The organism is Aquimarina mycalae (assembly GCF_029906345.1).
Lineage (GTDB): Bacteria > Bacteroidota > Bacteroidia > Flavobacteriales > Flavobacteriaceae > Aquimarina.
This window is the reverse complement of sequence record NZ_JARYGY010000001.1, coordinates 733,236-790,008: the sequence shown is the minus strand read 5'-3', so window position 1 is coordinate 790,008 and position 56,773 is coordinate 733,236. Positions and strand designations below refer to the sequence as shown.

Below are 56,773 nucleotides of genomic sequence, written 5' to 3'. Positions count from 1 at the left end.
GAATCAACAAGATAGTATTAAAGTTTTCCAATATTCGTATCAAAATTGATTATGATTTATTTTTTAATAATTCTCGAGTAATAAGAAATCCGATTATTGTTTCGGTAACCATTATTAAATAAACAATAGCAATTCTGGAAGATTCATTTTGAATCCAATTATTATCTAACATAGCAGATGTAAGAAATAAAAGAAGGAAGGTTATTGTAATATTAAGGAGTAAATAAATAAGTTTCATTTTGCTAAATATATTTTAAGGGAATTTCTAAAACTTCGAATAGAACTATATTTATACTCTCCAAAGAGATCGAAATATTCATCATTTACATTATTGTAAGCTTCAAAGGCGGTTCTACAGTTTTTTAGTTGATCAAAGTATCTAAGAAAATACCCTTTATTAATACCATGCTTTCTATAGTAGAAATACATGTCAAGATCGTCTTGTGTGAGTTCTTTGTGAGTGAGTATATTCATTTTATATTATTACTTTTATATCTGGATCATTATATTGACTTTGATTATTATCTTCCTCACCAGAAAGGCTTCCACCTAAAGCCATGATCGTTGCTACAATTCCGTCTACTCTGTATCGCCCCATATGACTATGTCCTTTATGAACTTTTATATTTTCATTAGCATCTTGATAAATTACACATCCAGAAAGCATTCTTTCTAAAACTGGATTTCCATCGTGCTTTATTTTTCCTTCATATACTAGTTTCTCAAACTGTTTAGTAGGAAAGCTAATTGTAGCTATTTGCTGACTAAAAAAAGATACTTCTAAACCATATTCAGTTAAATCGTTTGCTACTTGTGAAGCATTCCATTGATCCAATTCTATACGCTTAACTCCATATTGATTATTAGTAGCCATCACGTTTTCCTTTAGATAATTATAATCGACAGTATTACCTGGAGTGCTTATTAAATATCCAGCATCACGCCAAGCACGGTAAGGCACTCGATCTTCTTTACTTCTTCTATCTATCGTATCTTCTGGACAAAAGAAAAATGCTTTTATATATCTATAACCGTCTTCGTCAGGTTCACTAAGTATGATATCCGCAGTAATATCTATGGTAGTAGAAAGATCGATAGCTCTAAAACTTCCAAATTTGGTAAACTTTTCCAGTGGGATTTTATCAACTTTATTAGCATTCCAAACATCAGTTGAAATCCAAGCTTCTTTTGAATCTACCCATAAATTGAGGTGTTTAGTTTTAAAATTCGGAATCTTACTCGGTTGATTTATAGCCTTTTTATATTCATCTAATAAATAATCAAGGTTTACGCTTTCGTCTATGTTTGGATTAGCTTTAATCCAGTTATTAGGGTTTTCCCAATCATCACCTTCATCTAAATCATGGATCATTACTAAGGTGCTATCATCTTGCTTAACACCCAGTAAAATTTCATTACATACATCCTCATATTGCTTACAAACCGAAGCCATATTAAAACCTGCGGTAGTAATTAAATATATTAAAGGTTGAGATCTAGCACCCATTGCTGATTCTAATACCTCACGAACCCCATCATCTTTATGAGCATGATATTCATCAATGATGGAAACACTAGGATTAAGTCCGTCTAAAGTTTTACTATCACCACCTAAAAATCTAAATACTCCAGACTGCTGATTTTTAGAAAACCTGATTTCACGTTGAGTATTTTTGAAACCAACTTTTCTAAGGTTGATACATTTAAAAACGAATTGATAAGCCTGTTCCCACAAAACTTTTGCCTGCGCTTCTTTAGTTGCGCCCACGTAAATTTCGGTTCCTTCTTCATCATCGAAAGCTTGACAGTATAAACCTAACCCAGCTAGCACTGCAGTTTTCCCATTTTTACGAGCAACTTTTTCATAAACTGTCTTTATAACCCTTACCCAGTTCCCTGAGCTATTTTGCTTTTTCCATGCAAAAATATTATACAGTGTAAATTGCTGATAAGGAGAAAGAATAAATGATTCTTTATTTTTTGCTTTTTCACCTTTAGTATGCAATAGGAAATACTCGAAAAAATCAATAACATGTAGTCCATTTTTATGATCCAAAATATATCCTTTCGAATCTGCATCATGAATCATTTTGTAAAATCGATCAATTGCCAATTTTATTTTTTTACCTGTAACTATTCTATTATTACGAACATCATCAGCATATTGAAATGGAGTACAGGATAATATTTCAGGTGATAATTTCATTAATTAATTTGAAGTTTTTCTATTATTAAATCCTGTGAATAAATCCCCTTGATCTGGATCCATAGCGCCTTTAAGCTCTTTTTCAGATTTAGGATCTAATCCAAATTGCTTAAAGCATTGCATAATGGCCTTCTCTGCATCTCTTTTTAAAGTCACTTCAACAGAAATGTTTTTAGCTCCTGTGGCGAATTTTTGGATATAACCAGATCCGTGTTTCTTTTTATTTTTAGATCTAATCTCCTTAACAGCCCATTCCCATTGCTCAAAGTTTTCCGACATTACGGCTAAGGCTGGTAAATGAATCCTTTTTAATTGCTTATTACCAATTAATATTTTTCCGAAATTCTTAAAATGTGATTTAGCTTTAGTACCTAAATAAGTTGGAGGAGTAGGAATCTCATCCATTAAATCTGTACCTTTTCCAATTCCAACTACATCCATATCTTATCATTTATAGCCCCCCCCTCTAAATAATTACATCGAGTAAAATTTTGACTAAGTGGCGATGTTTACATATTTTAATTTCTAGTGATTAGACCCCCATACCCTCTTTATAACCATGAGCTTCCCTACCAGATTTACTTGCGTGACATTTATCACATAAAGGCTGAAAATCTTCATCTTTTAGATCATTTAGATCAGGTGCCCCACCATCTCGTAATCTTTGTATATGATCAGTATATCTAGAAGGACTTATGAGTCCTTTTTCTTCACACTTAACACACAATGGATTTTCCTCCTTGAATCTTTTACTAAATTTTCTCCATCGAGAATCATTGTAATACCAAGACATATCAACAGACCTTTGTTGCTTAACTCTCTTTGGCTTCCAACTTCTATTTATCTTGTTAGGTCTTCTAGCCATTAGAAAGCGACATCTGGATTACCATTAGGAATATTGAAATTATCCACGTTATCATCAGAATCTCTATCAATAGGATCCATATATTTTGTTTTATTAGCGTCCCAATACAAACCTTTAGTTTCTAAACTTCCAGCCCTGTACTTAGCAAATGATAACTCTGCGTTTGCATTCATAGCTAATAATTCTTCATCCACCTCACATCCATAATACTCTGGTCGATAAATGAAAGTAACAATATCTGCATCTTGCTCAATCGCTCCACTTTCTCTAAGATCAGATAACCTAGGCCTTTTATCACCACCACGAGTCTCAACACTTCTAGACAACTGAGACAAAGCGATAACGGGAACATCTAATTCTTTTGCAAGCTTCTTTAAATTCCTTGATATACTTGATATCTCTTGCTCCCTGTTGCCTGACTTCGAATGATCAGTAACCAACTGAAGGTAATCAACAACAATGATCTCTATATTATGTTTTCTTTTCCAAATCCTAGCCTTTGCAACTAGATCGCTTATATCTAAAGCTGGTGTGTCATCGATATAAACAGGATACTTCTTCATTTCCTCTGTTTTAGACCTTAAAGTCACGAAGTATTCTGGCTTTTCGAAACCATCTCTAATCAGTTGCCTTAGATGAAAATGACTATTGATAGAGATTGTTCTAGCACTTAATTGTTGAGCACTCATTTCTAAACTAAAAAATGCAATTGGTCTATCATTTTTTCCACACTCTACAACAGTTTTAAGAATTAGAGAAGTTTTACCCATTCCAGGACGAGCTGCAATTATAATCAAATCACTATTTTGCCAACCACCTGTAAACTTATCAATCTTTGGATATCCCGTAGGAACGCCATCTATTTGGCCTTCTTCCATCGATGATAACATTTTCACACGTTTTTCAGTTTGACTCAAAGCATCGGCATAGGTAATGCTATGAGATCCTGAAAGAATAGTTTCCTGTATTTCATCATTATATTTTGCATCATCTTCAAGTAACTGGAGTGAATCGTAATCTTTTTTATATGCATTAGAAATTAAGACATTACATTTTTTTATTATCCTTCTTTTAATCCAGAACTGCACTAATAGTCTGCAATGATATTCGATGTGAGCAGCAGAGCCTGAACTCTGCATTAAATCCATCACCACAGAAAGAATTTTGTTTGAATTTGAATTTGATTTAACTTCATCACTAACCGTAACCAAGTCGATAGGATTTGAATTTTTATATAAATTTAAAATTGCTTTATAAATTTCCTGATGCTCAGGTTTAAAGAACATATCAACTTCTTTCAAAATCGGAACAGCTTCAATCGCTCCTCGTTCATCAACTAACATTGCTGCTAATATTGATTCCTCAATATCGATTGCTTTTGGTATTTCTAAAGACTTAATCATTAGCTAACTTTTTTTCTATAGGTTAGAGTTACATCTGTAACTTTTTCTTTTTGGAAATCTTTCCTTTCTCTCTCAATCCAATTATCTGCAAATCGATTTAATCGAGATCGAATAATCTTTGATGTATATTTCAATTCTTCTTCATCAAACTTGGAATTGAAATGCGAGCAGAATTTTTGAAAATTCTTAATTTTCGATTTATAATTCATTAGAAAGTTTTCATACAAACTTGGACTTTCTGACAACAAAAAACCTAGAGCAAGCATCTCTCTCTTATTACTTGTAGTACTTATTATATTATATGTCGGATTTAAATCCGAGTTAGCATCTCGCAACCCTTGATTTTGCTGGTTTGTCATTTTGTCATTCTCGGATTTATTTCCGAGTTTTCTCGGATTTATTTCCGAGTTAGACCTAAACTCGGATTTATTTCCGAGTTTATTCCATTGTTTTCCTACAACAGAAAGTCGCATATAATCCTTTCGATTATGATTACGATAATCCACTAGTTTTTTATTCGCTAAAGACTTAAATGCACGATATACAGTATCAGGTTTTTGATAAAAAAGAGGTATTTCCTCTATCACTTTATTGCGCGATAAATGATAATAAACTTCACCCTCAATGATCATTTCATCGGCCCAACTAGATAACTGATTCAACAAATCCATGAGACCTCCTTCACTGAGAGTGAGTTTATATTCTAGGCATTTCTGCTGATTTATATCGACATTAAACCTCATTAATCACCAGATTTTGCTTCATCGGTTGGAGTAACACTTATTTCATTTACAGAAGGTTTTAGCTTATCTTCTGTATATTGATTACGGTTTAAACCGTTATCCTCGCGATAAGATTTAATGGATTTTACGTTTGATCCAATAATCTCGGATAACTCCTCATCAGAGTATTGCAGATATAATCGTTTAATTTCTTGCTGCTGACTTTTAGTCAATTTCTTGGATTTTATCATGTTAATTGCTTTATAATCTTAATCTATATTTTGATGCTTCTTTAGCTGTTTTAGACATTGGGTAATTGAACCATATAACTTCTTGAACTTCACTAGATCTTATGTTATTTTTCTTTTTAGGTAGTTTAACTTTGGTCCAATCACTATACAAACCATCTAGTAGTTCACATTCATATCCACTAATCATCCCAAAGCCTTTAGTTTGGTGAGCGATTAAAGCTAATTCAATATGTTGTTCATCAGTAAATTCAAATCGATAGTCGTTGCTACTTTTTCTACATTCTAAAGGATAAGGAGGGTCATAATAATGAAATGTATTCTCCGTGTCAGTTTTCTCTATTGCAACCTTGTAATCATAATTGATAATTTGAAATTGACTTCTAATTACTTCAGCGACTTCGAAAAGTTTTGGAATTGAATTATTCCACCTACTTACTGCTTCCCCTCCTTTAGAAGTCACCTTGGTTTTAGCCATTAGCCATCCTTTGTTTTTTCTTTGAGCTCCTAGACCATAAAAGGACTGACGAACACGAACATAATATCTTCTGGCATTTTCTATCCTGTCTGAAGGGTGTTGAAACCAAGACTTATTATATTCTTCTAAACTACAAGGGGTAAGCAATAAAAGCTCTACTAATTCCGAAGTATGATCCCTTAGAACCTCAAAGAAGTTTGTTACTTCTCCATTAATCTCATTAGCCGTTTTAATAACATTCCCAGGAAAGTTTATACTCATTGCAAAACTACCTGCAAAAACATCAACTAAATGATTAAACTTAGCTGGAAAATAAGGATATATCGAATCACAATGTGAAAACTTTCCTCCGAAATAATTAAATGCTATTAATTTAGAATTATTACCACTCATGTTAGGGTGTCATTTTATTATCAATCCAACTCAAAAGCTCTGAGAAGCTTTTTATATTTCTCTTTGAGCTCAGGTTCTATTCTAATTCTAGATCCAAGTTGATTTATACGATTCATCATATAGTTAGGATCTAGATTATACTTTTTTGCTAATAGGGTAGTGCTACTAGTTTTTGTGAATATCATTTCAAAATAGCAAGTCAATATTTTCTCATCACTATCAGTAAATCCAAGTAAAAAGGCTATTGAAGTATCCAACGTTTTTGCAACCATTGAAGTGACCTTGGTATAATTCGGGTCTAAGAATTCTCTTTGAAACTGATAAGCAGATGTTCCCATTTAACTAGTTTTTTTACAATCAATACACTCTTCTAGACATCCACCAAAACCACTTGGTTGCGGATTACACAAATCCCTACTGCATGATTTTCTTACTATACGTATTACGTTAGGCGTAGGATATGATTTCTTTATTTTGCAATTAGTTTTCATAGGTATTACGTTGTTTAGCGATTCTTATAACAGCACTAATTATTATTTTCTCAGGAGAATTACATTTATTACCTGGCTTAATGATCTCTAATTCTTTTGCAAACTCTTTTGCTATTGTATACACTCTCTTTTGTGTAATATCTCCCCATAATTTTGCCTTAGCTATCTCACTATAGGCCAGAGATTTTTTAGCAAGTGTTTTTTTTCTAAGAACTTCTAGATGTGTTTGTTCTTTCATTACTAAATGAGCTGGAGCAATCACGAGGTTTTCACGTTTCATATGCTGCATCAATTCGGGTATGCTTATTAATCCTTCCATCTAGATCGTTTTGTGTTCTGCTATATAAATTGCTAATCTTCGCTTTTCAAAGGCATTCATTTGATTAAATGATCGACCGTTTACCAACCATCTACCATCTATATTTTTTATACCTTCGAGTGAATTAGTATGTTGAATTTTCGAAAACATCTATAGAAATAATTGAAAGATTAATACAGAAACTACTGTGACAACAATAGAAGTGAATACCCAAAACACCTTTAGAGACAATTGATATTCTAAGCTGTTAGGATCAATATTTCTCATTTGTTCAAGCTCATTATTTAGAAGATAAATTACCATAGCTAGTAACAGAATTGCCAAGAAAAATATCGTGTAAACTAGATTGATCATAGCTTGGTATTATCTATTGGTGCAAATATTTCATCATCCTTATAACCTCTTGATCTTAGAACCTGAATACAGTTGTAATTCATGAGCTTTTTATCCTTTCTATCTACCAACCTAAAAACTGAATATTCCCTCATTCCCAAAATTTTGGAAAAGCGTAAAGAAATCTCTCTATCCTTTTTTATTTTGGAATAAATATTACTATTCAGACTTCTAATAACTATATTTGCCATAATGTTATCTGTTTATAGGTACAAATATATCTAATTACGTACTTAATATATCTTAAATATGACTTAATAATACTATTTAAGTCTAATTTATACTGAATCTAAATAATATGTCTAGTAAAAACACTGATTTTCAGCGCTTAGAGTTGATTAGGATAAATAATCGAATTGGCGTAAACGAGTTTTTGGAGAAGCTTAGTATGGGTAAAACCACTTATTACAATATTAGAGATGGGAAATCCAGAATCACTGAAAAAATTATTTTTAAATTGCAGCAGGCATTTCCAGATGATGAATATAAATGGACAAATAATTATTTGAATCTTGACTCACATAATTTAGTAAATGAATCGGAAGCTGTTTACTCGACTATAAGTGATGCTAAGTTTGCAGAAGAAGCTGTAAAAAGATTTGATAATTTAATGAAAATTTCAAGCTTTAATAAAGCAGTTGAACTGGAAGCTCATAAGAAGGTTACTGTTTTAATGCCTAAGATTGTTAAAGAACTACTGGAAGCAGGAATTGGTAACAAGGAAAAACCTAAGAAATAAGTAACCAATTCGGATCGTAAAGAGTATAATTTGCTCTAAGAACATTAAGAGATTTATTCACAACAATATTTTCCAAAATAGCCAGACTAATACCTAATTCTTGGGCGTTTTTGAATTCCTCAATCAATTTTTCACGCTCTTTCTTGATTTCCTCATCCAGATATTGTTCTATATCGGACTGTAATTGCTCTAGAGCTTCTTGTTCGAGATACTTTTTATTTTTTTCAATATTTTTTAGCGCCCATTTCTTTTTCATTCCAAGTCATTTACAACATTGACAGTGTCTTTGGTATATTCCTTTAATTGATCTTTGGGAATGTATTTGTTTCGAATATTGATAGCAATATGAGCTGTTAGTTTTCTGATATTCTTAAGTAGAATTTCGTTTTGTCGGGATAGATAATTCAAAACTTTAATTAATCCATATAAGGTTATAAATGAAAAGATACAGAATCCAAAGGCATATACATGCAATAAGACATCATCAAAGCCAAGTGCCTTGGCATTAAATACCCAATACATTTGTATGAAGTAAAAATATACGGGTGCGGTATAGGAAATTCGATATGCTTTAAGATAGGCCCCAGCGCACAATAAAAGAGGTGATAAGGATTGTGTAAAAACCCATATAAAGGTCTTAGTACTTTTGAAACCATAGGATTCAGTTAAACCAAAATCGGTTACCTTATCAGAAAAAAGAATTAATCCTGATAAGATTACCAATATTGATCCAAATATTTTTGGGAAGTTATTTTTGTAGCTATTATTCTCCTCCTCCTTGATCCCCAGGACGTTCAACTTCGTCGGGATCAACCGTAAATATTTCAATTTCTTCGCTAGATAACTCATCGTTAATATTATCTTTTTCGCATCCTACCATAAAAAACAAACCTATTAAAAAGGTTCCAGTGTATATTACTTTTTTCATCACTTGAAATTTTAGTTAATACCTAAAATTAACAAATTACTATTAGTAAAAAGATGACATCTAACGAAATTTAGTAGATAACTCCTAATTGATGGTAATATACACGTTTTAAGGGGTAGAATACGTGATTTACAAATTATATATCAAACAAATATATAATAAATTCCCCATAGGTTGGATACGGGAATTCCACAAACTTTTATTGTACTAAATTAGAATATTCCCGAATATTTAAGGGAGAAATACAACTCTTTATGTATCTTTAAACGCAATGATAAATTATGTTTTTTTAGATACAAATATATTACGTGGTTTAGGTGTCCCTTTTTATGAGAAAGTCAATTATAAAAACTTAATAAGGTACTGCAATGGATCTGGTAGTGATTTAATTATTTTAAACATTGTAATAAAAGAATATCTTGATTTTTATAAGAGAGAGATAGTAACAAGAAAAACAGATGATTTGTTACGTTCTCTAGATAAAATCAAAATTCTTAAATCATTTTCGAATATCCAGATAGAAGACATAGCTAATAGGGCGGAAAGAGAATTGGATTTCATAAGTATGTATATTGGTAGTCATAGTTTGCAAGAACTTGAAGTTAAGCCAAAAATCGATAGTGACAGGTTAGTAGATTTTTTAATTGAAAATAAGCAATATTCCAGAAAGGACGATACTAGGGATTATCTAATTTGGATAAGCATTATTGAGTGGGCTAAACTGAATGAAGATGATCAGATAGTATTTATTTCTAATGACAAAGTTTTTAAAACCAATCCTTTGTTTAGGGGTGTTCTAAAAGATGAAAATATTAATAACGTAATTGTATTTGATTCAATTCCTTCTTTTTTAAATGTTTACGGATATAAATCTGATCAAATCAATAAAGATCTTATTAGGAATTCAATAACTCATGAATCAATTTCATCAGTAATCTATCAAGACCAGCAACTAATCTTGGAAGCAATTAGTGGATTTTATAGTGATTCTTTAACTTCAAGACCTGATATAGAGGAATTTGAAGTTGAACAAGTCAAAATTAAAGAATACTATTCCTTTAAGGATCTTACTAGCGGAAAAATTAAAATATATGTATCTACATTAATTAAGTTATTAATTAAGTTTAAACCAGAAATCTATGTAGATATATTAAAAAAATACCTCATTGATATACAAGAAGGAAAGGTAATAGATAGACTTGGAAATAAATTTGATAAACGATACAGACCTATATTTGATAATCATGCACATTTTTTTCTGATCCTGGAATTTAACGAGAGAACTTCAAAAATTGAAAATATTATTAATTCAGATAGTTTTTATCTGAATGATTTCGTTTAATTTTACTAAGCTCATAGGTTTATAGAAGTTAATCAAGCTAAATTCTAGCGCCACGCAAATTCAATTACTTAATGTTTTAATTTTTTCCCATTCATGATGAATTAATTCCTTAGATAATATTAGGATCTTTGGTATGTTGTTTAAGAATTGTACTCTATCATTTTTAATTAGGCTAATGGAAGCTCCAATTTCATCCAGTAAATCCGCAGATTTGTCATTAAAAGAGTCTACTAGAAGAGTAATTTCGTGTAGTTTTTTTATTAGTGGCAGGGATATTTCGTCTTCATATTTGGAGGATTGTTCACTAGTATTATCTATGCTCGAATTTACTTTTTCCATTTCAATCAACAATTCAACTATGGTTGAACGAAATTCAACTATCCATTGCTGCCTTTTGTCTGCTAGATGAATTCGTCGATCGCGATTCGAGTTTTTGGTATTGATATATAAAACAACAATACCCAAGAAAAATGTTCCAAACCCTAAGATTAAATTACCTAGATCTACGAGGTTAATTAGTTGAAAAGTATTCATTGTGCTTCTTTTATTTGTTAAGGGAATTTACATCATTGGGGGTTGAGATACAAGAATAAATTTATTTCCATGTAATATTTTATTTTATTATCTTTTTATGCACCTTATCTCTAATTTTTTCAGGAAATTTATCCTTATACGCAGTATCTATATCATTTCGTTCGTGCCCCATTAATTCTCTTAATATATCGGGATCCACATGTGCAAATTTACCCAACGTTGCAAATGTATGCCTAACTACTTTACTGGTTAATTTACCTCCCTTAGGCATTAAATCAATTTCCAGATTTTTCTGAACCCTTTCCATCTTACGATTATGATTACTTCTAAACGTTTTATATCCTACATCATCTTTTCTCCATGGGAAAACATATTCGGTTTCAGTACTAATGTACTTGTCAATTAATAATTTAGCTTCAGGCATTATTTTAACATCAAATTCATACCCTTTTACCCCAAGCTTCTTGCGAGTAAAATAGACTCTTCCATTTACTAATTGTTTTTTCTTAAGATAATAAACATCTACTAAATCAGCTCCACAGAAATAATACTGAAGCAAAGTTAAATCAACGGCTATTTGTTGTTCTTTAGATAAGTTTTTCGCTTTTCTCAAAACCTCAATTCCATTTCGATCTAAGTACTCATTTTTATGACGTCTAACTCTAACGGGTAAATCGAGAAACAAACCCACAAAAGGACGATTATCTTCAGTTAGTCCCATTCGTACTGCCTTGTTGTAAATAGCTCTTATTTCATATAGGTATGTTCTTATGGTAGTATTTTTATTACCTTCTTCTTTTTTATATTGTTTAAAATTCTCTAAGACTATCCGATCTATTTGATTAAATTTCAAGTAAGGAGAAAACTTTTTTAATTCATTGATGGCGTATTGATAGGCATCTGCATTACCGTTTCTACCTAATTTTTTCATTCTAGTGATTTCCTTATCTGCAAAATCGTAAAAGTTTACTTCTTTTTTTTCAGATCCCTCAAAGTATTGTAAACCTTCGGTAACATTTAATAAACTCTTAAATTTACCAGCTACCGCTTTTTTTCTATAATCTAGGATAACACCATAAAGGTTTTCAAAATCATCATGTGAGGTCTTAGGAAGCTGATTAAAATCATCCCAATCATCTGCAGATGAATAACCAATGGTTTTACGTTTAATCTTCTTTTGGTGAGTAACAATAAGCTTCACTGGATACAAACCATTTGACAATCCATCGGTTGTATATAACTTAACAGTAGCTTTCATTTTGCGGTATATTGAAGGTTGTTCTCGTAAACTTTTCGTAAACTTCTTACCGTAAATATACCATTTTGATCCAATAAATCAACTAATTGAGTAGTAGAAGGAAAGTGTTAAAAATAGAAAAACCCCAGTATTACTGGGGTTTAATCTTGTGACCTCGGCAGGATTCAAACCTGCAACCTCTTGAGCCGTAATCAAGTGCACTATTCAGTTATGCTACGAGGCCTTTTTTGCGGGTGCAAATATATGAGTATTTCGTAAATTATAAAACTATTTTGAGATTTCTTTTTTAAAATTTTCAATGATTTCGCGAGCTTTTACTACATTATCATCCAAAATAAATAACTCTGTAGTTCCATCTAAAGTTCCGAAACCAGCTAATCGCCCTGATTCTCTATAATCTTTAATCAATGAGGGAATATGTATTTCATCTAGTAAAGTAGCCAATCTGTTTACTAGTATCGATGTTCCTGTATATATTTTTATTAGCTTTTTCATAAGATATAATGTTATAAATGATATGATATAAGCGGAATGAAATCTTTTCATTCCGCTTTTTTAAAAGGTTATTCTTTTGATGTGTTTTGAGACATCATCTTTTTTGCAAGATCAGCTCCGATGAGTGATTGCAACAAATTACCATCAGTTCCTTGCTTTCCTCCATCCTGAATATAAATTTCGGGTAGTCTAAGATCTTTAAGTTGTTTGGCAACATTAACAGAGGTTTTAAATTCCCACTCTGCACGTTCTTGCGGAGTAAGTCCAGCAGTTACCAGTTTAGCATTCTCATAAGATTGTGCATCTGCCATCGTTTTCTGAGTTTTTGCTTTAAACTGTGCTACCTCATAGTTCTTACGCTCTTCGATAAGATTAAATTCTGCTACTTTGGCCTTTGTTTCGGCTTCAATAGTTTTCTGAATCTGCTCTTTCTCTAATCTAGCACGTTCTGCTGCTTTCTCAGCTTCACCTCTTGCCGTTTCTTTTTGAGCACGATAAAATTCACGTTCTGCCTGCTGTTTTTCTAATTGGGTCTGTGCAACTTCTTCCTTTTGTAACTGAAGTCGTTTATCGAACTCAGGCTCCCAATCAATTTCTGTAACAACAGCTTGCACAACCGTTAAACCATATCCTCCTAGTGAATTTCCTTTTTCTCTAACAGGCTCTCCGTCTTCATATTTTATTCTAAAACGTTTTTGTTTAGATTCTTTGTTTACAATAGTTCTTACTGTGGTACTATCGCCAATAGTTTCTCTATTTTCATTTGCAAAGAACTCTTCTAAAACATACATCCCGTTTTCTAATTGATCTTTAAAGTACCTATCAAAATCAGAAGCTTGCCCAGATATGTAATCTTGCGCATCCATAAGCTTACAGGTGTTTTTAATAGATTGATCAATATTAGGAATGATCCTAGAACGAATTAAGTTTTTTTCTGTCTTGTTACGATCTGCAACCGATAAAAATTGATTTTCATCTGCTGTGTTGATACTAATGACTACAGAAGTTGCAATTCTTGCTTTTACCGCATCGCTAAATGCCCAATATTTAGCTTGGTCAACATTTGCGTATTTGCTTTGCTCACCCAATTCATTCTTTTTATTCGGAATGACATATTTGATAGGTAATTCAAATTGAATCGGTATTAATCGTCCCCACATTTTGGTGTGTATTCCTTGATGTACTACCGCTTTTTGAGTTCCCCAAGGATATTGCACAGCATACGCGGTTCCTGGTTCTGCATAAAAGAACATTCCTGAGATGACACTCATCACAAGTCCAATAAGGATCATTGAAATATTTCTTTGTCTGGTGAACTTATGTAGTGTTTTAGATTCCTTAAAAAAAGGTTTGATGATAAATATGGTGGTTCCAAGTAGAACCATAGTAATTCCTAGATATGTTAGCATAGTAATAATGTATTAAATTTTATTAATTAGTTATTTAGTTAATAAGTAGTATACATTGTTGATTACATGATTTCTATGCTTTTAATAATGAAAATTGATTTTAATTATTTCTTGTCCATGTAATATATATGGACTGTTAGTATTAGAAAAATATTTATGCTAAAATCTGCGAAATTGAATATTTAGTGTAAGCTGTAAGATGATAATTGTTTTAATATGTAATCAGGTTGTCTTTAATTATGTTTTGTTTTGCAACTTTAAATTGATTATTAGTTATAGAATGAAATAATTCAAGGCGCTTTTTGACAGTGTTTTTTTATTTCAAGGCACTTTTCATAATTTTTTAGTACTCTTTTTTGATTTTCGTTATTTTGCGCTCATGAACATACAAGAATTGATACGAGATATTCCTGACTTTCCGAAGCCAGGAATTATTTTTAAAGACATTACTCCACTTTTGGCTAATTCTGAGGCTTTAATATATTGCGCAGATCAATTAGTTGCATTATGTCCTACAGATGTAAACATTGATAAGGTGATTGGTATTGAAGCTAGAGGTTTTATTTTGGGAGGAATGATTGCCGAACGATTAAAAGCAGGTTTTATTCCAGTTCGCAAAAAAGGAAAATTACCTGCTGATGTACATACTAAAAGTTACGGATTAGAATATGGAGAAGATGTTTTAGAGATTCATAAAGATGCGATTAAGCCTGGAGAACATATATTAATTCATGATGATGTATTAGCTACTGGTGGTACGGCAAAAGCTGTTTGTGAACTGGTAGAAGAGTTAGGTGGCATTGTTGTGCAGTGTAACTTTATGATGCAACTAGATTTTCTCAATGGAAAAGAAAAACTGAATACACCAGTAGATTCTTTATTAAACTACTAATAGAAAAAATAAACGAGCATTCAATAAATCGAATGCTCGTTTGTTGTATAGAAATATATCACCTTATTTCTTTGTGATGGCAATGATCGCACCGTCCTTTGCCTTGTCGCCATATATGCTAGTAGCAATTGTTGGTTTTAAGAAATCGACTTCTTCTAATTTATCCGACTTGGCTAATTCATCGAGTGTTTTAAAATCAGATTCTTTTCCGTCAATAATAATTAACTTTTCTATATCTGGATCATCTACAAACCTAAACTTCTTTGATTTACTAAAATGAGAAGGAAATTGCTGACCATTAAAAATGAAGTTTCCGTTTTCATCCTCGTCAAACTCAAAAGAATTCATAATTTGATCTTTTAATTTGCCCATATCGAAATGTTTCCCATTAAAAAATAAAGAATCTCCTTCTTTATCAAAATCAAAATCAAAGTTAAAACTGAAATTTTGATTTTTTAATAGACTGTCCATATCAAAACTATGATGATTAAAACCGATTTGATTTTTCCAGGAAGCAATATCAAACATCCCAGAATTAGTAATGTAGAGATTACCGTTTTTGTATCCGAGCTCTACATCTGATATTGGTTCTGTAGAAGAAGAAGAATATTTGCTTTTAGATTTTCCTTTTTTAAGAATAATACTAAGGCTGGTGATTTCATTTTGATCATTGAATTCGATCTTATCAATAATCAGTTCGATGCCGTTTTCAGAAAAGAATGTTTTAAGATCTTCAAGCTCTTTTTCTGTAGTGTTTTTGTTAATTGTAGCTATTATTTCATTGGGTTGCTGTACCTCTATGCTAGAGGTTGAGTTAGATGCTGCATTGAATGCAGTCAAGGAGAATATACCTAGTATACCCATTCCTAAAAAGATCCATTTTTTCATACTACATATTATTTTTTGGTTTTTTGATAATAGAATTTATTCTAAATACGAAAAACAGAGACAGATGTTGCAAGTTTCTAATACTACTTTGATAAAACGTTCTCTTGAAGGTGTTTCCTTAAAACCCTTTTGATTATCAGTGACTTTTGGTCAAATTCGAATGAGTATGGTTTTGAAATTTTACTGTATTTAGGTCTTTATTTAACCTACATATAAAAGTTTTGCTTGAGATGTAATAATTGCCGAAATGTGACAAATATACATTCATATGGTAGTTTTATGTAGTGAAAGATGTCGTTAATGTAATCTGAGTGACCTTTTAGGGTATTAAAAAGTACTTTGGACTATACAATAACTAATCAAAAACAAACTCGATGAAAAAATGTATCAAATTTATGTTTGCTACTGTGATATGCAGTGCAATTATGATTTCTTGTGAAAAAGAATCAGTAGATCCAGTAGAGAATAATTCTACAACAATTTCTAAAGAAGTATCAAGTAAACTGTTGACATTAAATTTCAACCCTAATGTAGTTACTAAACAGGTGATTCAGGATATTGATGGTAGTGAACAAGAAGTGTATTTTGTAGAGAAAGATATCGTCATGACCTATGATCAAATCATGAATATGGAGATTGGAGATGGCGTAGATAGCAAGCAATATAGAACGTTCAATTTAGTGAGTACTCCTAGAACAATTCGTGTTGTTGGATATAATGGTAATGATAGATTTGGGTTAAGTACTATTGCACAAAGAGGATTAAATTATGCTGTTAATAATTTTAATGCTTTAAATGTAGATTTTCAGATAGAATTGGTGTTTACAACTAATTTTAATAATAATGATGTAGTAGCATATACACAAACAAGTAACTCAGTAATTCCTCAGGATGGTGTTCGTGGAAGAGCAGGTTTTCCATCTGGAGGAGAACCATTCAAAAGAGTAATGATTAATGGAGGTGCAAACCGAAATAATAATGACCAATTGCTGGAAGGGTTGTTTACCCATGAATTAGGACATTGTTTTGGATTAAGACATGTAGATTGGTTTTCAAGAGAATCTTGCGGAGAAAGTGGTGAGCCTGCAAATCCTGATGGAGCAATCCATATTCCAGGAACTCCAACGGGAAGAGACAGAAGTTCTATCATGAATGCTTGCTTTAACTCTAATGATGGAGAGTTTGGGCAATTTGATAGAGTAGCATTAGAATACCTTTATTAAATAGGGTTAATATGTAGTATGTTTTGAAATAGCATCCAGTATTGGGTGCTATTTTTATTATTTGGTAATGCGAACGTGTGATTGGTTATCCCAATGCTCTTTTAGTTACGTATAATTTCCATCCAAAAATTAGCATCTGGATTTTACTGGCTTTACTGAGGTCAAGGCGCTTTTTAGTATAACTAGGAAGAAATATCTTGTTTAGCTTTGCTAAAAAAATGAAAAAAGATGTTTGCATACAGCTAAAATAGAAAAAACTCATCGTAAACCGATGAGTTTTTTGGTTATGATTTTGTATTCGCTAATGGATCTATTTTTTAAGCATTATTTCTACAACTCCGTTTTCTGCTTTATCTCCATATTTTGCTATTGCTTTCTCCGCTTTATATACATTAACAGATGCTATTTGTTCGTGTTTGATTTTTTGAAATTCATTGTAATTAACTTTTTTCCCATCAATATATATAAGTGGCTTAAGCTTATCGTTACTGGCAGAGCCAATATGCATATTGTTCTTGTCTATCTTAAAATTAAAACCTGTGCCTTTTTTATTATTTTTTTTGGTGGTAATACGGATAACACCATCTTTTGCTTTTTTTCCATATTTCTTAGTGCTTTTACCTTTAGAAACATCGATACTTTCGATTTCATCAGATTTTAGTTTTTTCACCTCTTTTTTACTGGCTTTTTTTCCATCAATGTAGAATAAAACATCTTTTCCAGAGTTGTCGTCAAAATCAAATACGGTTTTTTGATCATCAGAGTGTAGAATGATAAGACCATCATCATTATGATCTCCACGTAGAATTATTTTGTTCTTACCACCTTTCTTTCTAATTATTTTTCTCTTGTGTTTTTTATCACCTTTTACCGTAAAAATGTTATCACCATCATCATCTACATCGATTTCTATAATATGTCCATCATCGTGGTCACTGTCGCTATGTTTACTAATCCAAACATTTTTATGAGAATTGCCTGATTGTCCGATTCTAATTTTTTCGTTTTTACTGTCATACGACACCACAAATGGTTTGATCGGCGTTTCATTTTCTATAGAAAAATTGGCATTACTCTTTTTAGATGACATATCAACGCTGATAGCCGTAATTTCATCAGCCTTATTTCTTTTGATATTGCTAAAGGAGATTTCAACTTCATATTCGTTTTTGAAAACTCGTTTTACCCTTTCCAAATCTTCTTTAGTAGAGTTTTTGTTAATAATAAACTTTACTTTTTTTTTTTTGAATAAGGTGTTTTTAGATGTTGTTATAGGTTTTTCTTTTACAGCTATTGTCGCTTTTTTAGGAGTGGCGATGATCGGTATATTCTTTACTGTATTTTGAAGATTCTTAGTAGTTTTAGGATGTTCTTTCTTCGAAGGGAATGAATGTTCACCTGTAGTTGTTGTATGTTCTTTTTTTACAGGAAATATCGTTTCTTTCGAGTTGTTAGCAACTGTTTTTTCTGGGTATGGATCCGATACGTTAGTATGTATAGATTCTTGTATTTCGCTTGGGATGTATTGTATTTCAGTTTTAGTATTAAAACTCCATAAAAATATACTCAGAAGAGGGAGTATGATGGTTGCTTTCCAAAGATTTTGATAATTAGACTGTTTTTTGTTTAACATAACAATTCGTTTTTTGATTAATGATTGATAAAAGTTATTCGTGATTGTCGAATAATTATTTGATGATACTTTTACTAATGTAAGTTGATATTCTTTTTTAGAAGGTAGATCACGGATCGCTTCGTGATCAGCAATAAACTCTAAATTTTGTTGTAAACTTTTTTTATAAAACCATGAAAATGGGTTGATCCATTGAAATATGACTAAGGAGTTAATGATCAATAAATCAAGGGTATGGTACTGTTTTGCATGGATTTTTTCATGTTTTAAAATCATTTCTAATTCTGCTGAATTGTGCAAAGAAGGATTAAATATGATGTATTTAAAAAAGGAAAAAGGGGCAATGTCTTTTGTAGTTTTTATAAGAGAAAATTCTTCGTTTTGTTTATTATAACTCCTTATAAAAATTCTTCTTAATGATAATAATTGCAGTCCAAACCGTATGAATAAAATTAATGTAATTATGATATATGAAACAAATACGATTAGCCACCAATCTATTGGTTCGGGTGTGTTTTGTGCATGTAACGTTGGGATGGTGTTGTATTCTACGATTTGAAAAGTAGGTTGTTCTATAAATTCAATGGTAGTAAATTCTAAAAAAGGAAGTAATAAGGAGCTAATGATTCCAGCTAATAAAAAATGTCGATTCACAGTAAAGAAGGTATCTTTTCTTAGTAAAAAGAAATATACCAAATAGAATAAAGCAAGAATTATACTCGATTTAATTAAATAGATCAAAAATGCTTCCATTACATTATTTTTTTTGTTCGATTACATTTAAAATCTCTCTCAACTCTTCTGCAGTAATTTTTTCTTCTTTAGCAAAAAAAGAAACCATGTTTTTATAAGAATCATTAAAATACTGGGTCATAGCTTTGCTAACAAAACTACTTCGATATTGTTCTTTGGTTACAATAGGGTAGTACTGATGCGTTTTTCCATAAGCAGTATATCCTACATAACCTTTTTCTTCAAGGTTTCGAATTATGGTAGAGACCGTATTGTAATGAACCGTGTTGTTTAGTTCTGCCTGTACTTCTTTTGCAAATGCCTTTTGCAGTTTCCATAACGCCTGCATAATTTCTTCCTCCTTGTTGGTAAGTTTTTCCATGGTTCAAATTATAAGTTGCTCCAAATATATAACTACAAAAATAGTTTCACAACTATTTTTGTAGTTATTTAACTATTTTTATAGTTTTTAAATGTAGTTTGGAGTCGAATCAAGTCAAAAAATAATGCTAGTATTCATAACATATGGTATACTTATTCTATATTCGCAAACAAATTAATAATATATGTTTCAGAGTATAATTTTTGTAATTATTGGGTTTGTACTTCTTGTGGTTGGAGGTGAGTATTTAGTGCGTTCTTCGGTTGCCTTATCTTTTAGATTGAAATTATCAAAAATGGTAATTGGTCTTACCGTAGTGTCGTTTGCGACCTCTGCTCCAGAACTTTTGGTGAGTTTGCAGGCTGCATTAGGAGGTTCTACAGATCTTTCTCTGAGTAATATTATTGGTTCTAACATTGCCAATATAGGATTGGTGTTAGGGATTACAGCATTAATAGGTCCTTTGGCAATAGATAAAGACTTTTATAAGTTTAATTGGCCTGTGATGATGTTATTATCTATCGCTTTATATGTGTTTCTTGATAATGATGGTGTGCTTACAAGAACAGAAGGTGCGGTATTGTTGATATCCCTTTTGGTGTATATGTTTTTATTGATCAAAAGAGCAAGACGACATGCAGATAAAATGATTGAAGAAGTAGATGATTCTCTGGAGAAAGTTTCTAATTTCAAGATGATTTTTTGGTTGTTGATTGGTGGTGTGGCATTGTATTTTGGGTCTGAATTATTAGTAGAAGGAGCAAAAGATATCGCTACCAGAATGGGAGTAAGTGAGGCAGTAATAGGACTTACAATGGTTGCTATAGGAACTAGTGTTCCAGAACTTGCGGCTTCTGTAATTGCAGCTTTAAAACAAGAGAAAGCGATCTCTTTGGGAAATTTAATAGGTTCAAATATATTTAATATAGCTTCTGTTTTAGGGATTACTTCATTAATTCAGCCAATAGCCGTAACCGATACGCGATTGATGAATATAGATATCTTCTGGATGCTTGGATTTGCATTGATACTATTGCCTCTGGCTTTTATTCCTAAAAAGATGATTTTAGGAAGACCTAAAGGTTTTTTAATTTTTGCTGGATATTGTGTGTTTATAGCATTAGTTTTTATTAAGTAATATAAAACCACTGGTCTTGGTTAGAAACCGTTTGTCATATTTTGGTGTGTATCAAAGATGAATGAGATTATCTTTGGTGTAAATCAAAAAACAACAGCATATGACTACTATAATTAAATTTCTAGTTGCGATAATATTAGGATTGATTTCTCAAATTGCTGGAGCGCAAGAAATCACTGGAGATTGGAACGGAGTATTAAAAGCTTCGGGAGCTGAATTACCAATTGAAATCAATATTAAAAAGAATGATGGAAATTACACAGCGGTCTTAAAAAGTCCGAGCCAGACGAATACTGAAATTCCAGCCGATGTAACTAGTTTTGAAAATCAGATATTAACTATTGAAGTAGCATCAAAGATGGTTAAGTATCAAGGAAAACTAGAAAACAATGTTATAAAAGGGACTTTTACGCAGGCAGGAAACGACGTTTTTTTAAATCTCACACCAGGAAAAGCGATAGTTAAAACGTCAAAAAGAAGACCTCAAGATCCTGTAAAACCATATCCTTACCTATCCGAAGATGTGATTTTTATTAATAAAAATGCTAATAATATTAAGTTAGCAGGAACATTAACCTTACCTAAAAGTATAGAGAAACCACCAGTAGTAATTTTAATTTCTGGTTCTGGTCCGCAAAATAGGAATGAAGAATTTGTAAATCATAGGCCTTTTTTAGTGCTCTCTGATTATCTAACCAGACAGGGAATTGCTGTCTTAAGATATGATGAAAGAGGTGTTGGAGAGAGTGAAGGTGAGTATAATGGTGGGACTTCATTTGATTTTTCTACTGATGTGGAGGCTGCCATAGAATTTCTTAAAAAAAGAAAGGATATTGATGTTAAAAAAATAGGACTAATAGGACATAGTGAAGGAGGTTTTATAGCGCCTATGGTTGCATCACGTAATACAGATGTGGCTTTTATTGTTTCTTTAGCAGGAACTGGGGTCATAGGAAAAAAAGTATTGCTTACTCAGGCCAAAAGAATGTTGGAGCAATTGGGAGCTTCTAAAGAGTATATTGAACTTGATGAAAAATCGAGAGATATTATATTTTCTGTCATTCAGCAAGAAAGTAGTAAAGAAACAATTGTTACAAGATCAGAAGAAGAGCTAAAGAAGTATGGCGAAGCTTTGAGTGAAGAGAAACAAAAATTGTTTCGTTCGTTACCACTAAATCAATTGATTTCTGTTTTTTCAGAAAGTGTATGGATGCAATATTTTATACGAACCGATCCAGACCAATTCTTATCTAAAGTAACAGTTCCTTTATTAGCAATTAACGGAAGTAAAGATTCTCAGGTATTGCCTAAACTAAACTTAAAAGGTTTTAAGGAAGGATTAAGTAAAGCTGGTAATAAAGATGTAACTATTAAAGAACTCGATGGATTAAATCATTTGTTTCAGATCGCTGAAACAGGAGCTGGATCCGAGTATGAGAATATTGAAGAAACATTTAATACAGAAGCGATGAAAGTTGTAGGTGATTGGATTCGTAAACGATTCTAGTTTTTATCATTGGTATTGAGTATTTTGTCTAGTAATAAAGAAAACCCTTTTTAGTGAGTACATTTAAAATTTCTAAGAGAAGTTGGTTTTGGATTCTACAGCTTATAGGTTGGGGGCTTCCAGGAGGTCTTAACGTATATTCTAAAATTGCTTATGTGAAATCTCTATCTGCCGAATATGTGGTAGCAGAGGGAATTCTTTTTATGGTAACGGGGATTTTATTCTCTACAATTCTATGGCTTTTGATTAGGGATAAAATTTCTTTTGATAGCCTATCTTCTGCAACCATTATTAGAACAATTCTTATTTTTTTAATAGTTGGTCTGCTTATGGGTGTATTTACCGAAGTAATAGCTCAGTTTATATATAAAATGACTGAAGGAAAGGAAATGCCTCCTCGATTATTGATTAATTATGTCAGTACTTTTATAAATATGTCGTTGTTACTGTTTTTGTGGTTAGTACTATATCTTTCTATTAAATCCATCTGGAAATCACAACAAAATAAGGTAGAACGACTAAAATTGAAAACTACATTAAAAGAATCTCAGTTAAATACATTAAAAGGGCAGATTAATCCTCATTTTATGTTCAATAGCTTGAATAATATAAGAGGCTTGATGTTAGAAGATGTACATAAATCAAGGGACATGATTACTAAATTATCTGAGTTATTGAGGTATTCTCTTAATAGCAATAAGGTAGATGTGATATCATTGCAAGAAGAAATTGAAATCGTTAGAAACTATATAGAGTTATCAAAAATTCAATTCGAGAAACGCTTGCGATATAAAGAAGAAATAAAAGAAGATGTTTTGGATACTAAAATACCACCAATGCTGATACAAATGTTGATTGAGAATGCTATAAAACATGGTATTTCTGAACAAATTGATGGTGGAGAAGTATCTCTTGTAGTTTTTAAACTAGATGGTATGTTGCATATAGAAGTAAAAAATACTGGAAAATTAAAAGATAATATTTCGTCAACAAAAATAGGATTGCAAAATATACAAGAACGACTGCGATTGTTGTATGGGACACAATCTTTTTTTAGTTTAACTGAAGCAATTGATGAAGTTACAGCTTTAATTAAAATTCCTTTGCATGAATAATACTGCAGTAATAGTTGAAGATTCTCGATTGGCAAGACAAGAGCTAAAAGAATTACTTAAAGAGTATCCAGATATAGAAATAATTGGAGAGGCAGAAAATGTTGATCAGGCGTATAAACTCATTGTTGATCTTAATCCAGATATTTTATTTCTCGACATCAATATGCCTGGCAAAAATGGATTTGATCTATTAGAAATGTTGGATCAGGTTCCTTTAGTTGTTTTTACAACAGCTTATGATGAGTATGCAATTAAATCATTTGAATATAATGCTTTTGATTATTTGTTGAAACCAATTAATCAGGAACGATTTTCTAAAACAATAGAAAAATTAAAAAAGGAAATATCTGATAAGAGAGAATCAGAGTCTAAAGAAAAGTTATCAGAAACGAGTCAGATTTTTATAAAAGAAGGAGAGAAGTGTTGGCTAGTTACGATTGCTGATATTAGACTTTTTGAAATCGTAGGAAATTATACAAGAGTGTATTTTGATAAAGAAAAACCATTGGTTTATAAATCTCTAAATCAAATAGAAGAAAAACTTCCTGCTAAAACATTCTTTAGGGTTAATAGACAGCAAATTATTAATCTAAATACAATTACAAAAGTAACACCATGGTTTAATGGGAAATTGAAAGTGAATTTAGATATGGATGTAGAAATAGAAATATCCAGAAGACAATCTTTAAAATTTAGAGAGCAACTAGGATTATAAAAGAACAATAGAAGAAATAAAAAAGCCTCTAGAATTTAGTTCTAGAGGCTTTTTACGTTTAACAAACTTAGTTGGTTATTGGCTAAATTATTAAGCTATCATAGCTGCAACATCAGCAGTCTTTACAGTTTTAACAATTCTAGCTGCGATTTTATATGGATCACCGTTAGATGCAGGACGACGATCTTCTAACCATCCTTTCCATCCATTTTCTACAGTGATAATTGGAATTCTTATAGAAGCTCCTCTATCAGATATTCCATAAGAAAATTCATTAATAGATTGTGTTTCGTGATCTCCAGTTAATCTTTGATCATTAAACTCACCATATACTGCTATATGTTCTTTGGTAACTGGTCTAAAAGCTTCACAAATAGTTTCGTAAACTTCCTTAGACCCGCAAGTTCTTAATACTTCGTTAGAGAAGTTAGCGTGCATACCAGAACCGTTCCAATCTCCTTTAACTGGCTTCGGGTGATATTCGATATAGTATCCGTATTTTTCAGTAAGTCTATCTAATAAGTATCTTGCAACCCAGATTTCATCACCAGCTTTCTTAGCTCCTTTAGAAAACAATTGAAATTCCCATTGTCCACTTGCTACTTCTTGGTTGATACCTTCAAAATTAAGTCCAGCGTCAATACATAAATCTGCATGCTCTTCTACAAAATCTCTACCATGAGTATTTCTTCCTCCTACAGAGCAGTAATACATTCCTTGTGGTCCAGGATATCCACCAACAGGGAAACCTAAAGGTAGTTGAGTATTTTTGTCCATAATAAAGTACTCTTGTTCGAAACCAAACCAGAAATCACCATCATCATCGATTGTAGCTCTTGCGTTAGAATCGTGCGGAGTTCCATCAGCATTAAGAACTTCAGTCATTACTAAATATCCGTTTCTTCTAATAGGGTCAGGATAAATAGCAACAGGCTTTAATAGACAGTCAGAAGAACCACCTTCTGCTTGTCTCGTAGAACTACCGTCAAAAGACCATACTGGACAATCTTCAAGCTTTCCACTGAAATTATCTTCAACTTTTGTTTTACTTCTTAGATTAGCAGTTGGTTTATAACCATCTAACCAAATATATTCTAATTTAGCTTTACTCATAATTAACACTTTATAAATTGAACTCTTAAAGGTGTCAAAATTAATTTTATTTTGTGAGAACCGAAAAAAAATAGGGGGTGAAATGTGTTTTTTTTATTAATTTTTATCAACACCCTACTTTTTTATAGGGTATTTTGATTTTATTCTAATTTTTAAAGAACATTTTTTTAATATTAACAATAAAAACTTCCCTTATATTTGTAAAAAACTCAATCAATTATGTCAACACTCAGATTTCAAGCCTTAAAAGAAACGTTAAATCGTAGTTCTGTGGTAGTTACAGAAACAGAACGCCGATCGGTATTGTTTGGAGAAAATGTATTTAACCAAACTACCATGCTACAGTATTTAACCAAGGATGCTTATAACAGTGTTATGGATGCCATTGATCATGGTTCTAAAATTGACAGAAGAATTGCTGATCAAATAGCTTCAGCTATGAAAGATTGGTCTTTATCAAAAGGAGTTACTCATTATACACATTGGTTTCAGCCACTTACAGGAGCTACTGCAGAAAAACATGATGCGTTTTTCGAAACCATTGGTAATGGGCAAGGAATAGAAAAATTTGGTGGAGGTCAGTTGGTGCAGCAAGAACCAGATGCTTCTTCTTTTCCTCATGGAGGTATTCGTAATACTTTTGAAGCGAGAGGATATACAGCTTGGGATCCTACTTCACCTGCATTTATATATGGTACTACATTATGTATTCCTACCGTTTTTGTGGCGTATACAGGAGAAGCTTTAGATTATAAAACACCATTATTACGTGCGTTACAAGCAGTAGATAATGCTGCTACAGCTGTAGCAAAATACTTTGATAAGAATGTAAAGAAAGTAAATGCTTCTCTAGGATGGGAACAAGAATATTTTTTGATAGATCGAGCATTAGTAGAATCTAGGCCAGATCTAGTAATGACTGGTAGAACATTGTTGGGGCATTCCTCTGCAAAAGGGCAGCAATTAGATGATCACTATTTTGGTAGTATTCCTAATAGAGCATTAGCATTTATGAGGGATTTAGAAATGGAATGTATGCTTTTAGGAATTCCTGCGAAAACACGTCATAATGAAGTTGCTCCTAATCAGTTTGAGTTAGCTCCGATATATGAAGAAACAAATCTTGCGGTAGATCATAATTCCTTATTAATGGATATTATGGAGAAGATTGCTTCCAGACATAACTTAAAGGTGTTATTACATGAAAAACCATTTGCAGGAGTGAATGGATCTGGAAAACATAATAATTGGTCTTTAAGTACTAATACTGGTGTAAATTTATTGGGACCTGGAAAAACACCAATGAGTAACCTTCAATTTTTAACCTTTTTTATTAATACAATTAAAGCTATTAATGAACACGAAGAGTTAATGAGAGCAGGAATTGCTTCGGCAAGTAATGACCATCGTCTTGGAGCGAATGAGGCGCCTCCAGCTATCATGTCTGTCTTTATAGGTGAGCAACTTACTGCAGTACTCAAAGAATTAGAAGGTGTGACCGATGGAAAATTGTCTCCTAAAGAAAAAACCGACCTTAAGCTCAATGTGGTAGGGAAAATACCAGAGATTCTGTTAGATAATACAGATCGAAACAGAACATCTCCTTTCGCATTTACTGGAAATAAATTTGAATTTAGAGCAGTTGGTTCCAAAGCCAATTGCGCTAATCCGATGACAATCCTGAATACTATTGTAGCAAAGCAACTTATAGAGTTTAAGAAAGAAGTAGATGAGTTAATAGAAAAGAAAAGCCTAAAAAAGGATGAAGCTATCTTTAATGTTTTAAGAGAGTATATTAAAAAGTCTAAAAGTATTCTTTTTGAAGGAAATGGATATGGACAAGAATGGGAGAAAGAGGCAAAGAAAAGAGGACTAAGTAATAACAAAACAACTCCTGAAGCATTAAAAGCTAAAATATCAAAAAAGACAATAGATATTTTTGAAGAATTAGGAGTGATGAATAAGGTTGAGGCCGAAGCACGATACGAAATAGAAATTGAAGAATATGTGATGCGTATCCAGATAGAAGGACGAGTACTTGGAGACATTGCTAGAAATCATGTAATCCCAACAGCTATTAAATATCAAAACATGTTAATTAATAATGTGTCAGGTTTGAAAAACTTATATGAGAAAGATTTTAAGAAGTATGCAAGAGAGCAAATGCAGATTATTGAAGAAATATCTGAGCATATAGGTAAGATAAATACCAAAGTAAATGAAATGACTGCAGAACGCAGAAAAGCCAATAAACTTGAAGATGTTGAAAAGAAAGCAGCTAATTATTGTAATAAAGTAAAACCTTTATTTGATCAAATACGATATAGTTGTGACAAATTAGAGTTGTTGGTTGATGATGAATTGTGGCCGTTAACTAAATATAGAGAGCTTCTTTTTACCAGATAGGTAAGAATTAACTGACCAATGAGTGTTTTTGTTTTATTTTTAACAAAAAATTAATATCTGTTAAACCCTTGACAAATCCATAGCAAACCTTTGTTTTTATGGGTTTTCCGTAATGCATTTTATCGAATTCTTACAGGATATGTAAAAATAGCCTTAATGTTTTCATAAATTTGCTTTCGTTAACAAGCGGTCTTACGTACTTCTGCTCATTAACTTCCCCCCAAGTTTTTTAAATATTTTATTTTTTTACATTAAGAGAGTTAGATGTATTTCTATCCACTCATTGGTGTGCCCCAGAGTTATTTGAAAATTGAATTATTAATCAAATTAAATATATTTTACGTATGAAAAAAGTAATTTTTAGTCTAGCAACTTTATTAAGCGCTTCGATGATGGTTGCACAGTCAAACACTAGTAGTGTGGATCAATCTGGGGATATGAATGCTGCAAATATTACGCAAGTAGGATTAGCAAACAGTAATACAACCACACAACTAGGGGCAGGAAATAATGCAGAAGCTATTCAAGGTAGTGAGGCATTCGCATCTAGAAATGGAATTGTAACTCAAATGCAAACAGGAGATAAGAACACGGCATTTGCTCAGCACGAGGAAGATAGAAATGAAGTGTATCAAGTACAAGTAGGGAATGGGAATTCTGCTTCTGCAACTCAAAATCTATTAAACTTTGGTGGAGATAACTTATCAGAGCAACTTCAGGAAGGTAACGGGAACACCGCTACAATTTCTCAAGAAGGAGCAGGTTTCTTTGGGCTAGGAGCATCAAACTATGCTGGTCAAGGTCAGTTTGGAGATGCTAATACAGCTACAACTTCTCAAGGAGGTGAAGAAAATTTTAGTTTAATCATTCAGTCTGGATCTTTTAACACGGCATCAATGGCACAAGTAGGAGATCTTAACACAGCGGATCAGAGACAAACAGGAGAGGCTAATCTTGGTACTGGTGAGCAGTGGGGATCTAATAACCTTTTAATTCAGTCTCAAAGCGGTGGAGGAAATGTTGCAACTTCTCTTCAAGGTAGTAGTTCATTTGACTCTAGAGGTGGATATGTAGATCAGTTACAATCAGGTGACGAGAATGAGGCGTTTGCTCAACATGAGGAAGATAACAATGTTATTTTTCAAACTCAGTTTGGAGATGGTAACTCTGCAACTGCAACTCAGAACTTAGCGTTTTTTGGTGGCGATAATGCTACAGATCAGTTCCAGCTAGGTAATGGAAATATTGCTGAAGCTTCTCAAGAAGGTGATTTTGGTATTTTTGGAGAAAACAACTTAGTGCTTCAAGGACAAATTGGAGATGAAAACATGGCAATCTCTTCTCAGAATGGAGCTGGAAACATTAGTGATATATTCCAGTTAGGAGATTCTAATTTTGCTCAAGATACTCAGTTTGGTGAGGGTAACACTACTTTCGTAACTCAAACAGGAGAGTCTCATAGTAGTATCATCCTTCAAAATGGAACAGGTAACGCTGCTGTAGTAACTCAGACTGGTTCTGGAGAGCTATAAGAAATAATTTTTAATGTATTATTTAGAAGAGTTACGCTAACGAAAAGTTAGTGTAACTCTTTTACTACTTTTAAAACCTCATACCAATGAAAAAAAAGATAACACTTTATATTGCAGTTTTTTGCTTATTTATTGTAGGGAATACATATGCTCAAAATACCGAAAACGCAAATGCATCGTTGGTAGAGAGTCAGGAGAGATTCATTACCTTAAATCAGCTAGAAAGTAATACTTCTGCGCAAATAGCCAGAGAAAATATGGTTGGAAATAATGCCGTGTTTATCCAACAGATAGGTACAGGAAATCAAGTGTTTTCTACCATTACAGCGCAAACCTCTGATATTCGCCTGAATCAAAATGGAGAACAAAATTTGATCGATATTAATGAAACTTCTAGAGAAATAGAAAAGTTTATTACTCAGAATGGTAATAATAATACGGTTACTGATTTTTCTTTTAATCCTGATGTATCAACTAGTTTAGAAATCCTTCAAGAAGGAGATAATCTTTCTTTTGAGCGATTTGGAAGCAATGAGTTAACCAAGAATTTGAAGTTTAAAATGACTGGAAATGCCCGAACAATTATAGTCAGAAGCTTTTAAAAACTTGAAATAAAACGGTATGAAATATAGGCTTTTCATATTATTATTTTTGATATTTCAATTTTCTAATGCTCAGTTTACAAATACTGAAGTAGTAGCCAAAATTAAAACCGAAAGGATTGATGATATAGTTTCTATCACTGCAGAAGCTACCAATACTACTGAGGTATATAAAAGTTTAAAATATACATTTTCGGTGTTTAGAACGGATCCAAGTAAAAATGTGTCCAAGAACAACCAAGAAGGTCGATTTACCTTAGAAGCTAACGAGCAAAAAATACTCTCAACTACTTCAATAGGAATCGATGAAAGTGATAAAATTGTAGTGCTTCTTTTAATTTATGAAGAAGAAACAATAGTTGGTAAAGATCGTTTAGCATTTAATGAAGAATCTGAAAAAGATACGTCAGAAGTAGAAGAATCTTCGAACGATGGTATAGAATTAAAAGGTATTGTTATAGAAGAAACAAAGACAAAACCTGGAAAAGATTTTTATGAGTTTTTTTATAACTCCTATACACTAAACAGAATTAATGGAAGTAAGATAGTTGGTGTGTACGAAAAATTAAGCTTTGGAAGAAGCACAATAATACAGGTTAAGATAGAAGATAAACTTATTCATGAGTTTCTAGGAAAACCTGATATAGAATACTTGGAGAGAATGTCTAAACTAGCAATACGCAGAGTGTATAAATATTTTAAAGATCTTAAGAATCAAAAGAATGATATTTTTCAGTATTAATTACTTATTCTAAAAAAATGAAGTCAGTCATAGTTACTATTATACTTGTTTTCTCGGTTTATAGTTTTGGTTTTGGGCAAGACTTGGTATATAGACCTAAAAACCCCGCTTTTGGAGGAGATACTTTTAATTACCAATGGTTATTGAGTTCTGCAGAAGCACAAAATACTTTTACAGACGATAATGATCCCAATGCAGATGATAGGTCCGAACTAGAAAGGTTTACAGAAAATCTGAATAATCAATTATTAAGTCAGATTTCCAGAACATTATTTAATGAGCAATTTGGACAAGAAGGGCTTACAGAAGGTACCTTTAGTTTCGGAACTTTGTTTATTGAAATCTTTCCTTCTGGCGAAGGATTGGTAATCAATATTTTGGACACCAGTACAGGAGATCAATCTCAAGTAATAATTCCTAATTAATTTTTAATGCGTCATAAGTTTTATCAAGTAATTCTCGTAATTTCTTGTACGATATTACTGTCTGGATGTGGAACCTATTTTAATCAACCCATTACAATAGAGGAAGCACGTATAGGAGACGATACAAAATTCACCCAGGCTTTAAGAAATTTTCCTTCACCAGTAGAACCTGTGGTGGTAGGAGTATATAAATTCAGAGATCAAACAGGGCAGTATAAACCTACAGAAGCAGGTAGTACTTTTAGTACTGCAGTTACACAAGGTGCTACAACTATATTAATTAAAGCTTTAGAGGATTCTAAGTGGTTTGTTCCTATCGAACGAGAAAACCTTAGTAATCTATTAAACGAGCGTAATATAATTCGCTCTACAAGAAAAGAATATAGAAAAAATAAAAATTCCAAAGAACCGCAATTACCTCCATTATTATATGCAGGAATCATTCTCGAAGGAGGAATTGTCTCTTACGATTCTAATATAATTACAGGTGGACTTGGAGCTCGGTATTTTGGAGTTGGAGGTTCAACACAATACAGGCAGGATAGAATTACAGTATATCTTCGAGCAGTATCTACCTCAAGCGGTAAAATTCTAAAAACCGTATATGTGTCTAAAACTATATTGTCGCAAGCATTAGATGCTAGTTTTTTTAGGTATGTTAAGTTTAGCAGATTGTTGGAAGCTGAAACTGGTTTTACAAAAAATGAACCAGGACAGATTGCGGTTTCAGAAGCTATTGAGAAAGCAGTTGAGTCATTAATTGTAGAAGGTATAGAAGATAAGTTGTGGAGTGCTAAAGCAGCGCCAGAAAAAATCAATGCCTTGGTTGCTAATTATAATGCAGAGAAAAACGAAGCACAAAACACAGGGCTCTATGAACGTTATTTTAAAGAGAGAAGAGGCGAGAAATCGGTTTTTGTTAACGGAGGAATGGCATTGATGAGTGGAGATTACAACAATGCGGATCTTTCGTATTCTGCGAGAATAGGAGGTAAATGGTATTTCAATCCTTATCTAAATGCTAATGCAAGTCTTAGTAAGTTTGAGCTTAGAAATGAAGGAGCCTTCTCAGAAGGTTTTAATGCGATTGATGTTAATGCAGAGTTAACATTGTTACCATTCGAAAAACTAACTCCATTCTTTTTTGGAGGGATGGGGACAGTAAATACGGATGGTTTTGATAGGACCTTTTTTAAATTTCAATATGGTGGTGGTATAGAATATTTAGTTAATGATCAAATAGGTGTTTCTTTTAACGCTACACATAATCTCGTTTTGGGTGATAAATTAGATAATATTACTCAAGGAAAAAGAGATGACCAGTATTTTAATTTCTCTTTAGGTTTGAATTGGTATTTTAAAACCCCTTTGAAAATGGATAAGGAGCTTCGTAAGCAGCAACGTAGAGAGCAAAAAGAAATCAAAAAACTGAAAAAAAGAAATCGAGAAGTAATTGAAAATGGGGAAGTTCCTAAAGGATAAAAACCTTATGAAAATGAAGAAATATATTATAAAAATAGTAAGCGTGCTTGCAATGGTAAGCATGATTGCATGTAGCGAGGATACAATAGATTTAGAAGGTTTGGGTACTGTTAGAGGTACAGTCGTAGCTGTTGGAACTAATGAACCTCTGGAAAATGTAAAAATATCAACAAACCCATCATCTAGTACTGTTTTTACTAATGTAGATGGTGAATATATTATAGAAAATATCCCTTCTGGAGATTATTCTCTTTCTGCACAACGAGAAGGGTTGTTAGCTCAATTTGAAGCGATATCTGTAATTGCGGATAGAGAGTTAGAAATCGTTTTTGAAATGGATATTGAAACAGCAGGTAATAGACCTCCTGCAGCAGCAGTATTGGACTCTCCAGCCGATAACTCCATCGATCAACCTTTAGAAGTAAAATTAGTATGGACAGGTAGTGATCCTGATGATGATACACTTACCTATAGTGTAACCTTGCGTAATGATGAGAATTCTGATATTGAAGTTTTTGAGAACATTACAGATACAACATACACTGTAACTGGGCTTTCTTATAAGGTTAAATATTTTTGGCAGGTTAGTAGTAATGATGGAATCAATGATGCGGTGAATAGCGAAACTTTTGCTTTTGAAACTATGAGTCCTCCTAACAATAGAATTGTGTATATGAGATCAGTGAATGGCAATAGTGTGATTTATTCAGCAAACGAACAAGGCGGTACAGAGATTGTACTTACTTCAGAATCTAAAAATAGTTTTAGACCAAGAAGGCATGTGAGTACTGGAAAAATAGCTTTTTTACAATCAGTAGGTTCGCAAACACATCTGTTTACTATGAATGAAGATGGCACACAAGCGATACAAGTCACCTCTCAGGTATCAGTTTCTGGTTTTAACCTAGGTGAAGTAGATTTTTCGTGGTCCGATAATGGAGCAAAATTGTTATTTCCTAATCAGGATAAATTATATAGCATTAATGCAGATGGAAGTGGTTTAAGTTTATTGTATCAGACAACAAACGGTAACTTAATTACAGAAGTAGATAAGAATGATACTAATAATATAATCGTATTAAAGACAAATAATCTGGATGGTTACGAAGTAGAAATTTTCACTATTAATACTTCAGGTACGCTTATAGATACAATATTAACAGGGGTTTCTGGTGCAGCGGGAAGTGTAAATCTGTCTGTTGATGGAACTAAACTATTGTATTGCCAAGATGTTTCAGGTTTCGAGAGTAGTAATTACAGACAATTAGATACGCATTTGTTTGTATACAATTTTAGCGATAGCTCAATATTGGATATTTCTGCACAAAAACCTGCAGGAACAAATGATCTGGATGCTCGTTTTTCTCCTAATGAGTCTGCGGTAATTTTTGTAAATACTTCAAACGATGGAATCTCGCAAAATAATATACAAACTATGTCGATTTTAGAAATTGCTAATAGAGCAGATTTGATTCAGAATGCATCTATGGCGGATTGGGAATAATATAATTCTGAATTCAGAATTCTGAATTCAGAATTTCAACTATCTTTGCGCTTTACTATCAGTATAATACTATAATAATGAGTCAAGAAGTAAGCAAACGCTACGCTCAGCGTGGAGTTTCGGCATCCAAAGAAGATGTTCATAGTGCTATCAAGAATATAGATAAAGGTCTTTTCCCAAAAGCATTTTGTAAAATAGTTCCAGATCATCTTACTGCTGATGAGGATTATTGTTTGATTATGCACGCAGATGGAGCAGGTACAAAATCTTCTCTGGCATATATGTATTGGAAAGAAACAGGAGATGTTTCGGTTTGGAAAGGTATAGCACAGGATGCGTTGATTATGAATATTGATGATTTATTATGTGTTGGTGCTACTGATAATATTATGTTGTCATCCACAATTGGTAGAAACAAAAATTTGATTCCTGGAGAAGTGATTTCCGCAATTATCAATGGGACAGAAGAATTGTTAGAAGAGCTAAAAGGTTTTGGAGTTACTATACATTCTACTGGTGGAGAGACTGCAGATGTAGGGGATTTAGTAAGAACAATTATAGTAGATTCTACAGTTACTGCGCGTATGAGACGTAGCGATGTGATTGATAATGCTAATATAAAATCAGGGGATGTAATTGTAGGTTTAGCTTCTTTTGGTCAGTCTACTTATGAAAAAGAATATAATGGAGGAATGGGAAGTAACGGTCTTACTTCTGCTCGTCATGATGTTTTTCATAAAGTTTTGGCAGAGAAATATCCTGAAAGCTTTGATGCAGCTGTACCATCAGATTTAGTGTATTCAGGAAAAACAAATCTTACTGATAAGGTAAAAGACGCTCCTATAGATGCGGGGAAATTAGTGTTGTCTCCAACACGTACCTATGCTCCGATAATAAAACAAATCTTATCTAAATTTAATAGTAAAGCTATTCACGGAATGGTACATTGCAGTGGTGGAGCTCAAACCAAGATTTTGCATTTTGTGGAGAACCTACATATCATTAAAGATAATTTATTTGAGGTTCCTCCTTTGTTTAAATTGATTCAGGAAAACTCTGGAACAGACTGGAAAGAAATGTATCAGGTGTTTAATATGGGGCATCGTATGGAATTATATGTCTCTCCCGAAGTAGCAGATGAGGTTATCTCAATTTCTAAAAGTTTTAATGTAGATGCTAAAATTGTAGGTCGTGTAGAAAATGCTGAAGAAAAGAAACTTACAATCAATAGCGAATTCGGAACATATACTTACAACTAAACAATATTATGGATTACGATAATAAACCTTCTGGATACTACGATAATGTACGACATGAAATGATTAAGTATCTTCCTTTAGATGCTAAAAAAGTTATGGATGTCGGTTGCGGTAATGGTGCTTTTGCCAATGTTGTTAAAGAAAAAACAGGAGCAGAAGTTTGGGGTATTGAATTAATGCCTGAGGAAGCGGCTGTAGCAGAAGAAACATTACACAAGGTATTTACAGGTCCTTGTGAGGATTATCTGGATGAATTACCAGAGAATTATTTTGATGTCATCTTTTTTAATGATGTATTAGAACATCTAACAGATCCATATACAGTATTGCAAAAAATAAAATCTAAACTTTCTTCTGGAGGTGTTGTAATTAGTTCTATTCCTAATGTAAGGTATCATAATACTTTTATGAAAGTATTGTTCAAGAAAGATTGGAAATATGATAGTTATGGAGTGATGGATAAAACGCATTACCGATTTTTTACAGGAAAAAGTATTCGTAGAATGTTTGAGGAAGAAGGTTATACTGTGTTAACCCACGAAGGAATTAATAAAAGTCGTTCTATGAAACCCATTTTATATAATATTCCAGTATTATTTATGCATCTTGATATTCGTTTTCCTCAGTATGCCACAGTTGCTACAGTAAAAAAATAATTAGAAGTTAGTTTTGTCTGCATACTTTTTTCTAAGAAGATCAAGCTTAGGGTTTATAAACCGTTGACAAAATGGTTTTTCAGGATTTTTTCGGTAATAGTTAATAAGTGATGATCTGGATGATTTGAATTCTTTAAATGCTAAAACTTGAGTGATTAGTTGATTCCCGAAATTCTTGTTTAGCACGTTTAAAAAAGTTTCAATAGTTAACTTTTCTTTTTCATCAAGATAATAAACTGCACTTCTATATTTTTCTCTAAAGCTATGATCAGAAGTACTTTTGTGCGTATGTAAATGAATCTCTATTAGATCTTTTAGTGTAATAATTTGAGGATTATAGGATACTAATACAGCTTCAGAAAAAGCACTGTTTTTTCCAACACTAGAAATATATCCTTGTTCTACCTGGTTTACGCCTTTCAATGATTGAAAAACTGCTTCGGTGCACCAATGACATCCACCGCCTAGACCTATTTGTAATCCGTTCATCATATATAAAAGTCGTAAATTATTTAGAATACTTAAATTAGGGTTGTAAAATTATAATATGAATAACCCAGTTATAAAATTAGAAAAACAAACCATAGATTTAATGCTAGAAGCGTTTGTTTTTATAGGTGTATCGATTTTAGTTATTCTACCTATATATTATTTTAAAGAATTACCAGAGATGATTCCGACTCATTTTAACGGAAAAGGACAGCCAGATGCTTATAATTCTAAATCAATGATTTGGACTCTTCCTGTTATAGGATTAGTGTTGTGTGTTGGTCTTTATGTACTAAATAGGTACCCTCATGTGTTTAATTATCCTACAAAAATAACTATTGATAATGCTGTAAGCTATTATAGGAATGCTACGAGACTAATAAGGGTTTTGAATCTAATTATTGCCTGGGCTTTTGTTTTTATCATGTGGAAATCGATTAAGGTTGCGCTCAAAACATCAGAAGGTTTGGGAACGTGGTTTCTTCCTGTGTTTATAATTCTAATGATAGGTGTCATAATATATTTTGTTCTAAAATCTAATAAGAGATAATCCGTAGTAAGATGTTTAGAGAACCTCAAAACAGGTAGGATATTTGTTTTGAGATTCTCTAAATAAATATCATCTTATGATTTTAATTCATTACTAAATTTCACAGTTTTTGTCTCGGCGTCATCTTCCTTGGTTTCTACAAGTTCTATAGTATTGTCATCATTAAATTTCCCTTCTTTTTTTTGGAAAAAAATTGGTACAGGAATCATAGCAACCATGATGATAAAGATGAATAATATTATTCGCCTCATAATTTTTTTGAATCTTTCCATTTTTTTAAAAATAGTATAACTACTACCTATAAGGTGATAGTAGTATTAAACATGTTTTTTTGATATTGACTGATATGTCAAAAAGTGATAGGTTAACCTATCAGGAAAGAGTCTTCTTCAGAAGAATAAGATTGATTTCTAAAAAGAAATATGCTATGAGTGTTGGATAAATAAATAGAGGTATTCCATATCGTATGCTTAGCAGAAGCAATAGTAGTATGACGTTTAGATATTAACTTTATATAATTCTCAGTACAAGGTGTGGCATCAACGTGATGTTGATCAATTGAAATTTCTGAAAATGATATTGAAGTAATCTGATTTTCATTTGAAGAAATAACCAATTCAACGACCTCGCTATTGGAAACAGGTTGAGTGTAATTGGTATATCCTCCAATACTTATTAAAAGCAGAAGTGCGACAACCCAGTTTGTTGCCAGATAATTATGGTATGTGTTATTGTGTTTTAACATCTATTACGTAAAAATACGATTTTTTAGGGTATCAAATCCTTATTGAGAATATTACCAAGCAATATGGCCTTTTGACAAAAAAGCTTACTTTTGTACATTCCACTTACAGGATAGATAGAACTATGATTGATAAATTAAATATTGTAAAGCAACGATTTGATGAAGTGAATGATTTGATCATTCAGCCAGATATTATTGCGGATCAAAAAAGGTACATAAAACTCAATAAGGAATATAAGGATCTTAAAGCTCTTATGGATGAAAGAACTCGTTATATAGAGTTAACGGACAACAAGAAAGAAGCAGAAGAAATTATTTCTGATGGTAGTGATCCAGAAATGGTGGAGATGGCTAAAATGCAGTTAGATGAAGCCAAGGAAGAATTACCAGCCTTAGAAGAGAAAATACGATATATGTTAGTGCCTAAGGATCCAGAAGACGCTAAAAATTGTGTAGTGGAGATTCGTGCGGGAACGGGTGGAGATGAAGCTAGTATTTTTGCTGGAGATTTATTTAGAATGTACACTAAATATTGTGAAGGTAAGGGTTGGAGCACGAGTGTAGTGGATCTGAGTGAAGGAACTAGTGGTGGTTACAAAGAGATTATCTTCGAAGTTAATGGAGAAGATGCTTATGGAACTATGAAATTTGAAGCAGGAGTGCATCGTGTACAACGTGTTCCACAAACAGAAACACAAGGAAGAGTGCATACTAGTGCTGCAACTGTAATGGTGCTGCCAGAAGCTGAAGAATTTGATGTAGAGCTAGATATGACAGAAGTACGAATCGAAAGAACTACTTCTACAGGTCCTGGAGGGCAATCGGTAAACACAACATATTCTGCTATTAAATTACATCATGAGCCGACAGGTATGATTGTGAGTTGTCAAGATCAGAAATCATCTCATAAAAACTTAGAGAAAGCATTGAAAGTATTACGTTCACGTTTATATGATATGGAATTAGAGAAAAAACAAGCAGCCGATTCCGAAAAGCGTAAAAGTATGGTCTCCTCTGGAGATCGATCCGCAAAAATTAGAACCTATAATTATCCTCAAGGTCGTGTAACAGATCATAGAATTGGATTAACACTGTATGATTTAAGTAATATTATTAATGGTGATATTCAAAAGATTATTGATGAGTTACAATTGGTAGAGAATACAGAGAAACTAAAAGAGTCTAACGAAGTTTTTTAATATTCAGACTATTTTAAATGCATAAAAAAAAGAGGATAATTTCTAGAAATTATCCTCTTTTTTTTATGCATTTATCCGATATGTTATTTCAATGTATAAGATTTCGGATCTTCTTTAACTTTTTTGGCTCTGATTACAAAATAGAGACCTACTAATACAAAAGGTATACTAAGCCATTGTCCTGTGGATAAGGCATCCCCTAGAGAGTCTTCAAAACCTCCTTGGCTCTTTTTAACATTTTCTACAATAAAACGAACAATAAAGATCAGCATCATATACATGCCAAAAAGAAATCCTCTGTTATTTCTTTTGTCTGTTTTCCAATAGACAAGCCATAAGATGAGTGATACGAATACATATCCAAAAGCTTCATATAATTGAGCTGGGTGACGATACGGAATGGCTTCTAATAGGTTTGAAAATTGAGCATTGTTAACTACCGCAGAATATGCCTCATTAATATTTTTGATGCCAGTTTCTCTTATTACTTCAGCTTTGCTTAAGCCATCACGTACAAACTTTACTCCAAAAGCTGAATCCCCAGAAGGTTCTCCTATAATTTCAGAATTAAAAAAGTTTCCTAAACGTACAAAAATACCACCAACAGCGGCAGGAATAGTAACTCTATCCATAACCCATAATGGATGCTTCTTCAAAACATTTTTAGAATAGTAGTACATGGCAACTATAAAAGCTATAGCAGCTCCGTGACTGGCCAGTCCTTGAAAACCAATAAATTCGAATTCTGGTTTGAATCTAAATGGTAGTATAATTTCTAGCAAATTATTTCTGTAATAATCCCAGTCATAAAAAAAGACATGTCCCAAACGAGCTCCTAATAATGTACCTATAACCGCATAAATAAATACAGAATCTAACTTCTCCATAGAGATATTCTCTCGGATATATATTTTTTTCATCAAGTACCAACCTAATGAAAAGGCGACCACAAACATTAAGCTATAAAAGCGAATGACAAAAAAGCCAAGATCGAATCCTTCAATAGGATTCCATATTATTTTAGTGAATATCATGCGGAAATCTGTTTTTCAAGCGTAAATATAGGTATTTAAATAAGAAATTAGTTATGAACATATATCCATTCATTCATTCCTTTGATGACTTATGTTTATTATCTGGCACAGGATCAAAACCACTACCTCCCCAAGGATGGCAACTAAAAATCCGTTTTATCGCAAACTTTCCTCCTTTTAGCAATCCGTGTTTCTGCAATGCTTCTATTGTATAATGAGAACACGTTGGTTGATATCTGCATGTAGCAGGAGTTAGCGGAGAAATAAGATTTTGATATAACCTTACGAACCCGATAAATGGTGCAATAAGAATTTTCTTTAAAGTGAGTTTTGATGCCAAAACATAGAGTTAATTAAGAGCAAAACTAGTTCCTTCTCGTCCATCTTTGAGTTGAATGCCAATGGCTTGTAATTCATCTCTGATTTTATCACTGGTTGCAAAGTCTTTATTTGCCCTTGCTTCCGCCCTTAAGTGGATTAATAATTCTACGGCACCCGATAATTTATCGCTAATATCAGAAGAAGCTTCGTTAATATTGACTAGTCCCAAAACGTCAAAAACAAACCCATTCATTGCTTTTTGAACAAGAATGTGGTCTTCTTTAGATATCGTAGCTTTGTCTTCTTTAACTGTATTGATAAATTTCACAGCCTCAAATAACTTTGCTATTAAAATTGGACTATTAAAGTCGTCATTCATAGCATCATAACATTCTTTGATCCAGTTTTGAGTATCAAACCCTTCTGTATCCTTACCAGTTTTTAAATTATCTAAAGACTGGATAGATTCCATTAATCTATAGAATCCTTTTTCTGAAGCCTCTAATGCATCATTAGAAAAATCCAGAATACTTCTATAATGAGCTTGTAGCATAAAGAATCTGGCAACGGTAGGAGCAAAGGCTTTATTTAATTTATCGCTTTCTCCACTGAAAATCTCTGCTGGAGAAAGTATATTTCCAGTTGATTTAGACATTTTTTTGCCATCTAATGTAAGCATATTGGCGTGCATCCAATAATTTACTGGAGTTACACCACATGCAGCTTCTCCTTGTGCAATTTCGCATTCGTGATGTGGGAATTTAAGATCCATTCCACCTCCATGAATATCAAATTGTTCGCCAAGATACTTTGTGCTCATTACAGTACATTCAAGATGCCAACCAGGGAAACCATCACTCCAAGGAGAGGGCCAACGCATAATATGCTCTGGTTCAGCTTTCTTCCATAACGCAAAGTCCTGAGGGTTTTTCTTATCGCTTTGTGCAGTTAGTTCTCTGGTATTCGCAATCATATCTTCTTGATTACGACCACTTAGTTTTCCGTAATGATTGGTTTCATTAAATTTCTTTACATCAAAATATACCGAACCGTTTGCTTCATACGCAAAACCATTTTCAATAATAGTTTTGATAATTTCAATTTGCTCTACAATATGACCGGTTGCAGTGGGTTCAATGCTTGGAGGTACGTTATTGAATTTAGCCAATATATTATGGAAATCCAATGTGTAACGTTGCACGATTTCCATAGGTTCTAATTGCTCTAATCGAGCTTTTTTAGATACTTTGTCTTCTCCTTCATCAGCATCGTTTTCAAGGTGTCCAGCATCCGTAATATTTCTAACATATCGAACTTTATACCCCAAATGCTTAAGATATCTGTATATTAAATCAAAAGAAATAAAAGTACGGCAATTTCCTAAATGTACATTACTATAAACCGTCGGTCCACAAACATACATGCCTATATTACCTTCTGTAATTGGTGTGAATGTTTCTTTCTGACTAGAAATAGAGTTATAAATTTTTAGTTCCTGAGTTTTGTACAACGGAGCTACTGCCATAATTTGGTAAATGCTTATGATTATTGATTAAAAATAAAATTAAAAAGTAGTGTCTAATTTGATATAGTCTAAAAATTCTCTTCGCACCGATTCTTCCTTAAACTTTCCTCCAAACTCACTGGTAACGGTGCTACTTTCTATATCTCGTATTCCTCTTGAATTTACGCATAAATGTTTCGCGTCAATTACGCAAGCTACATCTTTGGTGTTTAAAACTACCTGAAGATCTTGTACAATCTGCATGGTTAAACGTTCTTGTACCTGTGGACGTTTTGCATAATAATCTACAATACGATTCATTTTAGATAATCCGACAACTGTTCCATTAGAGATATAGGCAACATGAGCTCTACCTACTATAGGTAAAAGGTGATGTTCACACGTAGAATACACAGTGATATTTTTTTCTACCAACATTTCACCATACTTATAATGGTTGTCAAAAGTAGAAGCATCTGGTTTTCGCTGAGGATGTAATCCTGCAAAAATTTCATTTACAAACATTTTAGCAACACGCTGTGGAGTTCCTTTAAGGCTGTCGTCATTAAGATCTAGTCCTAAAGTTTCCATAATGTGCTTAACATCTTTATTGATCAAAGCAATTTTTTCTTTATCACTAAGTTCAAAAGCATCTTCTCTCAGAGGAGTAGTTGCGCTAGTAGCTACATGATTATCACCTAGCGCTTCAATAGCTTCAAGGGCCTTGTCTATCTTCACAAGTTTAAAATTTTGTAATTATAAAATACAAAAGAATTATAAAATTAAACCACAGTATATACGATACTGCATTCATTACGTGTACGCTCTCTCTACATTTGAAATAGTTACGGTAAAAGGAACAATTTCAATTAATTCTTTTTTTAATTTTCCCACATTGTATAACTTGAAAATATGCTCCTAAAATCATTAGATTTCCTGAATTCACATAAAATCAACTACAAACGGGCTGCAAAGATACGATTTTGTCTTTTTACTTAGTGAAAGCTATGTTAACAATTATAAATAAAACTAATCTTAGTGTGGTTCTATATTTTTTAAATTAGTAAATTTAGAATCTATACAAGAAAACGGACTAACCTACGTTATATAAAACATGACTAAATTACTACCTCAAATTTCGTTATTTTTTGTACTTCTTTTCTTTGGGAGTGCTCCGATAATCGCTCAGGACTTTGATGTGGCATGTAGAAATGTACAGCCATTTTGTTCTGACGCCTCTTTAGAGCTTACTTTTCCTAATACAACTGGTGATATTGATGGTTTAGGAGAAGTAGGGTGTTTAAATACAACTCCAAATCCTTCTTGGTATTTTCTTCTAATTGACGAACCTGGTGAATTAGTTTTTGATATTCGTCAATGGATGGATGAAGATGGGGATAATAGATTGGATCGTAATGAAAGGCAATTAGATGTGGATTTTATTGCTTGGGGACCTTTTCAAACTTCTTTTATTATTGATTGTGAAGATCAGTTGTCCAGAGGTTGTGATCGTAATGGTGATGGGGATAATATTCGTCCTGCGGAATGCGCTAATAATGTGGATGAGCCTGATTTTTATATTGATAATGAGGATAATACCAATATAGTAGATTGTAGCTATGCCAGAACATCGGATGATAATTTTATAGAAACTTTTACAATACCGAATGCACAAACTGGGGAGTTTTATATAGTATTGATAACCAATTTTGCGGATGAAGCTGGAGTGATACAACTAGAGCAAACCAATCTGGGTGAAGAAAATGCTGGAACTACTGATTGCAGTGTCTTAGAACCAGGTATCCCACAGGATAGAATAGCTACTTGCGGAGAATTTCCTATAACAGTAGAAGGTAGGTTTCCTGCAAGTACAGGACCACCTGCAGTTCCTGCTGCAGAAACTTTTCAATGGTCAAGAGCAGATTTGGGTGATACAAATTTTGTAGATATTCCTGGTGCGGTTTTTCCATTTTATGATCAGGTAAATTCTAATGGTATATATAGGCTAAGAGGTTTTGATGTTAATGGTGTTGAGGTTCCTGATTCTCCTGATCAAGTTTCAGTTTTGGATGTTTCTCAAATTAGTTTTCAAGTAGGTTATACGATTGCCGAAGCATCTTTTAATGGAGGTTACACGCTTACCGCAGAAGTGACTACGGATCCAATTGTAGAAGCAGAAGGATTTACAGATTTTGAATATCGATTGGATCGTGATGTGGATATGGATGGTATTTTTGTAGAATATAGAGCGTTTCAGTCTTCTCCAATATTTGAAAATATTCCTCCTGGAGATTATCAAATTGTTGCGAGATACGTTAATTGTCCTGATAATGAAGTGACATCTGTAAGTATTATGATTCTTGGATATCCTAAATATTTCACACCTAATGGGGATGGTTTTCATGAGACTTGGAATTTAATTAACCCAGAAGATCAGCCAACACCTGCTTTGATATATATATTTGATCGACATGGGAAATTACTAAAACAGCTTAACCCAACTGGAGCTGGATGGGATGGAACGTATAATGGAAATTTAATGCCTTCTTCTCAGTATTGGTTTAGGGTCGAATTTAATGAACAGGCGGATCGAGATCCCAATAGGAGCAGAAGAGTTTTTGCAGGGAGCTTTTCTCTGATACGTTAAAAAATGAAACGAAATGAAAAAGGAGTTGATTAGATTTTCAACTCCTTTTTCATTTTAGTAATACTCCTTTACAATTATAAGTTTAATGCTAAAGTAAAGGTAAGGTTATCTCTATAATTATCTATAGAAACCGCATTGGTAAATCCTGAGTTAGGAAAAAACTGTTGATTGCGTTCTTGCTCAGAATAATCATAAGCGACATCAAATTTAATTTTTCCAAAATTATAACCTATTCCAAGCGAAACACCTGTTTTTTCACCTAGAATTAACTCATTTTTATAAGGACTTTCTTCATAACTATATCCACCTCTAAAACTCCAGTTTCCATTCCTAAATTCTCCACCTATTCTTAATGTAGAAGCGCCTTGGAATGTATTTTCTATTTCTCTGTTAAGATTAGAGAAATTTGCGCCTTCATCTGAATCAAATTCGGTAGAAGAGTAATCCTTATACGAATAGTCTAAACTGATTAATCCACGTTTTCCGAATAGGACAGCAATACTACCTGTAGCTCTTGCTGGTGTACGTAGTTGATATTCTGGAAATATATTAACTACATCTGGATTCACTAATGCTCTTCCGTCAGCATCACTAAATGTTTCTAATCTTTGAGTAGTTTCTTCTTCGATATAATACCAAGTCGGTGATTCTAATGAGGCACCTAATCTAAGCATGTTAGATACTTTAAAGATTCCTCCTATTTGGGCAGAAAATCCAGCTCCAACTGTTGATAGGCGATTGATAAAAGTTATTTCATTGATATTGCTTCCAGCATTATTATTTCCTTCAAAAAAATCTGTCACTCGATCATAATTAATAAAATGCGAATTTAAATTTACTCCTATATAAAAATTGTTATGGATCTGCGCACCGCCATTTACTGTAAATTTACCATTCAACCCTGTACTTTCATAGTAATAATCTTGATCAAAGAAACCAGGAGCTACATTGGAAAAATATGCAGTATTGTTAGGATCGTTAAGATCATTGGCTTCAATGATAAAAGATTCGTGGCCTAAAAATGCTTGTTGAGTTCCATATCCTTCGGTTTCACCAAGAAAGCTATATAATCCATCTATACTTTCTCCAGCTCTTACTGTAAGTAAATCCAATGGGATGCCTTGCGCTTCTGCAAGGAAAAAACTATCAATAGAATTGCTACTTCTTCCTACTGCTGAAAACTCATCGGCATAATCTGTAGTTTGGTCATAAGCAATACCTAAAGACACTTTATTAAGTACTGAAGACTCGCTACGGTTATTGTACACAAAAATCGCTCCTACCTGATTAAAATTAAAATTTGATGAAGAAGTTAGGCGAGTGCCATTAAAATAACTAACATCATTTTCTATATTCGATGAAGAAAGTGTAACGGATCCTGATGAGTTGAGAAAAACAGCAGATCCAGCAGGGTTTATCTGTATTGCAGACATATCGCCTCCTAGAGCTCCAAATGCTCCGCTCATTCCCCTAAAACGGGCGGTTCCTAAAATGTCTTGCTGTGAATATCTCAGCGCATCTGTTACATCCTGAGCGCTTAAAAAAGACATAGATAATACACCTATGAATAAAAATATCTTTTTCATATTAAATTATATGCTTTAATTAAAAATGAATTTTAACCTCTTCCTCCGCGACTTCTAGATCCAGATCTACCGCCTCCTCTGGAGCCACTGCTACGACTAGAGCTGCGACTTCTTGTAGCGCCAGAGCTTCTGCTGCTGCTTCTTGAGCCAGAATAATTTCGTGTGCCAGAACTGCTTCTAGACCTAGAACCACTATAAGTTCTCGTTCCACTTCTACTAGACGAATTTGATCTTGATCTGTTGTAAGTACCGTTGTTTCTAGATCTGGTTCTGTCGGAGTATGTAGAGGTTCTGGTTCTTCTGTTGTTGTCTGCAGAGACTCTTCTTCGGTTATTATAATTACTTCTGTTGTTGTAAGAACGACTTCTGGATCTAGAATTAGAAAAAGCAGAGCTTCTCGATCTTATACTGTACGAAGAGTTGTAGGCTCCACGAGTTCTGTAATTACCTGCATAGGCATTTCTATAACCTCGATTGTATGCGTAGTAACGATTGTTTCTAAAATAAGGATTACCATAATAAAAGTTGTTATAGAATGGAGGGCAATAGAAACCGCCATAACCACCATACCAGTAAGGGTTTCTCCATCCAATATTCCAGCCCCAGTTATTCCAGCCCCATCCGAATCCAGGACCCCAATTATTCCAACCCAATCCATATCCAGGTCCCCAGGCATTCCAGCCCCAGTTATTCCAACCTGTATTATAAATATTTACAGATACCTCGTCGTAATCACTTCCCCAAGTTGGCTGTCCTCCTTCATAATTTAAAGCAACACCAGTGCTATCTGCAGGATCATAATTTTCACTTGAATAAGAATCTACATCAGTAAAAATTGCATCTTCTTCTAATGCATTATCTATCTGTGCAGATTTTTCAGAAAAATAATTTGAATAATAATTTGGTTTTGCTTCAGTAGTGGTAGGTGTTGGCTCATAATTTCTTTGGCTTCTCGCTTCACCATAAATGCCATCATCATAAGATACATACTCATATGAACCACAAGACGTCAACATAAGTAGACAAGCTGTAAGAAAGGTTCCAACAGCTCCATTTTTTTGAAAATAATTTTTAAGTCGCATATCTCCTTATTTTATTGTTGAACAATACAAATTTAGTTAGTTTTGCGCTAACTATTTTTTATTTAACAAAGTCACAACATTTGTGCCAAATAGCAGGTTATGAGCAAAAATCTAACAAAACGTAGTGAAGATTATTCGAAATGGTATAATGAATTGGTCGTAAAGGCTGATTTAGCTGAGAATTCGGCGGTAAGAGGGTGTATGGTAATTAAACCCTATGGGTATGCGATTTGGGAGAAAATGCAAGCCGAATTAGATCGAAAGTTTAAAGAAACTGGACATCAAAACGCATATTTTCCTCTTTTTGTTCCTAAAAGTTTATTCGAAGCTGAAGAAAAAAACGCTGAAGGATTTGCAAAAGAATGTGCTGTAGTAACTCATTATAGATTAAAAACAGATCCAGAAGATGATTCGAAATTAATTGTAGATCCAAAAGCCAAGTTGGAAGAAGAATTGATTGTACGTCCGACATCTGAAGCGATTATTTGGAACACGTATAAAGGATGGGTTCAGTCGTATAGGGATTTGCCTATTTTGATAAATCAATGGGCTAATGTAGTGAGATGGGAGATGAGAACCCGATTATTTCTTAGAACTGCAGAGTTTTTATGGCAAGAAGGTCATACAGCTCATGAAACCAGACAAGAAGCAATTGCTGAAACAGAACAGATGAATAATGTGTATGCTGATTTTGTAGAAGACTTTATGGCAATTCCTGTTATTAAGGGAAGAAAAACTGAAAGTGAACGTTTTGCTGGTGCAGAAGATACTTATTGTATAGAAGCGTTAATGCAGGATGGAAAAGCATTACAAGCTGGAACTTCTCATTTCTTGGGACAGAATTTTGCAAAGGCGTTTGATGTGAAATTTACATCCAAAGAAGGGAAGTTGGATCACGTGTGGGCCACTTCTTGGGGTGTTTCTACTAGATTGATGGGGGCTTTAATTATGACTCATAGTGATGATAATGGTTTGGTATTACCTCCTAATCTTGCGCCAATACAGGTAGTGATTGTTCCAATATATAAAGGAGAAGAACAGTTGGAACAAATTTCTGAAGTGGCTAATGAGATAGTTCGGGATTTACGAACTAAAGGGATTTCTGTAAAATTTGATAACCGTGATACACATCGACCAGGAGCTAAGTTTGCACAATATGAGTTGCAGGGAGTTCCATTGCGAATTGCGATTGGTCCTAAGGATCTTGAAAAAGGAACAGTAGAACTTGCACGTCGAGATACCTTGTCTAAACAATTTGTAAATAAAGAGGAGGTTGTCGATACAATAGAATCATTACTTAAAGAGATTCAAGAGAGCTTACACCAGAAAGCAACTCAGTATAGAGATAATCATATTACAGAGGTTTCGAATTTTGATGAATTTAAAGAAGTTTTAGAAACTAAAGGAGGATTTATTTCGGCACATTGGGACGGAACTATTGAGACCGAGCAGAAGATAAAAGAGTTAACTAAAGCTACTATACGTTGTATTCCTTTTGATGGGAAGGAAGAAAAAGGGAGCTGTGTTTATTCTGGAAAACCCTCTAATGAACGAGTGTTATTTGCTAAAGCGTATTAAGTTTTAGAAAAAAATAAAATAACACTTGTGGCATTGAAAAATAGTTGTATTTTTGCATCCGCAATTAGACAAACAACTATGGCCCGTTCGTCTATCGGCTAGGACGCCAGGTTTTCATCCTGGTAAGAGGGGTTCGATTCCCCTACGGGCTACAAATTAAAAAATTAATTGCAAGTTTAGAGTGAAAGCTATAAATTTGCAATCCTTTAAAAAGGAAAATGGCCCGTTCGTCTATCGGCTAGGACGCCAGGTTTTCATCCTGGTAAGAGGGGTTCGATTCCCCTACGGGCTACGAATTTTATAGTAAAGAAATTTAACAAAGAAAAGATGGCAAATCATAAGTCAGCATTAAAGAGAATTAGAAATAGTGAGACTAAGCGTCTTAGAAATAAATATCAGCATAAAACTACACGTAATGCTATTAAGAAATTACGTGAAGCTGATAAGAAAGAAGCTGAAACTTTGTTTCCTTCTGTAGTTTCTATGATCGATAGATTGGCAAAGCGTAATATCATTCATGATAACAAAGCGGCTAACCTAAAATCTAAATTAGCAAAGCACGTAGCGGCTCTTTAATTAAAAGAGTTTCTTTTTAAAGTATATAAGCTTCTTCATTTAGTGAAGAGGCTTTTTTTGTTTGTCTATACTTCATCTTTTTATTGTAATTAAAGCATGCATTAAGCTTAGGTATAGTTTTTAATAGAGTTTAATTTCTTTTGTTTTTCTCTTCTATCCAGCGCGACATATATTCTGTGCTCTTAAGACTGTGATGTTGTAACATTGACCCAATAAAGTTTTTGGAACGATGTTCTTTTAAAGAGTTCTGTAGATCTATTATTTGATTGATAAGTTGATTGCTGAATTTTTCTTTTTTAAATCGGGTGTTTATGATTTCAATTCCGTTTTGTTGTGCTTGATGCCAGATATTTTGATTGTTATATAGTTTTACAGATGCATTGGCAAATGCTTCTGGTTGATCCGTAATAAAGCCATTCCAATCAGAATCTTCTCCCAGTATACCTTCTGCACCAATGTTTGTGGTAATACTTGGAGTTCCACAAAGCATAGCTTCTACTAATTTTCCTTTTATTCCTGCTCCAAAACGAAGAGGGGCAAGGCATATTCGAGCCTGTTTCATAACTTGCTGTGCATCTTTTGCCCATCCTTTAATATAGAAACCCTGTTTTGGATTATGGAGTTGTGTTGCCTTTTGCGGTGGATATGCTCCATATATATGAAGTTCCACTTCGGGTAATTGCTTTTTGATTAATGGCCAGATGGTTTCCTTGAGGTATAAAACACTATTCCAGTTGGGTTCATGACGAAAATTTCCAATAGTGATAAAATGATTTCTCTCCTGGTAAGATGGCCAGTTTTTTTTTGTATCAACAGTAATAGGGTCTAGTAAAAAAGGGATGTAGAATAGTTGTTCTTTTGGGAGGTTAAAATGTTTCTTTAATAGATTTATCTCGGTATCTGAAATAATTAATGATAGATCGCAGCGATAAATACTGGCAATTTCTCTTTTTGCAATGTCGCTTTGAATTAAATCTGAGTAATCGAACGTTTTATTTGATTTAAAAGCTTCTTGTCTAGTTTTACGAAGAGAATGAAGATCTTCTGTGTTTAGTATTGTTAATGCGCTAGAAAGATGTTTGGAGACTCTCCATCCAAACTGTTCTTCTGTCATGAATCTATCAAATATTACAATATTCGGTTTAAGATGTAAGATAAAATCATCAAAAGTAGCGCTGTTGATAATGATATTGACTGTGGTAACCCCAAGCGATTCTATGTCTTCCATATGATCGCTCTCTGTGGCTGTACAGGCAAAAGTGACTTTCCAGTTCTTAGATAAAAATAATAGGATTAATTGCATCATTCTGCTTCCTGCAGCAGAAGAATTAGGTTCAGGCCATACACTACCAATGATGAGAATGCTATTCATTTGTTTTTATCTAAAATAAAAAAGCCTCGGAAATTTCCGAGGCTATAATATTATATAAAAAAATGGTTTAAGACAACTTAGAAAACATTGTTTCCATTTTTTCTTTTTCTTCTTGTGCTAGTGCTTGATCTACTAAGATTCGACCACTATGTTCATCAGTGATGATTTTTTTACGAGAAGCGATCTCCATCTGAACCTGAGGCGGAATTGTAAAGAAAGAACCTCCAGAAGCACCACGTTCAATAGGTACTACAGCTAATCCGTTTTTCACATTGTTTCTTATTCTTTTGTACGCAGCAACTAATCTCTCTTCAATGTTGTTTTGAAAATCTTCAGATTTAGCTAGTAAAGCTTGTTCTTCTTTTTCAGTTTCTGCAAGAATAGCATCGAGTTCACCTTTCTTGTGTGTAAGGTGCTTGTTTCTTTCAGTTAAACGATCTTTAGTTTGATCGATGATCTCATTTTTCTGAATAATCTGAGCTTTGAATTCTTTGATATGCTTTTCTGAAAGTTGAATTTCTAATTCTTGAAATTCTACTTCTTTACTTAAAGAATTGTACTCACGATTGTTTCGTACATTTTTCTGCTGCTCTCCGTATTTTTTAATTAGGGATTTAGCTTCTTCGATTAGGTTTTTCTTTGTCTTGATACTTTCATCGATAGTTTCAAGATCAACGTTTAGTTTTTCTAATCTTTTATTTAGTCCGGCTACTTCATCTTCAAGATCTTCAACTTCTAAAGGAAGTTCTCCACGTACATTTCTGATCTCATCAACTCTAGAGTCAATTAATTGCAAATCATATAATGCTCTTAATTTTTGCTCAACAGTAACTTCTTTCTTTGCCATATTTTATATGTATTGAATGGGATTGGTGTTTTTATCCGATAAAATGATTGCAAAATTACTGATTTTTTTTCTAAGATAGCTAACAATTAAGTTTTTTGTGTATTGTTCACTTTCATAATGCCCAATATCGGCAAGAATAAGCTTTTTCTCGGCCTCATAAAACTGGTGATATTTCAAATCTGCAGTTATAAAAATGTCAGCACCTGCAGCCTGCGCATTTTTAATTGCAAAACTACCGCTACCGCCTAGAACGGCGACTCTTTTAATAGGTTTATTAAGTAAGGCTGAATGTCTAACACAACCTGTTTTAAATGTTTTTTTAATGTATTTCAGGAATTCTATTTCTTCTATTTCGCTTGGGAGATCACCGATCATCCCCATTCCAATGTGCTGATTTTTGTTTTCTAAAGTTGTAATTTCATAAGCAACTTCTTCATAAGAATGATTTTCAAATAATGCTTTCAAGATATTACCTTCTTTATGTTTGGGGTAAGTGATTTGTATTTGTGTTTCTTTTTCGAAATGAGTTTTTCCTATTTCTCCAATTGTAGGGTTTGTGTTTTCTTCGGCTTTAAAGGTTCCAACTCCTTCTGATGAAAAGCTGCAATTACTATAATTGCCAATGGTTCCTGCTCCTGCTTCAAATAGTTTTGAGCGCAATGATTCAGCTTCTTTATTGGGTGCAAAAGTGATTAGTTTTTTTATGTTTCCTTTTTGTGGAATAAGAATTTGACGATTTATTAGCCCTAATTGTTCGCACATCATATTATTTACACCTTTTATGGCATTATCAAGTGCTGTGTGAATAGCAAAAATGGCAATATCATTTTTAATGGCTTTCATAACGACGCGTTCTACATAATTCTTGCCGTTAAATTTTTTGATCCCTTTAAAAACAATAGGATGAAAACTAACGATAAGATTGCATTTTTTTTCTATGGCTTCATCGATAATAGTTTCTATGGTATCTAGAGTAACTAAGATTCCTGTTATGGTAGTGTTTTTGTCCCCAACTAATAGTCCAACATTGTCAAAATCTTCAGCATAATTAATGGGAGCTAAAGTTTCAAGGTGTTGTATTACCTCTTTGATTTGCATTTGTGATAGGTTTTTAAATATAAATGGAATGTAAAAAAAGTTTTGACAATAATCAAAGTTTCGTTTTATACATTTGCTATTAGAAAATTATCAATAGTAAGTTTAAGCCTTTGGATTTATTACGAAAAATACTTTTACCTGTTGTTCCTGTCTATTATTTTGTGACCTGGTTGCGAAATAAGTTATATGATTTTGGGATAAAGAAATCCGTTTCATATGATTTTCCTGTTATTGCGGTGGGCAATCTTAGTGTAGGAGGAACGGGTAAGTCACCAATGGTTGAATATCTAATACGTTTGTTAAAAGACAAGGTTGTTTTAGCTACTCTAAGCAGAGGTTATAAGAGAGAAACAAAAGGTTTTCAGCTGGTAAGCGAGATGGCTAAGGCTAAAGAGGTAGGTGATGAGCCTTTGCAGTTTAAAACTAAGTTTAAGGATATTACAGTAGCTGTGGATGGAGATCGGCAGAATGGTATTTCTAATTTAAAAAATCAAATACCGAAGCCAGAAGTTATTTTATTAGATGATGCATATCAACATCGTAAGGTGAAAGCTGGATTTTATATTTTACTTACAGCTTATTATGATTTGTATTGTGATGATATTGTATTGCCGACTGGAAACCTAAGAGAACCCAGAAAAGGTGCAGATCGAGCGAATATCGTCGTAGTTACTAAATGTCCGAGTAATATAAAGATTGAAGATCAACAAAGAATAGCAAGGAAATTGAAATTAAAGCCTTATCAGAAGTTGTTGTTTGCCAAGATTGATTATGGTAATGAAATTATAAATGGCTCTGGTAAAAAAACTATAAAAGATTTAAAAGATACTACATTTACATTAGTTACGGGTATTGCTAATCCCAAACCATTAGTCGATTATTATATGTCTTTGGGTCTTGATTTTACACATATGAATTATCCGGATCATCATAATTTTACTAAAGAAGAGCTTGAAGAGTTGAAAGCTTATAAAAAGATTATTACCACTGAAAAGGATTATGTAAGGTTGGTTTCGAATTTTCCTGAAGAGGTTCTATGGTATCAGCCGATTACCATGAAATTTATCGAAAACCAAGAAATTTTTGATCAAGAAATAATTACGTATATAAAAAAACGAGACATCGTATAATGTCTCGTTTTATATGTTTTGGCTAACTCAAAATAAAAAAAAACTGTAATTTCTTTTATTCCATTAGCTACATCTCAATACTTGTGCCAAACTGTTATGATGTTGTTTGTTTTTTTGATAGTGCCTTATGTAGTTTGGTGAAAAACTCCTCTGTTTTATATGGTTTAGGAATAATGTCGTTGAATCCATTATTATAAAACTCATCCAGATTATCATCTAATGTTACTGCTGTTAAGGCTACAATAGGTATTTCTGTGTTGAATTCTCTAATTTGTTTTGTGGCTTCAATTCCACTAATTCCTGGCATATGTATATCCATAAGGATTAGGTCAAACTCACTGTTTTTCGTTTTATTGACTGCTATATCTCCATTATCTGCTACATCACAAATCATTTTGTTTTTCTCTAGTATTTTTCTTGTAATAAGTTGATTAATTTTGTTATCCTCAACAACCAAAACTCTTTTATCAATCATTAAGCTGTAATCAATCTTTTTCGCCTCTTCGTGATAGTTTGCACTTAGATCTTCAAATACATCAAATTTAAGATCAAAATGAAACCTTGATCCTTGTCCAAGCTCACTTTCAAGCTTAATTTCGCTATCCATTAAAGAGAGCAGATTTTTTACAATAGACAGTCCAAGTCCAGTTCCTCCAAACTTTCTATTGATCTGAACAGATCCTTGCGTAAAGTTTTCGAAAATACTTAGTTGTTTTTTATCTGAAATCCCTACTCCATTATCTTTAATTTCAAAATTCAGAAAAACTTTGTTTTCTATATGATTTATCATTTTTACTCGAATCCAGATATCTCCATTTTGAGTAAACTTTATCGAATTACCGATTAGATTGATAAGAATCTGAGAAATTTTTAAAGGATCTCCTTTAAGTTTGGGAGGGATTGATTTATCAAATTCATAATGAAGCTTATTGTTACGATCTTTTGCAGACTTGCCCAATGCAATCAATACGTCATTAATTCTTTTCTGAAGATTAAAAGATGTGTTTTCTATTTCAACTTTATTTGCTTCTAGTTTATTTAGATCTAAGATATTGTTGATTAAAGAAAGTAAATACTCTCCAGAAAATTTTAGAGAATTAAGATGTTCTTTTTGATTAGGAGTAGGGCTTTCTTCTAGTAAAAGATGTGTCAATCCTGTAACAGCATATAAAGGAGTTCGAAGCTCATGTGTGATAGTTGATAAGAATTGAACCTTTGCTTCGCTTGCTCGTTCAGCATTTTCTTTTGCTAAAATAAGCTCAGTGTTCTTGTTTTGTAGTAATTCGTTTGCTCTGGCTCTTAGATTATTGTTCTTGTATAATGATAAGGTAAGCAGTGATAAAATTGTTATTAACGCAATACTGAGTATTGTGGTAAGTCGTCCTAATTTTAGAGACTTTTGTTGTTGCTCATTTTCTTCGGTTAATTCGTCTATTTTAACTTTTTGATCATCCACATTTAGTTTTGCCCTTGCATCTTGAGCAATGATCTCTTTATCAATATTAAATAAAGAATCCTTAAACTGCTGATGAGATTTTAGGTTTAATAATGAAGTTTTAAACTCTCCTTTCTTTTCATAAATCTCACTATACAATTCATAACTTTCCGAGCGAATTTCAAAATAATCCATTTCCTTTCCTATTTGCATGGCAAGGTCATTGGTTGCTATTGCTTCGTCTAATTGATTGAGAGACATTTGGGCTCTAGCTTTATTAGTGTATAGCTTTGCTTTATAATAGGGTTGTTCTAAAAAATCTATTTTTGGGAGTCCGCTATTGAAATGTTTGATGGCTTGTTCTGGTTGATTCATTGATAATGCCAAAAGCCCTAAGTTAATTTTTAGAGGCCCTTCCAGAGTTTCCAGATTATTTTTTTCAATTAAAGAAAAAGCTTTTTCTAGATGTTTTTTGGCAAGTTCAAAATTTTCCTGTTTTGTATTAATAGATCCACATACAGTATAAGAGCTTGCTAAAGCCACTTCATCATTTTGCTCAAGTTGCATCTCTATAGCTTTAGTGATTTCTTCTTGAGCACTTTTTAAATCACCTAATTCCAAGTAAAGTTCGGCTAGTATGCGATTTGTCTTTGCTCTATACGACTTGTCCTGATTTTTTAGCGCTAATTCTTTAGCTAATGTGATATTATCCAATGCTCTTTCGTGGCGAGCAGTATTAATAGCTTCAGAAGCTTGGATTAAATAATTTTCTATAGAATCCTTAGCTAGGCTATTTTGCTCAACTTCTTCAGTCTGTGAATAAGTAACAAAGCTGAAGCTAAGTATGGCTGTAATTATGAAATATTTGATTTGGGTTGGCATTTTTATATGAAATAACTCAACTAATATAGTTATTTCTTACAAATGTTGATAATTAAATCAATTATTCTATTGCTATATCCGATTTCATTATCATACCAACCAATGATTTTAACCATTTTTCCGATTACCGAAGTCATCAAAGAATCAAACACGCAAGAATGAGGGTTTCCTATAATATCTACAGATACTATAGGGTCTTTAGTATAAGCCAGAATACCTTTTAAATTAGATTCAGAGGCTTTTTTAAATGCCTTATTAATTTCTTCTATAGAAGTTTCTTTTTTCACATTGAATGTGATGTCGGTAAGAGATCCATCTGGTACAGGAACTCTAATACCACATCCTCCAATAACACTGCTAAGTTCAGGAAAAATCTTAGTTAGTGCTTTTGCTGCACCAGTTGTTGTAGGAACAATAGATTGACTTGCAGCTCTTGCTCTTCTTAAATCTCTGTGAGGTTGATCGTGTAAACTTTGATCTGTTGTATAACTATGTACCGTAGTTATGTACGCTTGTTCTATTCCACAGA

General features: G+C 33.0%; 62 protein-coding genes and 3 tRNA genes (2 of these 65 only partly in view). 26 read left to right on the top strand and 39 right to left on the bottom strand.

All coding sequences use genetic code 11. The features are described from left to right. Nucleotides 1-49 carry the final stretch of a hypothetical protein gene (locus QBK95_RS03455; protein WP_280930577.1) on the top strand. The gene continues 1,358 nt to the left of window position 1, outside the view, so only the last 49 of its 1,407 coding nucleotides appear in the window; its start codon lies off the left edge, out of view; the stop codon is at nt 47-49. Nucleotides 50-234: 185 nt separating this feature from the next. Here QBK95_RS03455 and QBK95_RS03450 read toward each other — a convergent pair whose 3' ends face one another. From QBK95_RS03450 to QBK95_RS03395, 12 genes are all read right to left on the bottom strand, one after another. Beyond that, nucleotides 235-474, bottom strand: a complete 240-nt coding sequence (locus QBK95_RS03450) for a hypothetical protein (RefSeq protein ID WP_280930576.1) — start codon at nt 472-474, stop codon at nt 235-237. A 1-nt stretch (nt 475) separates the two neighbouring features. Then, nucleotides 476-2,206, bottom strand: coding sequence for a terminase large subunit (locus tag QBK95_RS03445; protein WP_280930574.1), 1,731 nt, complete (start codon nt 2,204-2,206; stop codon nt 476-478). Between the two features lie 3 nt (nt 2,207-2,209). Beyond that, nucleotides 2,210-2,647, bottom strand: a complete 438-nt coding sequence (locus QBK95_RS03440) for a P27 family phage terminase small subunit (RefSeq protein WP_280930572.1) — start codon at nt 2,645-2,647, stop codon at nt 2,210-2,212. 91 nt (nt 2,648-2,738) lie between these two features. Continuing rightward, a complete protein-coding gene (locus QBK95_RS03435; protein ID WP_280930570.1) occupies nt 2,739-3,071 on the bottom strand; it encodes an HNH endonuclease in 333 nt (110 codons plus the stop codon). Beyond that, nucleotides 3,071-4,474 carry a replicative DNA helicase gene (dnaB, locus tag QBK95_RS03430; protein WP_280930568.1) on the bottom strand — a complete coding sequence of 468 codons (1,404 nt, stop codon included), beginning with the start codon at nt 4,472-4,474 and terminating at the stop codon, nt 3,071-3,073. The genes QBK95_RS03435 and dnaB overlap by 1 nt, the downstream gene beginning before the upstream one ends. Beyond that, nucleotides 4,474-5,217 (bottom strand): hypothetical protein, encoded by a 744-nt coding sequence (locus tag QBK95_RS03425; RefSeq protein ID WP_280930566.1) that lies wholly within the window; start codon nt 5,215-5,217, stop codon nt 4,474-4,476. The genes dnaB and QBK95_RS03425 overlap by 1 nt, the downstream gene beginning before the upstream one ends. Beyond that, entirely contained in the window at nt 5,217-5,447 is a 231-nt protein-coding gene (locus QBK95_RS03420) for a hypothetical protein (RefSeq protein WP_280930564.1), read from the bottom strand. The genes QBK95_RS03425 and QBK95_RS03420 overlap by 1 nt, the downstream gene beginning before the upstream one ends. 10 nt (nt 5,448-5,457) lie before the next feature. Further along, complete coding sequence (locus QBK95_RS03415) at nt 5,458-6,315, bottom strand: DNA adenine methylase (RefSeq protein ID WP_280930562.1); 858 nt, start codon at nt 6,313-6,315, stop codon at nt 5,458-5,460. A 20-nt stretch (nt 6,316-6,335) separates the two neighbouring features. Next, nucleotides 6,336-6,653 carry a hypothetical protein gene (locus QBK95_RS03410; protein ID WP_280930560.1) on the bottom strand — a complete coding sequence of 106 codons (318 nt, stop codon included), beginning with the start codon at nt 6,651-6,653 and terminating at the stop codon, nt 6,336-6,338. 142 nt (nt 6,654-6,795) lie between these two features. Next, nucleotides 6,796-7,125, bottom strand: a complete 330-nt coding sequence (locus QBK95_RS03405) for a hypothetical protein (protein WP_280930558.1) — start codon at nt 7,123-7,125, stop codon at nt 6,796-6,798. Between the two features lie 150 nt (nt 7,126-7,275). Next, the gene (locus tag QBK95_RS03400; protein ID WP_280930556.1) at nt 7,276-7,479 is read right to left on the bottom strand and encodes a hypothetical protein; all 204 of its coding nucleotides are present in this window, start codon (nt 7,477-7,479) and stop codon (nt 7,276-7,278) included. Continuing rightward, nucleotides 7,476-7,613, bottom strand: coding sequence for a hypothetical protein (locus QBK95_RS03395; RefSeq protein WP_280930554.1), 138 nt, complete (start codon nt 7,611-7,613; stop codon nt 7,476-7,478). The genes QBK95_RS03400 and QBK95_RS03395 overlap by 4 nt, the downstream gene beginning before the upstream one ends. Before the next feature lie 203 nt (nt 7,614-7,816). On the opposite strand from QBK95_RS03395, the gene QBK95_RS03390 reads away from it, so the two are divergent. Continuing rightward, nucleotides 7,817-8,257, top strand: coding sequence for a hypothetical protein (locus tag QBK95_RS03390; protein ID WP_280930552.1), 441 nt, complete (start codon nt 7,817-7,819; stop codon nt 8,255-8,257). On the opposite strand, the gene QBK95_RS03385 is transcribed toward QBK95_RS03390, so the two are convergent. Genes QBK95_RS03385 through QBK95_RS03375 form a run of 3 tightly spaced genes read right to left on the bottom strand, consistent with a single transcriptional unit; the run spans nt 8,247 to nt 9,185 of the window. After that, nucleotides 8,247-8,513: a hypothetical protein gene (locus tag QBK95_RS03385; RefSeq protein WP_280930550.1), complete on the bottom strand. Its 267-nt coding sequence runs from the start codon at nt 8,511-8,513 to the stop codon at nt 8,247-8,249. The genes QBK95_RS03390 and QBK95_RS03385 overlap by 11 nt on opposite strands. After that, nucleotides 8,510-8,980, bottom strand: coding sequence for a hypothetical protein (locus QBK95_RS03380; protein ID WP_280930548.1), 471 nt, complete (start codon nt 8,978-8,980; stop codon nt 8,510-8,512). The genes QBK95_RS03385 and QBK95_RS03380 overlap by 4 nt, the downstream gene beginning before the upstream one ends. 40 nt (nt 8,981-9,020) lie before the next feature. Next, nucleotides 9,021-9,185 (bottom strand): hypothetical protein, encoded by a 165-nt coding sequence (locus QBK95_RS03375; protein WP_280930547.1) that lies wholly within the window; start codon nt 9,183-9,185, stop codon nt 9,021-9,023. A 271-nt stretch (nt 9,186-9,456) separates the two neighbouring features. Between QBK95_RS03375 and QBK95_RS03370 the strand changes: the two genes are divergently transcribed. After that, a complete protein-coding gene (locus QBK95_RS03370; protein WP_280930545.1) occupies nt 9,457-10,527 on the top strand; it encodes a PIN domain-containing protein in 1,071 nt (356 codons plus the stop codon). A 60-nt stretch (nt 10,528-10,587) separates the two neighbouring features. Here the strand turns inward: QBK95_RS03370 and QBK95_RS03365 are convergent, their stop codons facing one another. The 5 genes from QBK95_RS03365 to QBK95_RS03345 all read right to left on the bottom strand — a co-directional run bounded on the left by QBK95_RS03365 (nt 10,588) and on the right by QBK95_RS03345 (nt 14,223). Further along, the gene (locus QBK95_RS03365; protein ID WP_280930543.1) at nt 10,588-11,061 is read right to left on the bottom strand and encodes a hypothetical protein; all 474 of its coding nucleotides are present in this window, start codon (nt 11,059-11,061) and stop codon (nt 10,588-10,590) included. A 79-nt stretch (nt 11,062-11,140) separates the two neighbouring features. Then, the gene (locus QBK95_RS03360) at nt 11,141-12,319 is read right to left on the bottom strand and encodes a site-specific integrase (RefSeq protein ID WP_280930541.1); all 1,179 of its coding nucleotides are present in this window, start codon (nt 12,317-12,319) and stop codon (nt 11,141-11,143) included. Between the two features lie 149 nt (nt 12,320-12,468). Further along, nucleotides 12,469-12,542, bottom strand: a tRNA-Arg gene (locus tag QBK95_RS03355). Nucleotides 12,543-12,586: 44 nt separating this feature from the next. Then, nucleotides 12,587-12,814 carry a putative signal transducing protein gene (locus tag QBK95_RS03350; RefSeq protein ID WP_280930540.1) on the bottom strand — a complete coding sequence of 76 codons (228 nt, stop codon included), beginning with the start codon at nt 12,812-12,814 and terminating at the stop codon, nt 12,587-12,589. Nucleotides 12,815-12,882: 68 nt separating this feature from the next. Then, nucleotides 12,883-14,223, bottom strand: coding sequence for an SPFH domain-containing protein (locus tag QBK95_RS03345; protein WP_280930537.1), 1,341 nt, complete (start codon nt 14,221-14,223; stop codon nt 12,883-12,885). Between the two features lie 379 nt (nt 14,224-14,602). On the opposite strand from QBK95_RS03345, the gene QBK95_RS03340 reads away from it, so the two are divergent. Further along, nucleotides 14,603-15,115, top strand: coding sequence for an adenine phosphoribosyltransferase (locus tag QBK95_RS03340; protein ID WP_280930535.1), 513 nt, complete (start codon nt 14,603-14,605; stop codon nt 15,113-15,115). 63 nt (nt 15,116-15,178) lie between these two features. On the opposite strand, the gene QBK95_RS03335 is transcribed toward QBK95_RS03340, so the two are convergent. Continuing rightward, nucleotides 15,179-16,003 (bottom strand): hypothetical protein, encoded by an 825-nt coding sequence (locus QBK95_RS03335; RefSeq protein ID WP_280930533.1) that lies wholly within the window; start codon nt 16,001-16,003, stop codon nt 15,179-15,181. 374 nt (nt 16,004-16,377) lie between these two features. Between QBK95_RS03335 and QBK95_RS03330 the strand changes: the two genes are divergently transcribed. Next, on the top strand, nt 16,378-17,226 hold the full coding sequence (locus tag QBK95_RS03330) for a M57 family metalloprotease (RefSeq protein WP_280930531.1): 849 nt from the start codon (nt 16,378-16,380) through the stop codon (nt 17,224-17,226). Between the two features lie 85 nt (nt 17,227-17,311). On the opposite strand, the gene QBK95_RS22935 is transcribed toward QBK95_RS03330, so the two are convergent. From QBK95_RS22935 to QBK95_RS03315, 3 genes are all read right to left on the bottom strand, one after another. Next, nucleotides 17,312-17,464, bottom strand: coding sequence for an SsrA-binding protein (locus tag QBK95_RS22935; protein ID WP_280930529.1), 153 nt, complete (start codon nt 17,462-17,464; stop codon nt 17,312-17,314). A 72-nt stretch (nt 17,465-17,536) separates the two neighbouring features. Continuing rightward, nucleotides 17,537-19,612 carry a M56 family metallopeptidase gene (locus QBK95_RS03320; protein WP_280930527.1) on the bottom strand — a complete coding sequence of 692 codons (2,076 nt, stop codon included), beginning with the start codon at nt 19,610-19,612 and terminating at the stop codon, nt 17,537-17,539. Nucleotides 19,613-19,616: 4 nt separating this feature from the next. Continuing rightward, a complete protein-coding gene (locus tag QBK95_RS03315) occupies nt 19,617-19,973 on the bottom strand; it encodes a BlaI/MecI/CopY family transcriptional regulator (RefSeq protein ID WP_280930525.1) in 357 nt (118 codons plus the stop codon). 184 nt (nt 19,974-20,157) lie between these two features. Here QBK95_RS03315 and QBK95_RS03310 point away from each other — a divergent pair, with 184 nt between their 5' ends. The 4 genes from QBK95_RS03310 to QBK95_RS03295 all read left to right on the top strand — a co-directional run bounded on the left by QBK95_RS03310 (nt 20,158) and on the right by QBK95_RS03295 (nt 24,448). Next, nucleotides 20,158-21,111, top strand: a complete 954-nt coding sequence (locus tag QBK95_RS03310) for a calcium/sodium antiporter (protein ID WP_280930523.1) — start codon at nt 20,158-20,160, stop codon at nt 21,109-21,111. A 100-nt stretch (nt 21,112-21,211) separates the two neighbouring features. Beyond that, on the top strand, nt 21,212-22,618 hold the full coding sequence (locus QBK95_RS03305) for an alpha/beta hydrolase family protein (protein ID WP_280930521.1): 1,407 nt from the start codon (nt 21,212-21,214) through the stop codon (nt 22,616-22,618). Between the two features lie 53 nt (nt 22,619-22,671). Next, on the top strand, nt 22,672-23,733 hold the full coding sequence (locus QBK95_RS03300) for a sensor histidine kinase (RefSeq protein WP_280930519.1): 1,062 nt from the start codon (nt 22,672-22,674) through the stop codon (nt 23,731-23,733). Then, the gene (locus QBK95_RS03295; RefSeq protein ID WP_280930517.1) at nt 23,726-24,448 is read left to right on the top strand and encodes a LytR/AlgR family response regulator transcription factor; all 723 of its coding nucleotides are present in this window, start codon (nt 23,726-23,728) and stop codon (nt 24,446-24,448) included. Before QBK95_RS03300 ends, QBK95_RS03295 begins: the two co-directional genes overlap by 8 nt. A 90-nt stretch (nt 24,449-24,538) precedes the next feature. On the opposite strand, the gene QBK95_RS03290 is transcribed toward QBK95_RS03295, so the two are convergent. After that, a complete protein-coding gene (locus QBK95_RS03290) occupies nt 24,539-25,561 on the bottom strand; it encodes a glutamine synthetase beta-grasp domain-containing protein (protein WP_280930515.1) in 1,023 nt (340 codons plus the stop codon). Between the two features lie 219 nt (nt 25,562-25,780). Between QBK95_RS03290 and QBK95_RS03285 the strand changes: the two genes are divergently transcribed. From QBK95_RS03285 to QBK95_RS03245, 9 genes are all read left to right on the top strand, one after another. Beyond that, nucleotides 25,781-27,967 carry a glutamine synthetase III family protein gene (locus tag QBK95_RS03285; RefSeq protein ID WP_280930513.1) on the top strand — a complete coding sequence of 729 codons (2,187 nt, stop codon included), beginning with the start codon at nt 25,781-25,783 and terminating at the stop codon, nt 27,965-27,967. Nucleotides 27,968-28,311: 344 nt separating this feature from the next. After that, nucleotides 28,312-29,499 (top strand): hypothetical protein, encoded by a 1,188-nt coding sequence (locus QBK95_RS03280; RefSeq protein ID WP_280930511.1) that lies wholly within the window; start codon nt 28,312-28,314, stop codon nt 29,497-29,499. 86 nt (nt 29,500-29,585) lie between these two features. Further along, nucleotides 29,586-30,101, top strand: a complete 516-nt coding sequence (locus QBK95_RS03275) for a hypothetical protein (RefSeq protein ID WP_280930509.1) — start codon at nt 29,586-29,588, stop codon at nt 30,099-30,101. 19 nt (nt 30,102-30,120) lie between these two features. Then, nucleotides 30,121-30,843, top strand: coding sequence for a curli-like amyloid fiber formation chaperone CsgH (gene csgH / locus QBK95_RS03270; protein ID WP_280930507.1), 723 nt, complete (start codon nt 30,121-30,123; stop codon nt 30,841-30,843). Nucleotides 30,844-30,860: 17 nt separating this feature from the next. After that, nucleotides 30,861-31,268, top strand: coding sequence for a curli production assembly/transport component CsgF (locus tag QBK95_RS03265; RefSeq protein WP_280930505.1), 408 nt, complete (start codon nt 30,861-30,863; stop codon nt 31,266-31,268). A gap of 6 nt (nt 31,269-31,274) precedes the next feature. Beyond that, nucleotides 31,275-32,750: a CsgG/HfaB family protein gene (locus QBK95_RS03260; RefSeq protein WP_280930503.1), complete on the top strand. Its 1,476-nt coding sequence runs from the start codon at nt 31,275-31,277 to the stop codon at nt 32,748-32,750. 13 nt (nt 32,751-32,763) lie between these two features. Continuing rightward, complete coding sequence (locus QBK95_RS03255; RefSeq protein ID WP_280930501.1) at nt 32,764-34,254, top strand: carboxypeptidase regulatory-like domain-containing protein; 1,491 nt, start codon at nt 32,764-32,766, stop codon at nt 34,252-34,254. Between the two features lie 77 nt (nt 34,255-34,331). Next, on the top strand, nt 34,332-35,513 hold the full coding sequence (locus QBK95_RS03250) for an AIR synthase related protein (protein ID WP_280930499.1): 1,182 nt from the start codon (nt 34,332-34,334) through the stop codon (nt 35,511-35,513). A gap of 8 nt (nt 35,514-35,521) precedes the next feature. After that, on the top strand, nt 35,522-36,169 hold the full coding sequence (locus tag QBK95_RS03245) for a class I SAM-dependent methyltransferase (RefSeq protein WP_280930497.1): 648 nt from the start codon (nt 35,522-35,524) through the stop codon (nt 36,167-36,169). On the opposite strand, the gene QBK95_RS03240 is transcribed toward QBK95_RS03245, so the two are convergent. Further along, on the bottom strand, nt 36,170-36,661 hold the full coding sequence (locus QBK95_RS03240) for a peptide-methionine (S)-S-oxide reductase (RefSeq protein ID WP_280930495.1): 492 nt from the start codon (nt 36,659-36,661) through the stop codon (nt 36,170-36,172). A 55-nt stretch (nt 36,662-36,716) separates the two neighbouring features. On the opposite strand from QBK95_RS03240, the gene QBK95_RS03235 reads away from it, so the two are divergent. Beyond that, nucleotides 36,717-37,208, top strand: a complete 492-nt coding sequence (locus QBK95_RS03235; RefSeq protein WP_280930493.1) for a DUF1648 domain-containing protein — start codon at nt 36,717-36,719, stop codon at nt 37,206-37,208. Nucleotides 37,209-37,282: 74 nt separating this feature from the next. On the opposite strand, the gene QBK95_RS03230 is transcribed toward QBK95_RS03235, so the two are convergent. Both QBK95_RS03230 and QBK95_RS03225 read right to left on the bottom strand, forming a co-directional pair. Further along, nucleotides 37,283-37,459 carry a hypothetical protein gene (locus QBK95_RS03230; RefSeq protein ID WP_280930491.1) on the bottom strand — a complete coding sequence of 59 codons (177 nt, stop codon included), beginning with the start codon at nt 37,457-37,459 and terminating at the stop codon, nt 37,283-37,285. A gap of 113 nt (nt 37,460-37,572) precedes the next feature. Next, on the bottom strand, nt 37,573-37,953 hold the full coding sequence (locus QBK95_RS03225; RefSeq protein WP_280930489.1) for a TrbJ/VirB5 family protein: 381 nt from the start codon (nt 37,951-37,953) through the stop codon (nt 37,573-37,575). Between the two features lie 122 nt (nt 37,954-38,075). On the opposite strand from QBK95_RS03225, the gene prfA reads away from it, so the two are divergent. Further along, nucleotides 38,076-39,152, top strand: coding sequence for a peptide chain release factor 1 (gene prfA / locus QBK95_RS03220; RefSeq protein WP_280930487.1), 1,077 nt, complete (start codon nt 38,076-38,078; stop codon nt 39,150-39,152). 83 nt (nt 39,153-39,235) lie between these two features. Here the strand turns inward: prfA and lgt are convergent, their stop codons facing one another. The 4 genes from lgt to folE all read right to left on the bottom strand — a co-directional run bounded on the left by lgt (nt 39,236) and on the right by folE (nt 42,749). Continuing rightward, nucleotides 39,236-40,186: a prolipoprotein diacylglyceryl transferase gene (lgt, locus tag QBK95_RS03215; protein WP_280930485.1), complete on the bottom strand. Its 951-nt coding sequence runs from the start codon at nt 40,184-40,186 to the stop codon at nt 39,236-39,238. Between the two features lie 73 nt (nt 40,187-40,259). Further along, nucleotides 40,260-40,526 carry a membrane protein insertion efficiency factor YidD gene (yidD, locus tag QBK95_RS03210; protein WP_280930482.1) on the bottom strand — a complete coding sequence of 89 codons (267 nt, stop codon included), beginning with the start codon at nt 40,524-40,526 and terminating at the stop codon, nt 40,260-40,262. Nucleotides 40,527-40,535: 9 nt separating this feature from the next. Then, nucleotides 40,536-42,032: a cysteine--tRNA ligase gene (cysS, locus tag QBK95_RS03205; RefSeq protein ID WP_280930480.1), complete on the bottom strand. Its 1,497-nt coding sequence runs from the start codon at nt 42,030-42,032 to the stop codon at nt 40,536-40,538. A gap of 39 nt (nt 42,033-42,071) precedes the next feature. Continuing rightward, nucleotides 42,072-42,749, bottom strand: a complete 678-nt coding sequence (gene folE, locus QBK95_RS03200; protein WP_280930478.1) for a GTP cyclohydrolase I FolE — start codon at nt 42,747-42,749, stop codon at nt 42,072-42,074. A gap of 376 nt (nt 42,750-43,125) precedes the next feature. On the opposite strand from folE, the gene QBK95_RS03195 reads away from it, so the two are divergent. Next, nucleotides 43,126-44,658 (top strand): T9SS type B sorting domain-containing protein, encoded by a 1,533-nt coding sequence (locus tag QBK95_RS03195; RefSeq protein WP_280930476.1) that lies wholly within the window; start codon nt 43,126-43,128, stop codon nt 44,656-44,658. A gap of 74 nt (nt 44,659-44,732) precedes the next feature. Here the strand turns inward: QBK95_RS03195 and QBK95_RS03190 are convergent, their stop codons facing one another. Beyond that, nucleotides 44,733-46,244 carry an OmpP1/FadL family transporter gene (locus QBK95_RS03190; RefSeq protein WP_280930474.1) on the bottom strand — a complete coding sequence of 504 codons (1,512 nt, stop codon included), beginning with the start codon at nt 46,242-46,244 and terminating at the stop codon, nt 44,733-44,735. A 32-nt stretch (nt 46,245-46,276) separates the two neighbouring features. Next, complete coding sequence (locus QBK95_RS03185; RefSeq protein WP_280930472.1) at nt 46,277-47,326, bottom strand: hypothetical protein; 1,050 nt, start codon at nt 47,324-47,326, stop codon at nt 46,277-46,279. Between the two features lie 99 nt (nt 47,327-47,425). Here QBK95_RS03185 and proS point away from each other — a divergent pair, with 99 nt between their 5' ends. The 4 genes from proS to rpsT all read left to right on the top strand — a co-directional run bounded on the left by proS (nt 47,426) and on the right by rpsT (nt 49,480). Beyond that, complete coding sequence (gene proS, locus QBK95_RS03180) at nt 47,426-48,904, top strand: proline--tRNA ligase (protein WP_280930470.1); 1,479 nt, start codon at nt 47,426-47,428, stop codon at nt 48,902-48,904. Between the two features lie 80 nt (nt 48,905-48,984). After that, a tRNA-Glu gene (locus QBK95_RS03175) sits at nt 48,985-49,056 on the top strand. A 68-nt stretch (nt 49,057-49,124) separates the two neighbouring features. Then, nucleotides 49,125-49,196 (top strand) — tRNA-Glu (locus QBK95_RS03170). Between the two features lie 35 nt (nt 49,197-49,231). Next, entirely contained in the window at nt 49,232-49,480 is a 249-nt protein-coding gene (gene rpsT, locus QBK95_RS03165) for a 30S ribosomal protein S20 (protein ID WP_027392409.1), read from the top strand. 130 nt (nt 49,481-49,610) lie between these two features. Here rpsT and QBK95_RS03160 read toward each other — a convergent pair whose 3' ends face one another. The 3 genes from QBK95_RS03160 to QBK95_RS03150 form a co-directional block, all read right to left on the bottom strand. Further along, nucleotides 49,611-50,852 (bottom strand): glycosyltransferase family 4 protein, encoded by a 1,242-nt coding sequence (locus QBK95_RS03160; RefSeq protein WP_280930467.1) that lies wholly within the window; start codon nt 50,850-50,852, stop codon nt 49,611-49,613. 67 nt (nt 50,853-50,919) lie between these two features. Continuing rightward, entirely contained in the window at nt 50,920-51,699 is a 780-nt protein-coding gene (locus tag QBK95_RS03155; protein ID WP_280930465.1) for a zinc ribbon domain-containing protein, read from the bottom strand. A 3-nt stretch (nt 51,700-51,702) separates the two neighbouring features. Beyond that, nucleotides 51,703-52,797, bottom strand: coding sequence for a Nif3-like dinuclear metal center hexameric protein (locus tag QBK95_RS03150; protein ID WP_280930463.1), 1,095 nt, complete (start codon nt 52,795-52,797; stop codon nt 51,703-51,705). Nucleotides 52,798-52,907: 110 nt separating this feature from the next. On the opposite strand from QBK95_RS03150, the gene lpxK reads away from it, so the two are divergent. Continuing rightward, complete coding sequence (gene lpxK, locus QBK95_RS03145; protein WP_280930461.1) at nt 52,908-53,927, top strand: tetraacyldisaccharide 4'-kinase; 1,020 nt, start codon at nt 52,908-52,910, stop codon at nt 53,925-53,927. Nucleotides 53,928-54,021: 94 nt separating this feature from the next. On the opposite strand, the gene QBK95_RS03140 is transcribed toward lpxK, so the two are convergent. Together QBK95_RS03140 and gap are read right to left on the bottom strand one after the other, a co-directional pair. Then, entirely contained in the window at nt 54,022-56,244 is a 2,223-nt protein-coding gene (locus QBK95_RS03140; RefSeq protein ID WP_280930460.1) for a tetratricopeptide repeat-containing hybrid sensor histidine kinase/response regulator, read from the bottom strand. A gap of 29 nt (nt 56,245-56,273) precedes the next feature. Beyond that, on the bottom strand, nt 56,274-56,773 hold the 3' end of the coding sequence (gene gap, locus QBK95_RS03135; RefSeq protein WP_280930459.1) for a type I glyceraldehyde-3-phosphate dehydrogenase. 505 nt of this gene lie beyond the right edge of the window; only the last 500 of its 1,005 coding nucleotides appear in the window; the start codon falls outside the window, past its right edge — the gene reads right to left on this strand; its stop codon occupies nt 56,274-56,276.

What these genes read in the sequence shown, in the direction of transcription:
- QBK95_RS03295 (WP_280930517.1), top strand. Translation starts at nt 23,726, where the DNA reads ATGAATAATACTGCAGTAATAGTTGAAGATTCTCGATTGGCAAGACAA.
- rpsT (WP_027392409.1), top strand. Translation starts at nt 49,232, where the DNA reads ATGGCAAATCATAAGTCAGCATTAAAGAGAATTAGAAATAGTGAGACT.
- QBK95_RS03340 (WP_280930535.1), top strand. Translation starts at nt 14,603, where the DNA reads ATGAACATACAAGAATTGATACGAGATATTCCTGACTTTCCGAAGCCA.
- QBK95_RS03385 (WP_280930550.1), bottom strand. Translation starts at nt 8,513, where the DNA reads ATGAAAAAGAAATGGGCGCTAAAAAATATTGAAAAAAATAAAAAGTAT.
- QBK95_RS03290 (WP_280930515.1), bottom strand. Translation starts at nt 25,561, where the DNA reads ATGAGTAAAGCTAAATTAGAATATATTTGGTTAGATGGTTATAAACCA.
- QBK95_RS03160 (WP_280930467.1), bottom strand. Translation starts at nt 50,852, where the DNA reads ATGAATAGCATTCTCATCATTGGTAGTGTATGGCCTGAACCTAATTCT.
- QBK95_RS03265 (WP_280930505.1), top strand. Translation starts at nt 30,861, where the DNA reads ATGAAGTCAGTCATAGTTACTATTATACTTGTTTTCTCGGTTTATAGT.
- QBK95_RS03190 (WP_280930474.1), bottom strand. Translation starts at nt 46,244, where the DNA reads ATGAAAAAGATATTTTTATTCATAGGTGTATTATCTATGTCTTTTTTA.
- QBK95_RS03350 (WP_280930540.1), bottom strand. Translation starts at nt 12,814, where the DNA reads ATGAAAAAGCTAATAAAAATATATACAGGAACATCGATACTAGTAAAC.
- prfA (WP_280930487.1), top strand. Translation starts at nt 38,076, where the DNA reads ATGATTGATAAATTAAATATTGTAAAGCAACGATTTGATGAAGTGAAT.
- QBK95_RS03255 (WP_280930501.1), top strand. Translation starts at nt 32,764, where the DNA reads ATGAAGAAATATATTATAAAAATAGTAAGCGTGCTTGCAATGGTAAGC.
- QBK95_RS03275 (WP_280930509.1), top strand. Translation starts at nt 29,586, where the DNA reads ATGAAAAAAAAGATAACACTTTATATTGCAGTTTTTTGCTTATTTATT.
- QBK95_RS03140 (WP_280930460.1), bottom strand. Translation starts at nt 56,244, where the DNA reads ATGCCAACCCAAATCAAATATTTCATAATTACAGCCATACTTAGCTTC.
- QBK95_RS03445 (WP_280930574.1), bottom strand. Translation starts at nt 2,206, where the DNA reads ATGAAATTATCACCTGAAATATTATCCTGTACTCCATTTCAATATGCT.
- QBK95_RS03225 (WP_280930489.1), bottom strand. Translation starts at nt 37,953, where the DNA reads ATGTTAAAACACAATAACACATACCATAATTATCTGGCAACAAACTGG.
- QBK95_RS03370 (WP_280930545.1), top strand. Translation starts at nt 9,457, where the DNA reads ATGATAAATTATGTTTTTTTAGATACAAATATATTACGTGGTTTAGGT.
- QBK95_RS03425 (WP_280930566.1), bottom strand. Translation starts at nt 5,217, where the DNA reads ATGAGGTTTAATGTCGATATAAATCAGCAGAAATGCCTAGAATATAAA.
- QBK95_RS03435 (WP_280930570.1), bottom strand. Translation starts at nt 3,071, where the DNA reads ATGGCTAGAAGACCTAACAAGATAAATAGAAGTTGGAAGCCAAAGAGA.
- proS (WP_280930470.1), top strand. Translation starts at nt 47,426, where the DNA reads ATGAGCAAAAATCTAACAAAACGTAGTGAAGATTATTCGAAATGGTAT.
- QBK95_RS03410 (WP_280930560.1), bottom strand. Translation starts at nt 6,653, where the DNA reads ATGGGAACATCTGCTTATCAGTTTCAAAGAGAATTCTTAGACCCGAAT.
- QBK95_RS03230 (WP_280930491.1), bottom strand. Translation starts at nt 37,459, where the DNA reads ATGAGGCGAATAATATTATTCATCTTTATCATCATGGTTGCTATGATT.
- QBK95_RS03330 (WP_280930531.1), top strand. Translation starts at nt 16,378, where the DNA reads ATGAAAAAATGTATCAAATTTATGTTTGCTACTGTGATATGCAGTGCA.
- QBK95_RS03450 (WP_280930576.1), bottom strand. Translation starts at nt 474, where the DNA reads ATGAATATACTCACTCACAAAGAACTCACACAAGACGATCTTGACATG.
- QBK95_RS03310 (WP_280930523.1), top strand. Translation starts at nt 20,158, where the DNA reads ATGTTTCAGAGTATAATTTTTGTAATTATTGGGTTTGTACTTCTTGTG.
- QBK95_RS03375 (WP_280930547.1), bottom strand. Translation starts at nt 9,185, where the DNA reads ATGAAAAAAGTAATATACACTGGAACCTTTTTAATAGGTTTGTTTTTT.
- QBK95_RS03150 (WP_280930463.1), bottom strand. Translation starts at nt 52,797, where the DNA reads ATGCAAATCAAAGAGGTAATACAACACCTTGAAACTTTAGCTCCCATT.
- QBK95_RS03250 (WP_280930499.1), top strand. Translation starts at nt 34,332, where the DNA reads ATGAGTCAAGAAGTAAGCAAACGCTACGCTCAGCGTGGAGTTTCGGCA.
- QBK95_RS03245 (WP_280930497.1), top strand. Translation starts at nt 35,522, where the DNA reads ATGGATTACGATAATAAACCTTCTGGATACTACGATAATGTACGACAT.
- QBK95_RS03155 (WP_280930465.1), bottom strand. Translation starts at nt 51,699, where the DNA reads ATGGCAAAGAAAGAAGTTACTGTTGAGCAAAAATTAAGAGCATTATAT.
- QBK95_RS03280 (WP_280930511.1), top strand. Translation starts at nt 28,312, where the DNA reads ATGAAAAAAGTAATTTTTAGTCTAGCAACTTTATTAAGCGCTTCGATG.
- QBK95_RS03195 (WP_280930476.1), top strand. Translation starts at nt 43,126, where the DNA reads ATGACTAAATTACTACCTCAAATTTCGTTATTTTTTGTACTTCTTTTC.
- QBK95_RS03360 (WP_280930541.1), bottom strand. Translation starts at nt 12,319, where the DNA reads ATGAAAGCTACTGTTAAGTTATATACAACCGATGGATTGTCAAATGGT.
- QBK95_RS03395 (WP_280930554.1), bottom strand. Translation starts at nt 7,613, where the DNA reads ATGAGGGAATATTCAGTTTTTAGGTTGGTAGATAGAAAGGATAAAAAG.
- lgt (WP_280930485.1), bottom strand. Translation starts at nt 40,186, where the DNA reads ATGATATTCACTAAAATAATATGGAATCCTATTGAAGGATTCGATCTT.
- QBK95_RS03260 (WP_280930503.1), top strand. Translation starts at nt 31,275, where the DNA reads ATGCGTCATAAGTTTTATCAAGTAATTCTCGTAATTTCTTGTACGATA.
- QBK95_RS03335 (WP_280930533.1), bottom strand. Translation starts at nt 16,003, where the DNA reads ATGAAAAAATGGATCTTTTTAGGAATGGGTATACTAGGTATATTCTCC.
- QBK95_RS03400 (WP_280930556.1), bottom strand. Translation starts at nt 7,479, where the DNA reads ATGATCAATCTAGTTTACACGATATTTTTCTTGGCAATTCTGTTACTA.
- QBK95_RS03420 (WP_280930564.1), bottom strand. Translation starts at nt 5,447, where the DNA reads ATGATAAAATCCAAGAAATTGACTAAAAGTCAGCAGCAAGAAATTAAA.
- QBK95_RS03405 (WP_280930558.1), bottom strand. Translation starts at nt 7,125, where the DNA reads ATGGAAGGATTAATAAGCATACCCGAATTGATGCAGCATATGAAACGT.
- QBK95_RS22935 (WP_280930529.1), bottom strand. Translation starts at nt 17,464, where the DNA reads ATGCAAACATCTTTTTTCATTTTTTTAGCAAAGCTAAACAAGATATTT.
- QBK95_RS03365 (WP_280930543.1), bottom strand. Translation starts at nt 11,061, where the DNA reads ATGAATACTTTTCAACTAATTAACCTCGTAGATCTAGGTAATTTAATC.
- QBK95_RS03315 (WP_280930525.1), bottom strand. Translation starts at nt 19,973, where the DNA reads ATGGAAAAACTTACCAACAAGGAGGAAGAAATTATGCAGGCGTTATGG.
- QBK95_RS03235 (WP_280930493.1), top strand. Translation starts at nt 36,717, where the DNA reads ATGAATAACCCAGTTATAAAATTAGAAAAACAAACCATAGATTTAATG.
- QBK95_RS03345 (WP_280930537.1), bottom strand. Translation starts at nt 14,223, where the DNA reads ATGCTAACATATCTAGGAATTACTATGGTTCTACTTGGAACCACCATA.
- csgH (WP_280930507.1), top strand. Translation starts at nt 30,121, where the DNA reads ATGAAATATAGGCTTTTCATATTATTATTTTTGATATTTCAATTTTCT.
- QBK95_RS03415 (WP_280930562.1), bottom strand. Translation starts at nt 6,315, where the DNA reads ATGAGTGGTAATAATTCTAAATTAATAGCATTTAATTATTTCGGAGGA.
- QBK95_RS03240 (WP_280930495.1), bottom strand. Translation starts at nt 36,661, where the DNA reads ATGATGAACGGATTACAAATAGGTCTAGGCGGTGGATGTCATTGGTGC.
- QBK95_RS03305 (WP_280930521.1), top strand. Translation starts at nt 21,212, where the DNA reads ATGACTACTATAATTAAATTTCTAGTTGCGATAATATTAGGATTGATT.
- QBK95_RS03185 (WP_280930472.1), bottom strand. Translation starts at nt 47,326, where the DNA reads ATGCGACTTAAAAATTATTTTCAAAAAAATGGAGCTGTTGGAACCTTT.
- QBK95_RS03285 (WP_280930513.1), top strand. Translation starts at nt 25,781, where the DNA reads ATGTCAACACTCAGATTTCAAGCCTTAAAAGAAACGTTAAATCGTAGT.
- dnaB (WP_280930568.1), bottom strand. Translation starts at nt 4,474, where the DNA reads ATGATTAAGTCTTTAGAAATACCAAAAGCAATCGATATTGAGGAATCA.
- QBK95_RS03440 (WP_280930572.1), bottom strand. Translation starts at nt 2,647, where the DNA reads ATGGATGTAGTTGGAATTGGAAAAGGTACAGATTTAATGGATGAGATT.
- cysS (WP_280930480.1), bottom strand. Translation starts at nt 42,032, where the DNA reads ATGGCAGTAGCTCCGTTGTACAAAACTCAGGAACTAAAAATTTATAAC.
- QBK95_RS03390 (WP_280930552.1), top strand. Translation starts at nt 7,817, where the DNA reads ATGTCTAGTAAAAACACTGATTTTCAGCGCTTAGAGTTGATTAGGATA.
- QBK95_RS03320 (WP_280930527.1), bottom strand. Translation starts at nt 19,612, where the DNA reads ATGGAAGCATTTTTGATCTATTTAATTAAATCGAGTATAATTCTTGCT.